Below are 55,316 nucleotides of genomic sequence, written 5' to 3' on the forward strand. Positions count from 1 at the left end.
TGGCCGAGCCGAAGATCAGCACGACGGACACCGGCTTCACCTCCGGCGCCAACGGCGTACACACTGCCCGGCTGTCGTCGAAGGGCGGCGCCGCAGCACCGGGGCCCGGCGTGCGCTTCGACAACGTCTCGATCCGCTCCAACGTGTTCAACTTCGAGGCGGCTGACGCCCCGAACCAGTTCATCCGGCACGCGTGGAGCCGCGGCCGGGTCGACCCCGACGTCACACCGTACGCCGACATGCAGTGGAAGGTCGTTCCCGGCCTGGCGGACCCGTCGGCGGTCTCACTGGAGTCGGTCAACTTCCCCGGCAGCTTCCTGAGGCAGCGGGACGGAGAGGTGTGGATCGGCACGCGCACGGACGACGCCGGCTTCCACGCGGACGCGACATGGCGACGTGTGCCCGGACTCTCCGACCGGTCCCTGACGTCCTTCGAGTCCTACAGCGAGCCCGGCCACTTCCTGCGGCACCGCGACGCGCTGCTGTACGCCGAGCGCGTCGCTCCCGCCGACCGGGCCGAAGCCACCTTCCGGGCCTGGTGACTCGGTGAGGTGAGGGTCCGGCCGGGCGGGAACGCCCGGCCGGACCCTCACCCGCGGGGCCGCGCATCCGTCTGTATCGGCCGGCCCGGGCGCGGCCTTGGCGCCGATGCGACCAGCCGAGTCGGGCAGCCTCTTCGGCGCGGGCACGCTGTGTCTCCCTCCTTGGTCGGCCCGTTCCGGAGGTCAGTCGTTTTCGACGTTGGCTCCGTGTCCGGTGCCGCATCCCTCGAAGACATTGGGGAATCCGTGGGTGATCACCAGGCCGTACGAGGTGGGGAGGTCACAGTCCTGGCTGGTCCACTGGATGGCGCCGAGCGTCCAGATGACGAACGCGATGACTGCGACGTAAGCGGTGAGGTTGTGTCGGGGCCGCCGCCCTCCGGGGTTCTCGTTGTGCGGGGTAGGGGGCTGGCCGCCACCGTTCCTCGGAGGTAACCAGGGTGCTTGCTGTCCGGGGGACGCCATCCGCCTTCGTCGTCTGCCATGCGCTGATTGTTGGGTGCAGCGGTGCGTATGGCCATAGTCAGCTTCAGCCATATCGGGCAGGGCACCGTGCGGACCGAGGCAGGGCTGCGCCGTGGGGTGCGCCTCGCGGCGCCAGATGAGCTCGGCCCTCGAGGTGGGCCGAACCGGACGTCAGCGATCGTCGATGCCCGCGCCGGTGACTCGTCTCCTTTCCTCCCTCGCACCGGATCGACGGAGAAACGCCGTAGCTGTGTCAGACCTCCGTTCTACAGTTCACCCATGGATATGAACGACCCGCAGCAAGTAGGTATCGCGTTCGCCGAGATCGCCCTCGGGGTCACGGTGAGCGATGGCCCGCCGGACCCGTCCTCGCCACTGGGCCGGGTGCGCGCCTTCACGGAGAAGTACGGGGAGGACGCGCTCAGACCTGAGCACTTCACAGCCGCCCGTGAGGGCCGCCCCCTGCTGCCGTAACGAGGTCGTGCAGAGCGGGGAGGGAGGGGGGTGGGATTACGGCAAGATACCTCCAGTCCCGAGCTGGATGCCGGGGCCTGTGCGACCCACCCCCCATGGCCGCGAGTCCCTCACGATCTCCGTCCGGCCCATCGAGGCCGTGATCGTATCTCGCGGTACTGACGACACAGCCGGTCCGAGGATTACGACCTCGGGGGGAAGAATGTGTGGTCGGGTCGTGTTGGTCTGGCGGTACGGCTGGTGGGTGATGCAGCAGGCCGTGGCGCGAGCGGGCACGAGTTCGGTGCTCGTGAGGCGACGGGTCGTGCGTCCGGCCGCGCGGTCCGAGACCAGGCCGGCCACGGCGAGGTGAGTCTGTTCGTAGTCCTCGCGGCGTCCCGTGCATGCGAGGATCGAACGATGAACAATCCCCGCCGTGAGCTACTGCGCTGGCAGTTCGACATGACCTGGTCACTGTTCACGTACCACCTGGAGCGGCTCGCGCCCGAGGACTTCCTGTGGGAGCCCACTGCCCTGACGTGGACAGTGCGCCCGGACAGCGCCGGCAACTGGCTGCCGGACTGGGCCGACACCGAGCCCGACCCCGTTCCCGTGCCCACCATCGGCTGGGTGAGCTGGCACATCGGCTGGTGGTGGAGCACTGCCATCGATCACGCGCAGGGACGTACTCCCCGGGAGCGTACCGACATCACTTGGCCCGGCGACGGACCGGCGACCGTCGCCTGGCTACAGGATCTGCGTACCCAGTGGCTGGCGGTCCTCGACGGACTCACCGACGCCGATCTGGACGCGGCCTCCACACTGCCGTGGCAGACCCCGCCGGACAACACCATCGGGCACATGATCGCGTGGCTGAACGCCGAGCTGATGAAGAACGTCGCTGAGATCGGGCAGCTGCAGCTGATCCGGGCGGCCTCGAAGTCGCCCAGTGGGCCGGTTGCACCCCCTTCTGCTATCGGTGCATCAGGCCGCCCGATCCCACCGGATGCCAAGCGGTAGTCCGTCCTGCGTAGTCACAGAGATGAGCGAAGAGAAGGTGACACGGTGCCGGTTCCGTTGATGGGTCTGCTGCTGCTCCTCTGTGTGGCTACTGCGGGAGCGGGCATCGTGGTCGCCGTGGTGGCGCTGAACAGCCCGTCCCGCACAGTGTCCGGATTCTTTGCGCTTCTCCCTTTGATCTTCGCTCCTGCGGCAGGGGCCGTGTACTGCTACGGCTGGTTCTCCGTTCATCTGGGAGGCCCCTTCCCGGAGTTGTGCGCTGAACGAACCACCGCCGGTGCCGAGTTGCGGAGCCTCGAGCAGGAGGAGTGGCCTCTGCGCAGTGCCTGTGTCTACTCCGACGGCTCAACGGTGGAGCACGTCTCCATGTCGGTGAACGTGCTCGTCTGTGTGCTGGCAGGCCTTGCCGTCGTCATGGTCGCTGCCAGGGCCTTCCGGTACCGGCGGACCCGGCAGCCTGCTCGAGGAGCCGTCGTTCGTCTCCCGTGATCAGCTACTGGGCGCGAGATGGGCCGCGCCGCAGCACGGCCACGCGACAGCTCTGTCGAAGACAAAAGGTGACGTCGGCCGGCCGGCTGTCACGCTCTGCAGGACCTACGGCCGCGTGAACCCGTGACTCCGCTCCACTTTCGCCACATGCAGTGTGTAGCTCTGGTACCACTCCGTTTGCCCACGCTTTTGCGCCGCGCGGTGCTCGGCGTTGGACCGCCACTCCGTGAGGGCGTCGGCGTCGCGGAAGTAGCCGACGGTGATGCCCAGCCCGCCAGGAGTCTGCGCGTGGTCCATCCCCAGGAAACCAGGGACCTCCTTCACCAAGTCTTCCATGCGTGCGTCGGTCTCGCTGTAACCGCTCTGCTCCTGGGTACGCACCGCGGTGAAGACCGCCACGTAGTACGGAGGTTCATGGACTTCGACAGGTGCGACGGACGGTCCCGGGTGATCGCTCATCACGCCACCGTAAGGCGGGACGCGCCGCAGGATCCAGGGCCCGTCACGCACGGGTTGTCGCCACTGCATCGATGCCCTCATGAGCCGCCCAGCCGCTTGATCAGCCGGGTGACCCGACCACGGAAGCGGCTCAGACGACCATGACCCGGCGCCCGCGCGTGTGACCGGCCTGGCTGTCGATGTGCGCCGCCGCGGCCTCGGCGAGCGTGTACGACTTCTCGACCGGAATGTGGAGCTTTCCCCGTGAGATGAGGTCGGCGGCCTCGGCGAGCGCATCCGGCACGCTCCCGGCCACGCCGGAGAAGCGGACACCGAGCTGCGGTGCGGCGAGATCGGCGATGGAGATCACCTTCTGCGGATCCCCGGTCAGCTCGACGAGCTCGCGGATCACGCCCGAGCCGGCCAGATCGAGAGCCGCGTCGACACGGCCGAGCTGTCGCACCCGCTCGGCCCAGCCCTCGCCGTACGTCGCGGGGGCGGCACCCAGGCCACGCAGATAGTCCTGGTTCGCGGCCCCGGCCGTGCCGATCACCGTGATGCCGCGCTCGCGGGCGATCTGCAGCACCGCCGAACCGACTCCCCCGGACGCGCCGCTGACCAGCAGCGTCTGCCCGGGCTGCACACCGACCTCGCGGATGACGCGCAGCGCGGTCTCCACCACGGAGGGGTAGCCGGCCGCCTCTTCGAACGTCAGCCCCTCGGGCATACGGGCCCAGGCCGACAGCACGGCGAACTCGGCATAGGTGCTCGAGCCTTCGCCGAACACGTGGTCGCCGGCCTCGACCCCTTGGACGCCCTCGCCGACCTCGTCCACCACCCCGGAGGCGTCGATCCCGACTCCGGAGGGCAATTCAGTCGGGTGGGCCCCCAGGACCTGGCCTTCTCGGACCCTCCAGTCGACGGGGTTCACACCCGCCGCCCGCACTGCGATGCGTATCCGGCCGGGACCCGCGTGGGGTTCCTCGGCGTCCATGAGGTGCAGAACGTCCGGACCGCCGAACTCGGCGAAGCTCACTTTCTTCATGCGGTCGACGGTAACACTAACCGTTAGCTTTTCGAAGCAGCTCCATTTTTGTGCCTGATAGTGTTATGGCATGACCGTGCCGACTGGACGCCGTGAGCGAAAGAAAGCCGCGACCCGCCAGAAAATCGCTGACACCGCCCTGCGACTCTTCCTGGAACGCGGCTACGACGCGGTGGGTATCCGTGACGTGGCCGCCGAGGCCGACGTGGCCGTCACCACGCTCTTCTCCCACTTCGCTTCCAAAGAGGCCCTGGTCTTCGAGCGGGACGACGATTTCGAGCAACGCCTCACGCTGGCGGTCACCGACCGAGCGCCGCACGAGCCGCTCATCCCCGCACTGCGCCGCGAGGTCCAAGCCCTGGTGCGTCATTGCACGGCGGACAGCGCCGCCCCGATCCGGCACATGATCGACGCGTCACCCGCCCTGCGTGAGTACGCGGACTCGATGCGACTGCGCCACGCAGAGGCGCTGGCCACGGCCATCGCCGCCGCTCCCGACCTGCGGCAGACCACGACGGCCTGCCGGACGATCGCACGGTTCGTGATCGACGCCTATGCGGTGGCCCGTGAGGCGGATGATCCGGAGGCCGCGGTGGACGAGATCTTCAGGATGATCGAGGCCGCCTGGGAGGTCACCTGCCCTGCGTGACGCGGTAGCCGTTTCAGCCGTCCCGAAAGGACCAACTTGCCTCTCGCCTCGTCCACATGGGCGGGGCGCAGGACTTCGAAGGTGTCGCGCTCGCCGTCTGCGCTACGGTGAGTTCGAGACGATACGTATCGGCTTACACGCAGTCCGCCCTTCAGGAGGAGCACCATGGACCACTTCATCGACGTGGCACCCGGCGTGCGCCTGTGGGCGGAGGAGCGGGGCCCCGCCGACGCACCTCCCCTGCTGCTCATCATGGGCGCGCAGGCCTCCGGCCTCGGCTGGCCGGACGGGCTGGTGGACGCGCTCGCCTCGCACCACCGGGTGATCCGCTACGACCACCGCGACACCGGCCGATCCACCTGGGCCTTCGACCAGCATCCGTACGCCGTCACCGACCTCGCCGAGGACGCGGTCACGGTCCTGGACGGCTTGGGCATCGACCGCGCCCACGTCGTGGGCATGTCCCTCGGCGGCATGCTCGCCCAACTGCTCATCGCCGACCATCCGGACCGCCTGCTCAGCGCGACCCTGATCGGGGCGTCCGCGCTGAGCACGGCCCCGTACGTGCAACCGGACGGCACACGCGTCCCGCCCGAGGAACTTCCCGGCATCGCGCCCCATGTCCTGGAGATCTGGGCCCGGCCGGCCGAGGAACGCGGCCCGGAGGGCGAGCTGGACGCCCGCGTCGCCCACTGGCGGGCGCTGGCGGGCGACCAGCTCCCCTTCGACGCGGAGAGCGCCCGCGCGCTGGAGCGGAGGATCATCGAGCACACCGGCCACCACCGCTCCAGTACCGCGCACGGCCGCGCCGACACCTCCGGCATGCTGCGCACCGAGGAACTGGCGAGGACCGACGTACCCACCCTCGTGATCTCGGCTCCGGCCGAACCGGTCTTCCCTCCCCCGCACCCGCAGCATCTCGCCCAGGTGATCCGCGGGGCGCACACCGTCGAGATCCCCGGAATGGGGCACGCGCTCCCCCAGGAAGTCCTCGCCCCGCTCACCGCCGCGGTCCTGGACCACACCGGCGCCGAGGACCACGCCCGCCGATAGGTGCGGGGCATCGGCAAGTCGGCCCGCACGTTAGGTTGTTGGCCACCACTCAGGTTTGCACTGCCAGGAGACGCCCGTGCCCGGTGACACCCTCGACCAGGACCCCTCGGAGCTGAGAAGGAGGATCGACAGCAGCAAGGCGCACCCGGCCCGCGTCTACGACGTCTTCCTCGGCGGCAAGGACCACTACCCTGCGGATCGCAACGCGGCCGCCGCCGGGCTCGCCGCCAACCCGCGCGGCTACCTCGACGTACGGCACAACCGCGACTTCCTGCGGCGCGCCGTCACCACGCTGGTCGAGGAGGACGGCATCCGCCAGTTCCTCGACATCGGCACCGGCCTGCCGACCGCAGAGAACGTGCACCAGATCGCCCAGCGCACCGCCCCCGAGACACGGGTGGTCTACGTCGACAACGACCCGGTCGTCCTCGCCCACGCCCGCGCCCTGCTCACCAGCGGTCCCGAGGGACGCACGGACTACATCGACGCCGATCTGAAGAGCCCGGCGCAGATCATCGAACAGGCCGCGCGGACCCTCGATTTCAGCCGCCCCGTCGCGCTGTGCCTCGTCGCGATCCTGCACTTCGTCGAGGACGAGGAGGCGTACCCGATCGTCCGTGAGCTGATGGGCGCGCTGCCCGCCGGCAGCCGGCTCGTCCTCAGCCACCTCACCGACGACCTCAACCCGGAGAACATCCGCGCGGTCCAGCGCACGTACACGGAGCGGGGTTTCACCTTCGTGCTGCGTAACCACAAGGACGTCGGACGCTTCTTCACGGAGGCCGGGCTGGAGCTCGCCGCCCCCGGGGTCGTTCCGGTGCACCACTGGCGCCCGGACCACGCGGCCCCGGTGCCCGAGCAGCCCGAGGAGTCCTACCTGGCGGGTCTCGAAGACATCGAGAAGGTCCGGTACCACGACATCAACGACGTCACGGACGCCGACATCAACGTGTACGGGGGCCTGGGCGTCAAGGCCTGACGCCCGTCCGGCGTGAAGCGCCGTCGGCACGGCCACCGGGCGAAAGGTGACGGGCCCGCCCTCCCCGCGGGGCCGTGTGCGGGCATCCACCGAGGAATGCGGTGAAGGCACCCTCAGGCCGGAGCACTTCCAGCCGCGGACCTGGTGAGACGGTCCGGCCTTCGCGGGACCGCGCACCGGCGATCAGACCGCGAGGAACGCGCGGGCCGCCGCCGCACCGGCCTCCGCGTCCCAGCCGGCGGAGGGGCCGACGGCCGCCACCAGTCCGGCATCGGCCTCGCCGTCGGCGGCTATCAGCGCGTCGATCGCCTCATAAGCGGGCCTGCCTCCCTCCGAGTCAGGCATGCGCTGGACGGTGGCGAGGATCTTCCCCCTGGTCAAGGCTGTGGCGAGCACGGGCAGCCCCACACTCGTGAATCCGTCGTCCAGGTCGTACTCCGCGCGGCGCCATGCGCCGCCGTCGAAGCCGTACACGAAGCCGAGGAAGAGCTCCGCGTCCCGGACCCTGCGGACGGGCGGCTCCCACCAGTCCGGCGCGCCGGCCAGCAGGTCGGTCTCCTTCTCCTCGAAGAAGTCGGACGCCTCGGCGTAGAAGGTCTCGGAGTCGTTCCGGTCCTGCCCGAGCAGCACCGCGCGCCCCTCGTCGAGGTGGTGCAGATCGGCCCAGCTGCCGTGCCCGTCGTCGTAGTGCCAGAGCGGCCAGAGTGCCCGGCACCGCTCGCCGTGCCCGGAGGCGGCCAGCACGGCGGCGAGGGCCGCCCAACGCCCTCGCAACGCCATCGGGTCGGGAAGGTCGAGCTGCACCAGGGCCACGGCCGGCTCCTCACGGTGGTCGAGTGACGGGTAAGCCCTTCGGGTGCCCGGAAAACAGCGTTCGTCACGCACCATGGCCCTCCCGCCACAGGACGCACGGGCCATCGCTACGGGGTTTGGCCCGCAACGCGGTTGTCCGTCGGATCAACGTCTCAACGCCCTCACACGGGGTACCGAGGAGGCATGGCTTTCGTGAAGCGTGTTGCTCTTGCTCCTCGTGCGGTGCGGCAGCTGCGGCGCGTCCGCTCGGTCTACGTGACGGGGATGCTGCTCTCCGCCCTCGGCCTGCTCTCCTACGGCGATTCAGCGGCGGGAGGCAGACAGACGATGATCGCAGCCGTCTTCCTCGCGGTGTTCGCCGCGCTCCTGACGCTGACCGCGGTGCAGCTGTGGCGGCACGGGCGGACCGAGCACTGCAGTACGGCGAAGAAGCTCACGCCGCTCGCCTGACAACTGGCATTTCAGCCGGACTGCGGTGTATGTCCTGGTCAGCGGCTTGAACGTGGGATTGCAGTGGGGTGCCGGGTGCGGGGCGGGTTCGCCTGGCCTGCTCCGCGACCGAGTGACCGCGCCGTGCGTAGTGCCGGCGGCGGGTCCGGGCCTGGTGTCCGCGACGCCGTCTCGACCAGTTCGTCGCGTGGTCGCCCCGTAGGGCAGGAGAGTCGTTGCCGGGTGGGGTCGTCGCCGCCGAACTCCCGGATGGCCGGCACATGACTCGCCGGACACTGCCTACTCCATGGGTGACCGGACGAGCAATCGCCGGTCCCGCCGGCTGATCCGCCCCGACGCGGAAGGGTGCGACAGCGACCCCCCGAGTGAGGCTGCAAACCCCTACATTGGTCCTGGGATCACTATCTGTGGGGGTGGGGGGATGGACCCGATCGTACTGGCGGCGGGAACCGCCTTGGTGAGCGCCATGGCGACGGATGCCTGGCTGCAGTCGAAGGCCGCGACGGTGGCGATGTGGCGCCGGGTACGTCCGGATCACGCGGACGACGTGGGCGCCGAGCTGGACGCCCTGCGCGGCCAGGTACTCGCCGCACGTGACGAGGACGACGAGGAGACCGAGCAGGCGCTGGCAGGGGTCTGGCGGATGCGCTTCCAGCAGGCCCTCGTCGACACCCCCGGCCTCGCCGCCGAACTCCGGCTGTTGCTGGACGATCACCTTGGCCCCGCTCTGTCCGCGACGGAGCAGACCCGAGGTGCGTCGGTCGTCATGCATGCGGAAGCCCGCGACAACTCGCGCGTCTACCTGTCGGGCAGGGACCAGCACATCAACGGAGCATGAACGTCCCGGCGGGAGAGCCCACCCCCCATCAGGAAGCCCACGCTCATGACAGCTCCCAGATCCACATGGCGGGCAGGGATCAGTACGTCTACCACTCCTCCGACGGGACCCACCATGACCAGGTGCCCGTCCCGGGGGCGGGCCGTGCTCTCGCGCGGATGCTCGCACCGTTCTGCGTGCTCGTCACAGGCGTCGCCCTGGTGGGGGTGGCATACGACGCCGACGGCTGGATCCGGGGACCGTTACTGCTCACGGGCCTCGTGTGTGTCGTACTCACAGCCCCGCGGTTGCGGCCCGCTGTCCGGCGTCGGCGCCTGACACGGAGCGGGCGGAACCCGGAGCTCGCACGCCTCCAGGACCGACAGCTCGAAGGCGCCGCCGAACAACTCGCACGCGAACTGGAGGTGTTGTGGAATCGCGAGATGAAACTCCGCAGGCTCCAGCATCCGGCTCCGCTGCCGGTGCGCTGGGTCAACGCGGAGGAGTTCGGGGATCACTGGACGAACATCCGCACGGACGACGGGCGTGACGCGCCGCTGGATCTCTCGGGCAGCAGCGCTCTCCACGAGGTCTATTCCAGAATCCCTTCCGGTCGGCTCCTCATTCTCGGCCGAGCCGGGGCGGGCAAATCCGTGCTCGCGCTGCGCTTCGCTCTGGACCGCCTCCGTGCGCGGGGGCCGGGCGGTCGTGTTCCCGTACTTTTTCCCATGGCCTCGTGGGACCCTGCGACGCAGGACCTGGAGTCCTGGGCGGCCGGACGCCTGGCGGCCGACCACCCGGCACTCGCCGGGCAGGCGGTGTCAGGCGGGACAGTCGCCGCCGAACTCCTCAGGTCGGACCGGCTCCTACCCGTGCTGGACGGCTTCGACGAGATGAGCACGCAGACCCGGCACCATGCTCTGCGAAGACTTCGCGCCTCGCTCGGCGAGGCGGACCCCTTCCTGCTCACCAGCAGGGCCGACGAGTACGAGGCCGCCGTCAGGCAGGCCGACATCGTGCTGCCGGCAACTGCGGCGGTACGGGTGGAGCCACTGAGCGTGCAGGAGTCGGTGGACTATCTGCACCGTACGGCCCGGAAGCTGGTGGTCGGCGGCGCCGTGGCCACCAAATGGGACCCGGTGCTCACCCGGCTGCGCGAGCACCCGAGTGACCCGCAGGTGCTGAGGCTGCGGGACGTGCTGACGACCCCACTGATGACGGGTCTGGCCCGTATCACCTACAGCGACACTTCCCGCGATCCCGCGGAGCTTCTGGACCACCGCCGCTTCCCCGGCCGAGCCGCGATCGAGGACCATCTGCTGGGCCAACTCGTCCCGGCGGTCACCGGTCAATCGGAGCGGACCGCGAGATGGTTGATGTTCTTGGCGCAGCACCTCACTTCTCTGGGGACCCAGGACCTGGAGTGGTGGCGGCTGAGCCAGGCGGGTCCGAGAGCGGCCCGGGCAGTGGGGGCGCTGTTGGCCATGGGGGCTGCAACTGCTCTGCTCGGGTGGCGGGTCGACAGCCAGACGTCCTGGTTCGGCATCGGCATGCCGGTCTGGGTCCCGTTCGGTGTGCTCTGTCTGATAGCGGTCGCCGACGTGGTGTTCAACGCCCGGGAATCGCTGCCTCAGTACGTCCCGCGTACCGAGCCGGGGCGGATGGTTCGGCCCGCGCTCGTCGTCGTGGCGGTGGTCTGCGGAGGGCTGCTCTATTCGTGGCTCGTGCAGTACACGCTGTTCCAGGTGATCGCCGCGGCTGCCTCCGTGATCTTCTCCGTCGGCCACTGGATTGTGCGCCGGAAGAGACGTCGGCCCAGGGCCCCTGGCCGGCCGACGGTGGAGAAGCCTCTTGAGGATCTCCGCCACGGCCCCAGCGATGCGTCCACTCGCGGCCCGGAGCGGACGCTGAGGGAGGACCGACTGGCGACGCTGGTGACGCTGGGGCTCATCAACGTGCTGAGGGGAGGTTCGGCGGTCTGGCGGGCGGCCGGGCTTCTGATCTTCGCGGCGTTCGCACCGGAGTTGTGTTTCATCGACATCCGACCGGGCACCGGGGCCATCACCGCGGTCGTCACGTTCGTTGCCATCGCCGTGCTCGGGGCATCGTCGTCCGCCTGGTGCGGGTTCGGTGCGTCCGGGGTGTGGCTGTGGGGTGCGGGAAAGCTTCCGTGGAACGTGCTCGGCCTTCTCGGAGAGGCCCACCGCCTGGGCGTGCTGCGCCAGTCCGGTGCCGTCTACCAGTTCCGGCACTCCCGGCTCCAGGAGCGGCTGGCCGCGCAGGCCGGGGAGCCCGCCCCTGCTCGGGTGTCGGCGAGCAGTTCGCGGATCGAGGAACTCCGGCTGGTCAGAAGCATGCTTTCCAGCATCGTTCTCGCTGTCGGGTCAGTCGCGATGGGCGTGGACATGTTCCTGCTGAAAGCTGAGTCCGAGTCCGGACCGTACGAAGCGGTCGCCCCCGTCTGCGAACTGATCGACCGTGAGGCCCTGGGGAAGGTCGTCCCGGATCCCGGGGGAGAGCCATCCCAGGAGCACGACTACGGCCTCGTCAGGAGGTATTGCACCTGGGACACCGGCACGCCGTCTGCCGGAGACCCCGTCGTGGTGATCATTGTGGACCTGCTCGAACCCATATCCACGTTGACTGCCGTCGAAAGCGCGGACGGGTTGTTCGGCCACGGACTCCCCGTCGGGCCGATCGTCTCCCAACACGCCGTTGACCTCGGCGGAGTGGGCGACGAGGCCGTCACCGCCGTAGGGCACAGCGAGGATCGCCCGACGGTCGCGACGAGCGTCCGGTTGGACAACCTGCTGGTGACCGTCACGTACGAGGTGGATCTGAAATGGGGTGATACGCAGGGTTACGCCCGCAGCACAGGAATTACGCAGGACCTGGCCCGCACCGTCGCACGGAATATCTCCGACGCGCACTCGTGACCGAGGGGTGCACCGCACGGGGCTCGACGTCGACCGCCGCCTGCGCGCCCGGCACCCGCTCGTCGAAGTGCCGGGCCAGGATCGGCCGACCCTCCTCGTCGGTGCCGATCTCGGTGCGCCGGCACCAGCCCACGGGACACCCGTCGTCGCCGGGCCTCGACGTGCGCACTGCGGGCGCTCACGCCGGCCCTCCCGGTACGCGCGACGGGAGGTGATGGCGGTTCACCGCGAACCGCCGGTGCACATGGCCCGCTTCGGCCGAATGGTCCCCTCGGTCGAGGTTGAACAACACCTGCCTGTAGAGCGGATGCGGCCCACGGTGTGCTGTGATCAGAGCCGACAGCGGTTGCTCGTCCATCGGCGTCTCACGGTCCACCTCGACCAGGATGGCCACCTTGTCATCCGGCAGAAGCTCCGCCAGCGGAGCTTCGAACCGCTGCCCCAGTTCCATCCACGTAGTGGTGCGCCCCTCCCGTGCGACACGCCGGAGCGCGGGGCGCAGGAGCGCCGCGTACGAGCGAATGGCACGAAGCGTGGGCCTGTCCGCCGACGCATCCAGGTGCTCCCGCCAACGGGCGAGGTGACGGCGCTCCTCCACGGTGAGCTCTTCCCCCGCCTCCTCGGCCAGCGCTTCTGCTTCCCGTACGAGCCGCCGGACCTGGTCTGCGGGCAGGTCGTCACCTTCCTGGTCGAGCTGGTCCAGGAGGGCTGCCAGGTGTTCAGCGGTCGCGTAGAGGTGGTCGGCGCGCCGGTCCACGATCCAGTCGATCAGGTCATCGACCGCCCGGGAATCGGTGGCACCCCTGGTCATGCCACTCAGCTGGAGTGCGAGGACGTCCACGGTGTCCACGTCACCGGCACGCTGAGCCTCCGCCGCGAGATCCATCAGGGCGTCGAAAGCGGCTGCCCGATCCGTTGCCGCAGATCCTCCCTTGCGAGGGGCCGTCCGCGACATCGGAGGCGTCGACGGCTTCGGTGGCGTCGGCTGGGCGCACGACTGCACCGGCGCAAGGGGCCGGTGGGCGTCCCACACCCGTACGCGTTCCTGCTCGCAGTGTCGGGTGAGGTCCAGGCCGGCGGCGCAGCCGATCGCGCCGAGCACGTCGGCGTAGCAGGGCACCGGTCCGCCCCGCGGCCCCTCGATGAGCGAGACGAGAAGCGGCCGGCCTGGTTCGCGTGAGCGCTCGACCTCCGTCAGAAGGCGCCTCCAGCGCACGGTGTCAGAGGCGTCGACCGACACCGAGGGGAGTTCGGCCAGCGCCGCCAGGGCGATGACGCCTCCTGCCCGTGCCGCCTTGGTGAGGGCGTCAGCGATCGCTGCGGCACGGTCACCATCAGTCGTCACGGGATCGCCGGAAGCTACGGGCGTGGACTCCGGTTGCGCCACGGTCCGCACGTACCGCGCAGGTACGACCGGGGTGGGGCGGGAGAGAAGGAGAGGCGACCACGCGTGCGCCGCCCTGTGCTCCAGCTCGCGTACACCGTCCGCCTTGATGAGCCACGTCAGGTCGTCGGTGCGGGGGGAGCGGCTCAGGGACAGTACCGCTCCGGCCAGCAGGTAGACCTGATTCCGCTCTGGCGCCGCCGCTTCCGCCGGGAGGGATATCAGAGCGCTGATCGGCGACGAGCCGTACGGCTGGACGGTTGCGGCGTAGAACTGACGCTGTGATTCCCCTTGCTCATGGGGCACGGCTCCGGTGAACGCGACGGCCTTCGGCGCGAGGGGGAAGTCGGTCGAGGGGCCGGGACGTGTACCTGTGTCCGTGGCAGCCCTCGACCGGGCGAGACCTGGGCTCACGATGCCTTCCGGCGTCAGCGAACACCCGCCCGGGCTCGTCCACTCGACGGGGCGGTCGGCGAACTGTGTGCCAATCTCGACCTCCCTGACCGCTCCGGCGGACCGGCAGCGGATGCGGAGCGCATGACCCTGGCGATCCATCTGCCAGTTCGCGAGCATGCTGTCAGGGCCGAACAGCCAGTCGACGGCCACATGGCTGCTGCGCAGGCGGGTGTCGTCCGCCTCCCACTCCCCCTTGGTCCTGCGGGCGAGCTGCACCCTCACCAGCCGTTGCCCGCGGTCGTACGACACGTCGACCGAATCACGGAGCGGTCGATCCTCGTGCTGGTAGGCGGGCCGCGCGTCCGGGTAGCCGTTCGCCTTCAACCAGTCGGCGAGGGCCCGGCCCATGTAGAGGTGATCGGCACTTGACTCATCGTTGACGGTGCGTCGGCACAGCCCTGAAGCGATGTGGGCGAAGTGGCACTTCTTGTCACGGTACCTGCGCGCGGACAGCTTGCGGCCACAGCCTCCGAGAAGGATTCCGCAGTAGAAGTCCCGGGCGGGATGGAGGTGGATGAATCCGTCGTACTCCTCCACCTCCGTCGGCAGGTAGACCGGTCGGTCCGCCCCCGGCGCGCCGGACACCGCTGTCTGTACCTTGCGGGTGTCCTGGTCTTCGACCAGCTGGGACATCGACGCCTCCCGATCGGCGGTCTGGTTGGATCCGGTCACCCGGCGGCATCGGCGCCCGGGCACCCGGAGAGGTCCGGCTACCGGGTGAATATCACGATATTAAGGCTGGCCGGTCCGGCCTTCGTACGCCGGCGGGGGTGAGCCGCAGGCGGGAGACGCACCCGGCTCCAGCCCTGCCGTGTCTCCGCCGCAGCCATGCCCGCACCGCTCAGCCGACACGCTTCCACTCCTGGCAGCGGGTCGACTTGAAGACCTCGCCCTTGTTGACGGTGACCCGGCCGCTGCCGTCCAGGTTGCCGTTGGCGATGATCGCGGTGAACTCGCCGCTGGCGTTGCTCGCCCGCTCCCGAGGAGACGACCGAGCAGAAGGAGAACGGCGGCATCGCGGAGAGCGCGCTGCCGAAGGCGTTCGCGTACACCCGTGCCCACGACAAGGCGGTCGTCGCGGGCGGCCGGGGCCAGCAGGAGTACAAGATCCTGCGAGTGGAGAAGACGGGCGAGTTCGACGTCTCCCTGTCGCCCGAGGGTTCCGGCTTCGGTGACGGCACGGGCGGCGCGGCGGAGGAGGAGAAGTCGCTGTTGTCGGAGCTGATCGAGGCGTTCAACGCCAAGTTCGGCACGGACTTCACCGAGGAAGACGTCCGGAAGCCGTTCAACAAGACCACGGAGGACCCCAAGGTCCGGGCGGCGGCCGTCGTCAACGACGAGGCCAACTTCGGCAAGGTCTTCGACCGGGCCTTCGCCGACAACATGGCCGACCACATCGAGGCGACCGCCGGCATAGGGCGCCAGTACTTCGGCCCCGACAAGAGCTTCCGGTCCAACCTGGACCGCAGCGCACGCCGGGCAGCGTGGCGGATGATCCGCCGCGAGGAGAACGTGGACGAGTAGTCCCTGTACGCACGGGAGGGCCCCGGGCCCCCCCCGGGGGGGGGGGGGGGGGGGGGCCCCGGCCGGCCGTGGTGGTGCCCCCCCCCGGCCCCCCCAACCCCCCCCCCCCCCCGGGGCCCCCCGCCACCCCGCGCCGCCGGGCGGCCCGGGTGGGGAATGACCCGCCGCTCGGAAACGGTGGCCTCGTTGCCCTGGACCGCCGGGGGGCCCCCCGCCGCAACGCCGGTTCGGCGTTGCGGCGGGGCCCTCTGCGTACGTTGTTCAGCCAGCGACGAGCCCGACGAACCCGGCCCACGCGCCGGGGCCGACCGTCAGCACGGGGCCGCTGGCCTGCTTCGAGTCCCGGATGTGCACGTGTGTGGCTGCGGCGGCGAACTCGACGCATTCGCCGCCTTCAGCTCCGCTGTAGCTGCTCTTACGCCAGGCGACCTCGACACACTCGCCGCCCTCGCCACTGCTGTAGCTGCTCTTGAACCAAGCCGAATCAGGCAGGCTCGGCGCTTTCATCCGGCTCATCATCCCTCTCCCAGAAGCCCCTCGACGACGTCCAGCGATTCGCGCGGTGTCAGAGCCTGCGCTCGGATGATCCCGTACTGCTCCTCGACATCCCGTACCACCGCCCAGTCGGTGTGCAGACGGCTGTCTCGCTGAACCTCAACGTAAGCCATCCTCCGCCCGTCGTGTTTCTCGATCAAGGTAAATGGCCCGGCAAGACCGCAGTGCTCCGCCCGATCAGTCGGCATCAACTGGACCTCAACGTTGCGCCGACGCCCATGAAGCGCGATCTGTTCCAGTTGTCCCCGCAGCACGGACCGTCCTCCAACAGGTCGCTGCAGCACCGACTCCTCGATTACGAAACTCAAAGTTGGCATCGGCTTCCGAGCGAAAATCGCCTGGCGTGCCATACGTGCCGAAACGCGTTGCTCAATCGTCCCATCGTCCAGGAGCGGACGTCGCATCGCGAACACGGACCGTGCGTACTCCTCTGTCTGCAACAGACCTGGCACAGCCAGCGTTGCGTAGACGTGAAGGGTGACTGCCTCCGCCTCCAGCCGCGCCATGTCCCGGAAGAACGCCGGGTACTGCGACCGCGCCAGCTCCTCCTTCAACGCCACGAGCAGGCCCCCGGCGTCCAGCACCCGGTCCGCCTTGTCGACGAACTCCGGCTGCGGGATGCGCCGTCCCTGCTCGAACGAGGCGACCGACTGCGCCGCGTACCCCACCCGCTTGCCGAACTCCACCCGGTCCAGCCCCGCCCGCACCCGCAGTAGCTTCAACTGCCGCCCGAACGCGACCGCAACCCCGTTCTCCGGCTTGCCCTCCGGCCGAGTCCCCGGCGAGGGCTGCGCACCCTCCCCCGTACCCGCGTCCGCACTCATCTCGTCCTGCGTCATCGCCACCGCCTGTCCCACGTACGCGCACGCCTCGCCCTGTCGCGTACAACCAACCAGCGAAAGGCGGCGCTTCGAGGCGCCGCCGCACCGACGAGACCCGTCCGGAAGGCAGCGCCCGCCTCGGCTCGTCCCACTCGGGCACCGTAATCACCTGCTCAGCCGCCTGCACAGCGTTCACAGGTGGATCCCTCCAAAGAGTGGGTACCAGCGAGTCGACGCCCAGCCACCCCCGCCGCTGCGAACCGCATGGTCTCTGCAGTGGCGCACCGAGTCGACCCGCGAGAGGACACCCCTCATGGCCAAGACCACCCAGCTCCGCACCTGCACCGTTCGCGACGGTCTGTTGGACGAATGGATGCAACGGTGGAAGGCCGAGATCCTGCCGCTACGGCTTGAGACGGGGTTCACCATCGGCGGTGCCTGGGTCGACCGGGAGCGCAATCAGTTCGTCTGGCTGATCTCCTACGAGGGCCCGGAGACGTTCGCGGAGCGCAACGCGATGTACTGGGACTCACCCGCCCGCAAGTCGATGGATCTCGATCCGGACGACTACCTCGTCAGCACCGACGAGCGGACGGTGGAGGAGTGGTACTGAGCCGACGCGCCAACCGGGCGACGCGGCCGGAGGCACTGACCTTTCCCGCTCACAGCCAGTTGGCGGGGGTCCGGCAATGAACTGGGGCATCGCTGCTCCAGGGGGTGGCCGCCGGGACAGCGGAAAGGTCGAGGGTGAACGCCACCCGGTCAAGTCCGGGGCCGTCGTAGTCCGGCCTCACAGCTGAGGCCGTGAAGCCGAGCCGGGTGTGAAATGTCCGCGACGCGGTGTTCTCCGGGCTGATGATGCAGTGCGCGTAACGGCGCCCGTGCGACCGGGCGAGCGCGAAGAAGGCCCGGTAGAGGGCACGCCCGACACCCTGCCCGTGCAGCGCCGGGTCGACGCCGACGAAGTGCACATAGGCGGTTTCGGGCTCTGTCTGCGACAGGAGGCCGACCAGGAAGGCGGCAGCCGACGGGGAGATCATCGATCCTCCGTGCAGTCCGCCATCCCGTGTGAGGCGCATCGCGAGCACGGGAAGACTCGGCGCTCAAGACTCAGGCGCCGAGCTTCGAGCGTCGGGGTGGGGTCGTTCACTCGTTGGGAGGACGCGATCACGGGTGCGGGCCCGACGCTTGAGCTTCGGGATACGGGGTTCGGGATGCGAGCTCCGGGATTCGAGCGATGTCGTTCACCCGGTAGGTAAAAGAAGGGGTTGGGGAAGACCTCCCCACCCTCCCTACCCCGTCACGGCCAGCTGATATGACTAAATGTGATCAGCTTGCGGCGCATCGTCACGCCTGCTTACGGTGCCCCCAACGAATCGACCCCGACTCGGTGCGCAAACACCAGGCCGGGGTCTCACCCCAAGATCGAATCGAGCGATCTCGTGGCTACCGAGCACCTTAGCCCCGCCCTCCGCGCACCCGCATCCTCGCGCCCGTACGCGAAAGCCCGCCCCGGCTACGGCAAACGAACCGCATCAGGCCAACGCACGCCCCGGGCGGACGACTTCGCCCTGATGCCGGAGCGCGAGCGGTACATCGCCGGATACGTCGACCGGCTCCCCGACGGCGCGGCGATGGACATCAAGTCGCTCGCCAAACACCTGCCGCTGTACGGCCAGATGGCCGTCTCCAGCGCCCTCAAGGCCCTGGGAGTGGCCGGGCATCTGCGGCGCGTACGCTGCCTGGTCGGCGAGGGCGGCCAGGTGCGCTGGGTCTCCCGCACCTACTGGTCCCGCACCGCCCGCGACAACGAGTGGTGGGACGCGTTCCTGGCCACCGAGGACAGCCGCTCCGCCCCGGAAGCGACACCCGCTCCCCCGTCCGCCGAACCCGGCCCACAGGCGCTGGCCACCGCCCCGCCCCTGGCGGAGGCCACCCCGCTGCCGACTGCGACCGCCCCCGCGGCTGCCGCCGCGAGTGAGGCTCACCCGGCGCACACAGCGCCCCCCGCGCCCGAGCAGCGCACCCAGGTGGCAGCCCCGACCGCGCCCTCCCCCGCGTACCTCGCCCTGGCCCAAGTCGGCCGCAAGGACACGCGCCTGGCGCTCTCCGCAGCCGACTGCCGCGCCCTGGAACCCCTGGCCGCCGCCTGGTTCACCCGTGGCGTGGATGCCGACTACCTCATCCAGGCCGTGGCGTCGGGCCTCCCCCCGCAGGTCGGCTCCCCCGTAGGCTTCGTACGCCGCCGTCTCACCGACAAACTCCCGCCGCACGTGCCCGCCGCCCCGGCTCTACCGGTACCGGGCGCCCCCCGACGTCGCGTCATGCTGGAGTGCACCAAGTGCGGCACCCCGGGCCGCCCGGAAGCCCTCCCCGACGGCCTCTGCCGGCCGTGCCGCCTGCCGGGAGACGATGCCGCTCCTGAGGAACTGCCGGCCCGGCCCAGCGAGCAGGACGTCCGTACGTTCGCCGCCGGACTCAGGGACCTGCTCAGGTCGCCCTGACCACGCGGCAGCCCCTCCCGTCGGGGCCGCCGCTGGAAAGTGCGCCGGTCAGGCGTACGAGTTCACACTGACCGGGCGGGTCCCCGTGGACGGCGTCCAGCCCTGGAGGGTGGCGGGCAGGCCCACACGGCTGTTGCAGTCGATCACCTGGAAGTGCAGGTGTGGCCCGGTGGAGGCGCCTGTGCTGCCCGACCAGCCGACGACCCGCCCTTGCGGGACCCAGTCGCCGGTGTTGTAGATCGCCTTGTTCAGGTGCGCGTAATGGGTGCACTGCCCGTTCGAGTGCCTGATGATGACCTCGATGCCGTTCTCCCAGTACGGTGACCAGTTCGAGATGACGATGGTGCCCGCCTGCGCGGCGGACACCTCGTAGTTGACGGGGAGCCCGAAGTCCCAGGCGTACTCGTTGTAGGGGCCGGTGTGCGAGTACGTCCCCTCCGGCCCCTGGGTGACCGTGTACGCCTCCCCCGCCGGATACGGAAGCTCGTAGTAGTAGTCCACGGCTGCGGCCGGGGACGCCCCCGTCATCGTGATGCCCACCGCTGTCAGCAGCGCACTCGCCCCCACCGCCGCGCGACGCAGAACCCTCTTCTTCCCGCCCATGCGTGTCTCCGTTCGTGTGTCACCAGCACCGGACCCCACGTCCCGTCAGGGGTGGAGGAGTGCAAGGATCAGACGCCAACGGAGGCCAGCACAAGGGGTGTTGGGGTGCAGACTCGTTTCATGAGACGTGGGGACCTGACGAATGGCGCCCGCCACTCCGCCTGCCGAACGCGACGTACGCGCACTGGTCAGCCGGCTCCGCGACCTGACACGGCTGCCCTGACCACGGGACACCGCGCACCGCAGGTGGCAGGCCGGGGCCTCAGAGGCCGCCCAGCTCGGCCGTGAGGTCCGGATCGCGCATGCCGGGGAAGGCGTAGCCCTCGCTCTCGTCCCACGGCACGTCGAGGTCGTCCATGTGCACGTGCCACTCCGCTCCCGGCAGCGCACGGCGCAACTCGGTGACCGAGCCGAGCACATGGTCGAGCACCGACAGCACCTTGCCCGGGTCGAACGGCATCTTGGTGGACCCGGCAACGACCTCGTCCGGCCGACTGTCGTCACTGTCGTACAGGTACAGGCTTTCCTGGTCCTCGTACGGGAAGGACGCCATGTGGGCGGCGACGATGCGCTCGACAGCGGCCGTCTCGGCATCCGTCAACGGCCTGGCCCGGCTCGCACAGTAGTAGAGGGAGACGCTCATGGCCCGAGCGTAGCGAGGGGGTACGACAGAGCTGTCCGGCACCGAACTGCCTTGTGGTGGGATGGTGCCGTGAGCCGCACCGTGGAAGAGACCAACCGCCGCATGCTCCGGGCGCGGGACGCGATGGACCGTGCGTACGCGCAGCCGTTGGACGTGCCGGCCCTGGCGCGGATCGCCCACGTCTCCCCGGCGCACTTCGCCCGTACCTTCCGGGCCACCTTCGGCGAGACGCCGCACCGCTATCTGCAACGCCGCCGCGTCGAGCGGGCGATGTTCCTGCTGCGGGAGAGCGACCGCAGTGTCACGGACATCTGTTACGAGGTCGGCTTCGGCAGCGCCGGAACCTTCAGCCGCACGTTCGGCGAGATCGTCGGCCGGTCACCGCGGGCGTACCGCAAGGAAGCGGTGTCCACGGGCGTGCCCACCTGCTTCACGAAGGCGTGGACGCGGCCGAGTGCCTGAGTGCTTCGATGCAGCCGGCCCTCTCGGCACGGGACGTCGGTTGAGCAGTTTTGGATAAGTTTTCGGCGGGCCTGCCGATTAGCGTGGTGCACATGTTCAACGCGATCACGCACTCACAGATCTACGTCCTCGGCCAGGACGAGGCCCTCGACTTCTACGTCGGCAAGCTCGGCATGGAGGTCAACGCCGACGTCGACATGGGCTTCATGCGCTGGCTCACCGTCAACGTCCCCGGGCAGCCCGACCGCCAGGTCCTGCTGGAGAAGCCGGGCCCTCCGGCCATGTCCGAGGAGACAGCCGAGCAGGTCCGCGAACTGCTGACGAAGGGCGCACTGGGCAGCGCACTCATCCTCACCACGGACGACTGCCGCAAGACCTACGAGACGCTGCTGGCACAGGGCGTGGAGTTCACGGACGAGCCGACGGAGCGCCCGTACGGGATCGACTGCGGCCTGCGCGACCCCTTCGGCAACCACCTCCGCTTCACCCAGCCGAAGGGCTGAGCACCAGAACCGGGGACAGGGGCGGGGCGGAGGCGCCCGAACAGGTCGCCGCCGACCTGCCCCTCCCGCGTACAGACCCTGCGCCTACCACGTACACCCTCCTCACGACAGCGTGTCACCCCTGGTCACGTTCAGCGACAATGCTTCAGCGTGGGGGCATGACCAGCACGCAGCCACCCCTCCCGGTGCGTTCCGCACGCACCGCTCGCGCCCGTTTCCCCTGGCGCGACTTCACGATGCGCTTCAGCTCCACCCCGCGCGGTGCACGCCTCGCCCGGCGTCTGGCCGGTGAGCGCCTCGACGCCTGGGGCATCCCGTACGGGAGCGACGCTCACGACGCGGTGACGCTGACCGTCGCCGAACTCAGCAGTAACGCGGTGCGCCACGGCCACGTCTCCGGCCGGGACTTCCGCCTGCGCCTCTGCGCCGAAGGCACAGCCGTCCGCGTCGAGGTCACCGACACCCGGGGCGAACGCCTCCCCAGCCCTGCCGAAACGGTGCCCACCGACCAGGACGGCGGCCGCGGCCTGCTCCTGGTGACCGCCCTCGCCGACCGCTGGGGCTGGTACCCCTGCGCGGACGGGCCGGGCAAGACGGTATGGGCGGTCCTGGACGTCTTCCCGTGCCCGACGCAGCAGATTTCCGGCCAGTAGACGATGTCAGTTGCACTCGAAAATTCGTGCGTGTGATGATCCTCCGCATGACCACGGGTGGAGATGGGATACCGGAGCAGCAGCAGAGGCGGTCACGGCTGGCGGACCTGGTGGACCTGCCGGGCTCGCCGCCGGAGTCCATGCCCGCTGCGGCGTCTTCAGTTGATATTGAGCAGGAACGACTGCGGCTGGCCCGGCGTGAGTTCGCCGTGTTGCTGGGTGAGTTCCGGCGTACGGCGGTGCTGGTGCCGCTGGATGAGGCCGGCGATCTGTGGTCGGCGGAGCAGAACGGTGTGCGCTGGATCTGCGCCTTCTCGGACGAGGAGGCGTTGGTCCGGTTCGCGCTGGCCCGTGGGGAAGCCGGGCGGGAGTGGACGTATCAGACCGTTCTGGGTGCCAGGTTGCTCGATGTGATGGTGCCGATGCTGCCGGGTCCGGCGGGGGTGGCTCTGGATGCGGGCAGTGTGGACGGCGGGATGTTGTTCCCGCCGGTGGCGGGCATCGTGCCGGATTCGGTCGCGGTGGATCTCGGGGGGACGCAGTGAGCGGGGAGAACGCGGATCTTCAGGTGCCGCCGGAGGCGCTGGCGGAGATCGCGAAGGGGATCGATCTGGCGCACGCGGAGCTGAAGGAGCTCGGGTTCATCGGTGAGGCGTCGGTGGGCCGGGGCTTCTCGGATCTTGCACTGTCAGGGCTGGAGTTGGGGCACGGCGGGCTGACGTCGGAGTTCGAGACGTTCTGCAACCGCTGGGAGTGGGGTGTGCGGGCCCTGACGCAGAAGGGCAACGGCTTCGCCCTGGGTGTCGGATTGTCGGCCGGTTCGTACGCGGAGCAGGAGCAGTACGTCAAGGACTCGATCAAGATCGGTGTGAACTCCCTGAACGGGAACCCGCACCTGTCCGAGGACGAGGTCAAGACGAAGAGCTGGGACGAGATCAGCACGCAGTCCGCGTACGACAACCCGGACTACAGCTGGGAGTCGATGAGCCAGGCCCAGGACGAGGTGAACCAGACCTGGAAGAACACCGCCTACGACGTGGAGGACGCCGCGCTCGACTCGATGGAGCGCAACGGCCTGCTCGACCCCGAGGTGCGGGATGCGGCGGATGAGCGGCTGCGGGATCAACTGGATCCGTCGCAGGAGACGATCGATCAGGCCGAGCAGCCGCGGTGGGGGGAGAGTCGCTGATGGTGGACTGGGGGGAAGTGGGGCGACGCCGTCTACGACGGTGCGGGCGATCTGGTCGACAAGGGCAAGGAGGTCGTCGGCACCGGCATCGACAAGGGCACCGATGTGCTCGGCTCGGGCCTGGAGAAGGTCGGCGCGGATCAGTGGGCGGACGCGGTCGAGGACTGGGGCGATGAGACAGCGTCCTCGCTGGGTGCGGAGGTCGGGGAGCAGCAGCTCGGACAGACCGAGGAAGCGAACGAGCTGATCCACGGGCGTCCGGAGAAGATCAGTGCGGCGGTGAAGAACCTCCGGGACTTCCAGAAGGCGTTCGATCTCGTCGGCGGCGGGATGAAGAAGCTCGATTCCGGTCACTGGAAGGGTGAGGCGGCCGACGCCTTCCGGGCCAAGTTCCAGACGTTGCCCACCGACTGGCTGCGCGCGGCGGACGCGTTCGAGGACGCGGCCAAGGCGCTGGAGACGTTCGCCGGGGTGGTCACCAGCGCCCAGGCCAAGGCGGGTGAGGCGATCGCCCTTCACAAGGAGGGCAAGCAGGACTACGAGACAGCGGCGGCCGCCTTCAAGAAGAAGGCGGAGGCGTACAACGCGGTCCGTAACACCGACCATCCGCTCCCCCACCCCGGGACTTTCTCCGACCCGGGTGCGGCCAAGCGCCGGCACGCGCAGGAGATCCTCCAGCGCGCCCGGCAGGCGCGTAACGAAGCGGGCGAAGCCGCCAAGGGTGCGATCACGGCCGCGATGGCGCACGCCCCGAAGGAGCCCACCGGCCTGGACCGAGCCAAGCAGGAGTTGTTCGACTACGGCGTCGGCCAGGGCATGGAGCTGGCCCACTTCGGTGGCGGTGTCATCAAGGGGACCGCGGGCCTGCTGAACTTCGTCCGCTCGGTCAACCCGATCGACCCGTACAACCTGACACACCCGGCCGAGTACTACAAGGGCGTCAACATGACGCTCGCCGGCCTCGCCTCCACCGCCGCCAACCCCGACCGCGCGCTGAAGAACGCCTGGGACGCGGCCAAGGGGGACCCGTCGGAGTTCCTCGGCCGGCTCCTCCCCGAACTCATCGGCACCAAGGGGGCCGGAGGCCTGGTCAAGGGCGGCCTCCGAGCCGGAATGAAGGACCTCCCCGAACGCCCCAAAGGCCCGAACCGACAAGGCCACGAGCACAATCCCGACTCCAATGGGCAGCAATGCAGCAAAGTCAAATGCGCCAACGACCCCATCGACGTCGCCACCGGGCGCATGCTGCTCCCGCAGACCGACATCGTCCTGCCGGGCTCGCTGCCCCTGGTCTTCGAGCGGGTCTTCGACTCCTCGCACCGTGCCGGCCGCTGGTTCGGCAGCGGCTGGTCGAGCACGGTCGACCAACGCCTGGAGATCGACGCGGAAGGCGTGGTGTTCAGCTGCAACGAGGGCAGCCTCCTCGCCTACCCGCACCCGGCACCGGGCGCCCCCGTCATGCCTACGCACGGCCGACGCTGGCCCTTGGACCGGGTGGCCGACGGCTACACCGTCACCGATCCGGAAACCGGCCAGGTCCGGCACTTCGTCGACCAGCCCACCGGAGATTTCGCGCTCCTGGCCCAGATCGACGACCGCAACGGCCGCTGGATCGCCTTCGAGTACGACGAGGCGGGCGCCCCGACCTCGATCGTGCACCACGGCGGCTACCACCTGAAACTCACCACACGCGAAGGCAGAGTCACCGCCCTGCACCTGGCAGGCGCCGCCCCCGACGGCACCGACCAGGAGATACTCCGCTACGGCTACACCGACGGCCACCTCACCGCGGTCACCAACTCATCGGGCAAGCCCCTGCGCTTCGACTGCGACGAGTTGGGCCGCATCACCGCGTGGACGGACACCAACGGCAGCCGGTACGAGTACGTCTACGACGAGCACGACCGCTGCGTGTACCAGAGCGGCACCAACGGTCACCTCGAAGCCCACTTCACCTGGGACGACACCGACCCCGACACCGGTCTGCGCATGACGTCCATGACGGACAGCCTGGGCCACACCACCAGGTACGTGATCAACGATCGCTCCCAGGTCGTCGCCGAGATCAATCCTCTGGGCGCGGTCACCCGCTACGAGCACGACCGCTACCACCAACTGCTCTCCACCACCGACCCTCTAGGACACGTCAGCCGCTTCACATACGACGAGAACGGTAGGCCGACAACGGTAGAGCGACCGGACGGACGCCGGTCGAGTGCGCGGTATAACGCGATCGGCCTTCCGCTACAGATCACCGATGCGGCTGGATTGATAACGCGCCAGACGTTTGATGAGCAAGGCAACCGCACGTCTATAACCGATCCATCGGGGGTTACCACACTCTTTTCATACGACGATAAGGGTCACCTGACGTCGGTGACTGACGCCATGGGTCACGCCTCATCCCTGGTCTGCGACCAAGCAGGGCTCCCCATAGAAATTACAGACTCACTGGGTGCCGTCAACCGAGTCGCACGAGATGCTTTTGGCCGCAAGACTAAAACTACTGACACCACCGGGGCGATCACCAGTTTTGAATGGACAGTAGAGGGCCAGCTGGCGCGCCAGGTAATGCCGGACGGTAGTGAGCAGACCTGGACGTTCGACGGAGAAGGCAATTGCATCGCACACTCGGATGCCATGGGGCGCATCACTACCTCTGAGTACAGTGACTTCGATCTCCTCGTAGCGCGGACAGGGCCTGATGGGTCTCGCTTCGAGTTCAGTCACGATGCCGAATTGCGCATGACGGGTGTCACCAATCCTCAGGGCCTTAAATGGCGCTACGAATACGATTCGGCCGGTCGCCTCACCTCCGAGTCCGACTTCGATTGCCGCACTGTCACGTATACCTACGATGCAGCCAACCAGATGACGTCAAGGACGAACACCCTCGGCCAGACCATCCGGTTCGAGCACAACAGTCTAGGCAAGGTAGTCCTCAAAGACGTCGACGGCGAAATAACTACGCTGGAATACGATGTCTTTGACGAACTCGCCTCAGCAACGAGTTCGGTCGCACAGCTGTCCCGGATGCGCGATCGCCATGGACGCCTGCGCTCCGAATCGGTGAATGGACGAACTACTACTTACCGGTACGACGGACTTGGTCGGCGTGTCGGGAGGACGACTGCCGGCGGCGCTGTGAGTGAGTGGACTTTCGATGCTGCAGGGCGCCGGAGCCATCTCACGACATCCGGACGGGGGGTGTCATTCGAACGTGACCCTGCCGGACGGGAACTGGCTCGCCATATCAATGAGACGATCACCCTGACACACCTTCTGGATTCGACCGGCCGTCTGGCCGTCCAGGACATCACAGTTCGGGGTCGGCGTATCCAACGCCGCGACTACACGTATCGACCAGATGGCAGCGTTGAGAGTGCCGGTGATCAACTCGTCGGCACAAGTACATACAACCTCGACGTCGTCGGCCGCGTTACGGAAGTACATGCCGCCAACTGGACGGAACGGTACACATACGATGCGGCTGGGAACCAAGCGTCGGCAACTTGGCCGTCGGGCTTTCCGGGCCAAGAGTCGACTGGGGCACGCTCGTACCACGGAACCACCATCCAGCACGCCGGCCGAACCCGATACGTGCATGACAAGCAGGGTCGAATAGTCCTGCGCCAAAAATCACGCCTATCAAGAAAGGCCGATGTCTGGCGCTACGAGTGGGACGCCGAGGATCGACTGAGAAAAGTTACCACCCCTGATGGCCAAAATTGGCAATATACCTACGATGTGCTCGGGCGTCGTATCGCGAAGCTCCGCGTCACGGACGACGGGCTAGCCATCGCGGAACAAATTTCGTTCACCTGGGACGGTGCAGTTCTCTGCGAACAAGTCCACGATAGTGAAGAATTTCCGCACCCAGTGAGCCTCACATGGGATTATGACGGCCTACGCCCGATAGCCCAGACGGAACGCATTATCACTGCGGGCACCGCGCAAGAAGTAATTAATGATCGCTTCTTTGCCATAATCACCGATCTCGTCGGAACCCCTAGCGAGCTCGTAGACGAGTCAGGCGCACTTGCATGGCAAACTCGCCGCACACTTTGGGGAGCGACGTCGTGGACGGCGAAGAGCACGACGTACACCCCGCTTAGATTTCCGGGGCAGTACTTCGACCCCGAAACAGGGCATCACTATAATGTCCATCGCTACTATGATCCGGAAACTGCCCGATATCTATCGCCAGATCCCCTCGGCCTCCTTCCGGCATCCAATCCCGTTGCATACGTTCGAAACCCCCATGTGTGGATTGACCCGCTCGGACTCAAAGCGTGCATCGGGCAGGCCGACCCGGCGAGTCAGGCAGGCAACCTCAGCATGCTCGCCGACAAAATAGCGGCTCACGGCGACATCAACAGGCGAGGCATTCCGGGAGTCCAAGACATAGATGTCCCCGAGTACCTCGAAGACATGATGACTGCGAAACCTGGCATTAAAATGAGAGATACCCCGTCGGGGACCCCTCGCTGGGCATGGTGGGATGATCCGACTGGCACGATGCTAATTCGCGAGGGATCCAACGGCACCTTCATGCAACCAAGTGATGGCTACAGTTATTACATGCGACAACTCCAGGAGTAACACCGTGAACCAATTCTCGGAATCTCAGCACGAGGCATCGGATACCCCCTGTACGGACGAGGCATGGTCTCTACTCTCCACATCGGCGATCGATAGCATCGCCAAGTATGACGCCTACCGACTGGCAATCGAACTAGAAGGGCTCGCCCCCAAAATTCGTGCGAACATTTCAGAACCGTTGTATTCCATGAGAAATCTGTTTACATCCTGGGAGCATCTTGTGCGCAGGATGGAATCCGACTGGAAACTACCGGGGCAGTATCCGATCAGCGCCTACATCAATGATCTGGATTCGCGTAGCCGGTTGGAGATTGATATGGGCAAATTGAACGATGAGGCTCAAGCAGTTTTGTCCCCTCTGTTGGCGGAGCTGGATATTCGCTTCACACGCGAGTCGGTGCCGGACGAATCGGGCGAACTCCGACCGTGGTTGAATCCGTCCTCGGGTGCAGAGCCGCACGGGTTCTGGCTGCGCAAGCCTCGCAATCACCCCTGGTAGGCCCCCGGACCACCATCTGGCCCGGGGGTACAACAAGGGCCCCGGCAAAGTTGTGGTGACGCCCGTTCCGGTGTCGCCGCACCTCCGGCACCCGTGGCCGTCCCGGAGCAGCATGACGCTCGCCGGCCTCACCTCCACCGCCGCCAACCCCGACCGCGCGCTGAAGAACGCCTGGGACGCGGCCAAGGGGGACCCGTCGGAGTTCCTCGGCCGGCTCCTCCCCGAACTACCGGGGCGTCCCGTGGTCAGGTGACAGGACGATCAGTCCTGCGGGGAAGGGGCCGGTATGGGGCCGGAGAACTGCTGTGAACGACGCGGGTGTTAGCTTCACTCCCGTGTTAAAACACCAGGACGAGACCAGGGCGGCCTACGACGGGGTCGTCGAACTGTATGCGTCGATGTTCGCTAATCGGTTGGAGACGCAGCCGTTCGCGCGGAACATGATCGGCACCTTCACCGAGCTCGTGCGTGGCACGGGGAACCTGCGGGCAGCCGACGTCGGGTGCGGGCCGGGCCATTTGACCGCCATGCTGCACGACTTGGGGTTGGACGCCTTCGGACTCGACCTCTCCCCGGCTATGGTCGCCCACGCCCGGCGGGCCCATCCGGCGCTGCGGTTCGACGAAGCACGAATGGAGGCCCTGCCGGTCGAGGACGGCGCGCTCGGCGGAGTGCTGGCCCACTACTCGATGATCCATACCCCACCTGAAGAATTGCCCGCGCTTCTCGCTGAGCAGGTGCGTGTCTTGGCACCAGGGGGCCTGCTCCTGGCGTCCTTCTTCGGAACCGAGGGGCCGGAGCCTGTCCGCTTCGACCACAAGGTGGCGCCTGCCTATAGCTGGCCGGCGGAGCAGTTTGCCGAGTTGCTGGCCGGGGCCGGACTCGTCACGGTGGCTCGGTTGCTCCACGACCCAGCGTCCGAGCGGGGCTTCCTCGACACCCACCTGCTGGCCCGCCGCCCGTAGAACGTGGCCCGTGGCCCGGGCCGGGGTGGTGTAGATCATCCGCGTGGACGAAGCTCGTCCAAGCGCCGCGTTCTGTGGCGGTGTCCGCTGAGCACGCCGGATTGACAGCCGTTCAGTCACGCAGGCCCCGGCGGGGTGGCCGCCGCAGTGGTGCGAGCAACGATCTCCCGAAAGGTAGGGATTCCCAGGTCGACAGACTCCTGCTTCCGGGAGATCTGGGCGTCGAGTTGGGCTAGCTTCTCCTCGGCGTGGGTCAGGCTGCTCTGCAGCCCTTCGATCTCGCCGAGCCAGCCTTCCCTTTCGGCTTCCAAGATGCGCGTGAGGAGGTTGTCGCGGATTTCGACAAGCCGGGGACGTTCTGTCGCGTGGACGATCAGGGCGGGGCATCGGACGCAAGCGTGTTCGTGAGCACAGTCAGTTCCGTATGCGCGGCCGCAGTCGCCCAGGGCGAGCTTGCGGCGCTCAAAGTGTCCGAGGAACTCTCCCCATTCCTTAGGGGTGACGGTGCGGTATTCGTCGGCAGGTCGCAGAGCCCGGCGCCGGGCGATGAACGCTCGGTGTGCCTCGACGGCATCAGTGGGGTAGATCGCGGCGTATCCCATCGTCGTTCCGATGTGGTCGTGACCAGCGATGACCTGGGCGATGTGAGGGGGCAGGCCCTTGAGGATGGAGTCCGTGATGAAGATCCGGCGGAAGTCGTGGGGCTGGAAGATGAGGGGGTCACCCGCGCTGTCCGTCAGACCTGAGGCCAACAAGGTGACGTCGAGTCCCCGACGGATCGTCGCTCGTGACAGCGGACGCAGGTAGCCGCCAGAGCGATCCTGGAACAGGAGAGGCATCGGCGGGTTCCAGACCCGTTCGTAGTGGTCGTAGCTACGAAGAACGGGAACTCTCCCGTCCGAGCCTCGGACTCGAGAGACGACCGTGCTCAACACGTCCGCCAGCTCCGGCGTGACCAAGACAAGTCGCTCTTGGTCCGTCTTCGACGGGGCGATCTGCAAGAGCGGAACGGTCTGCCCGGTGCTCCCGCCGCTTCGACCTCGACGCTGCCGGTCGGGTGACGGCAGTTCAGGCGGTCAATTGGACCGAGACCTACGCCTACGACGAGGCGGACAACCAGACCCAGGCGGCCTGGCCATCGGACCACCCTGGACAGGAAGCGGTAGGCTCTCGCGCTTACGCCGGAACCCGCATCACCCGTGCAGGCGATGTCCGCTACGAATACGACGCCCTTGGCCGCATCATCTTCCGGCAGAGGACCCGGCTGTCCCGCAAACCAGACACCTGGCGCTACGAGTGGGACGCCGAGGACCGCCTCACCTCGGTTGTCACCCCAGACCGCACCCACTGGCGCTACACGTACGACCCTCTGGGGCGCCGCACCGCGAAACTCCGCCTGGCGGAGGACGGAGAAACCATCGTCGAACGGGTGGTGTTCACCTGGGACGACACGACCTTGTGCGAGCAGACCACCACGTCCACCGAGCTGCCCCACCCCGTCACTCTCACCTGGGACCACCAGGGCCTGCAGCCCTTGTCTCAGAGAGAACGCATCGTTGCCGCCGATGCCCCGCAGGAAGAGATCGACTCGCGCTTCTTCGCCATTGTCACGGATCTAACGGGCACACCCAGCGAACTCGTCGACGCCGCGGGTCGGATCGCATGGCGTACGCGGGCCACGCTCTGGGGTGTCACCACCTGGGCCGCGAACAGCACCACCTACACGCCGCTACGCTTCCCGGGGCAATACTACGACCCTGAAACGGGCTTGCATTACAACTACTTCCGTCACTACGACCCGGCGACAGCCCGGTACCTGACCTCGGATCCGCTCGGCCTGGAGCCCTCGCCCAATCCGGTCGCGTACGTGCTCAACCCGCATGCATGGGTCGATCCACTCGGTCTGGCTCCCTGCCCGCCTCGCATCAAGAACGGCGGCTGGGACCTGAGGAATCATAACCCGCTCGATATCGTTCCGGGTGACGCCGAAATGCGAGTACCCACACCGGACGCTAACGGTGGCGCACAAAAGGGAGTCGAATACAAGTGGAAAGATCCCGAGACGGAAACCACCGCCCGACTCCGGGTACATGACAAGGACGGGACCGCACCGGCGGGCTCGAATGCGGCGAATGGGGACGTCTATCGAATATCAATCGGTGGCAAATATCAGGACGAGGCAGGGAACTTGTATCATCGGCAGGTCCACAACCCGAACAGTCCGAATCACAATGCTGACGCGGCTAACAGCACACATATTCCCTGGCCGACTCAGTATCCACTACCATATTGATCAAATAGGCTGAGCACATGAAAATCCGTAATTTCATCGACATGGCGCGCAAAATCCTGGACAGGGAATCGGCGGTGCGTGAACGCGCGGCCGACGAAGTCACCGATCACTTGAGCACCTATTCGCCTGCTCAGGCGTCCTCGTTGGCTACTTTGCTGGCGGCGGCGGCGGTCTTGGAGAAGGAGAACTCAGCCTTGGAGGCCGAGCTCCACGCCATCCTCGAGTTGATGTCCACCGGTCATGTCGGTGTTAATCATGTAGCCGAGCTGCGAGAGATCCAACTCGAGGAGATCCCAGCTGACCTCCGCGAATACGTCAACGACTTGCTCGAAAACTGAGCAGGGTCCCGGAGCAGCCACCCAGCAGGGCTAAGCGGTGTGGTCAAGCTCCGGCTGTGTCGGAGGCGAGGGAATGTGGGATTATGACCCGGTGCCGAAGGGGCGCTTGAGTGCCTCCTGACGGACTGCCGAAAAAAGCGTAAAGGTGATTTTGCTCTAGCTTGCAAAGTAGCCACTGTTGTACCGCGAGGATCGGTTACAGGCCGAAATTTGGTATCTGGTTGATTTATCGACTTATCGTCGACGCATGAAAGCAGGGCCCCTGTACAGCTCGTGGGTGTTGAAGTCCATTCGAGCGTCAGGAGGCCCTGTGTCTCAGCCGTCCGTGACGATTGTTTTCGTTTCCGCACATGAGACCGAACACAGCCCCGGTTCCACTGCCGAGCACAAGGCCCAAGCTGCACACGCCCCCGTACACCGAGCCGATGACCGGGAAGTGACGCTTCTTCACTCACTCTCCCAGCTCCGCTGGACTGGAGATCGCCGCCCGGCGAGACTTGGCCCCACCACGTCGGGTCCGCGCGCCAGCACGCGTCGGCCCTCAGCGCACGCACACACGGGGGCAAGGTGCCACAGCAGCCGATCGCCGGGCGGTACGAGCTGGTCGAGGAGCTCAACAGCGGTGGCATGGGCGACGTCTGGCGTGGTTACGACGCCGTGCTGGACCGGCCCGTCGCCGTGAAGGTGGTCCGGCGGCAGGCCGTCGCCGGCTCGCCGCAGCTGGCGGAGGAGTTCGCCAAGCGCTTCAAGCGCGAGGCCCGCATCACCGCGCGCATCCAGCACCCTGGCGTGCCGCAGGTGTTCGACGCGGTGCTGGACGAGGCCTTTGAGCGGTTGTTCCTCGTCATGGAGCTGGTCGACGGCGTCCCGCTCTCCGCGTACATCCACCCCGATCGCCCGCTGCCCGTCAGCTGGGCCGTGGCCGTCGCGGCGCAGGTCGCCACCGTCCTGTCGTACGCCCACGACGTGCCCGTGATCCACCGCGACCTCAAGCCGGGGAACATCCTGGTGGCGCGGGACGGGACGGTGAAGGTCCTCGACTTCGGGATCGCGGCGATCCTGCGCACGGACGTCACCAAGCTCACCGCGACCGGCAGCCCCATCGGCACCTACCAGTACATGGCACCGGAGCAGGTGCGCGGCGGGCGGACCAGCCCGCAGACCGATCTGTACGCGCTCGGCTGCGTGGTGCACGAACTGCTCAGCGGGCGGAGCCTGTTCACCGCCGACAGCGAGTACCTGGTGATGTACCAGCACGTGAACGCCGCGCCGACCCCGCTGCGCCTGCTGCGCCCGGACGTGCCGGCGGCCCTGGAGGAGCTCGTCCTGCACCTGCTGCTCAAGTCGCCCGAGGCGCGGCCCGTCGACGTACAGGAGGTGTACGAGCGGCTGCGGCCCTTCCTGCCGTCACCCGGCGAGGGGCCCGTACCCGGTGAGGCGGGGCCGCGGGGAGCGCCGGATCCGACCGGGATCTTCCGTCAACCGTACGCACCGCGCGCCCGCGCCGGTGCGGGACGGCCCGTGGCCACGGCGGTGGACACGGACGCCGCGCCTCCGGCTCCCGTGGCCGTACCGGAACAGCTGCGGGAGGAGATCGCGGAGGCGTACGCCCACTCCGACGCGCTGCTCGACGAGGAGCGGTTCGCCCAGGCCGCCGAGGTGCTGAGCGAGATCATCGAGCCGGCCGCGCGTGCCCTCGGCGCCGAGAACAGGAAGGTCCTGGAGCTCCGGACGCAGCGCGCCGCGATCCGGCTGCTCGGCGGGGACTACCGGGCGGCGCTGCCGGAGTTCGACGCCCTGGCCGACGCGTACGCGCGCACCGGCGGTCCGAGCAGTACGCAGGCCCGTGCATGCCGCGCCCAGGCCGCCCGCTGCCGAGGCGAGCTCGGCCAGGTCACCGATGCGCTGGCCGCGCTGCGGGACGTGCTGGACGTCGTCCGGGCGGTGGACGGCGACGTGAGCGACGAGGCGGTCGAGCTGCGCCGGGACATCGGCATGCTGCTGCTGGCCCAGGGACACGCGCCGGAGGCGCAGCTGGTCCTCGCGCCGCTGCACGAGGATCTGTGCCTGGTCTACGGACCCACGGACGACCTGTCCGAAGAGGTCGCCGAGGCACTCGGTCTGATCGAGCTCGATCTCGACGGCCCGGCCGCCTGACCCGTCACCACCCCCTTCGCCCCGCCGCTCCCCCGGAGAGTCCGCCCATGCCCCACCTCGCGTTCGACATCGATTTCTGCGCACAGCTCAGCAAGCTCCAGGGGAGCGTCAAGCAGGGGGTGTTCGACGCCTGGGAGAAGTTCGAACGTCTCACCCTGGACCAGCTGTTCAAGGACCAGGGGCTGAAGCTGGAGACCCTCAAGCGGGCCCGTGATCCGCACATCAGGACCATCCGCATCGACCAGGGAACGCGGGGTGTGGTCCTCGCACCGGACAGCGGTGACACGTACGTGCTGTTGCGCGTCATGCCGCACGACAAGGCGATCGCGTGGGCCGTCAAGCAGAAGGCGAGCATCAACACGGTCACCCGGGCCGTCGAGATCCGGGACATCGCCATGCTCGACGAGCTCACCCCGGCGTACGAGCGGATCGCCCCGGCGCCTGATCAGCGGCTGTTCGCGAAGGTGTCCGACGGTGACATGGCCGCGCTCGGCATCGACGAGACCACGCTCCGGCAGGCTCGCGCGCTCACCGATGCCGAACAGCTGGAGGTGTTCGCTCCGTACTTCCCCCAGGACCAGCGTGAGGTCCTGGAGTACCTGGCAGCCGGTTTCAGCGTCGAGGACGTGTGGCGGGACGTGGTGTCCGTGGCCATGTCCACCGTGTCCGCCGGTGACCCCCCTGTGGACACGCAGGACTTCGCGACCGCGATCCAGCGCACCCGGGCTCGTATCGCGCTCGTCACCGCGTCGGAGGAGCTGCGCGACATCCTCGACAAGCCGTTCGCCGCCTGGCGGGTCTTCCTCCACCCTTCGCAGCACAAGGTCGCCTACCGGCCCTCGTACTCCGGCCCCGCCCAGGTCACCGGCGGCCCCGGGACGGGGAAGACCGTCGTCGCCCTGCACCGCGTACGCCATCTCCTGGGGCACCTGCGCGACGGTGACCGCGTGTTGCTGACGACGTACACCAACGCACTCGTCGCGGCACTGCGCGCGGGCCTCGCGGCCCTGGTCGAGGACGAGGTGCTGCGCGACCGGGTGGACATCATGACCGTCGATGCGTTCGCCGGCCGTGTCGTGTCGACGTCGCGACGGCCGCTGCGGGGCGGTGAGGAGGAGACCCGGTGGGAACAGGCGGCCCGCGCGACCGGCTTCACCGGCACCGCGCGGTTCCTCGCCCAGGAGTACAAGCACGTGATCCTCGCCCAGGACCTACGGTCCCTGGAGCAGTACGAGGCCTGCGAGCGCCGGGGACGCGGCAGCGCTCTGCCCACGTCCGCACGCGGTCCCGTGTGGCGCACGGTCGAGGAGTTCACCGACCGCCTCACCGCCGACGGGCTGCGCACCTACCTCGGCACCTGTTCGGAGGCCGCCGACCTGCTCTCGGCCTCCGGACCGCGCTACCGGCACGTGGTCGTCGACGAGGCCCAGGACCTGCACCCGGCCCAGTGGCGGCTGCTGCGGGCCGCGGCCCCGGCACGGCCGGACGACCTGTTCATCGCCGGCGACCCTCACCAGCGCATCTACGACACGAAGGTCTCCCTGAAGGCGGTCGGCGTCAGGGTCACCGGCCGGTCGACGAAGATGCGTAAGAACTACCGCTCCACCCACGAGATCCTCAGCTGGTCCACCGCGCTGCTCGTCGGCCGGCCCTTCGAGCAGCTGGCGGACGACGCCCGCAACGAGACCCTGCTCGGTTATCGTTCGGCCCTGCACGGCGACGGGCCCGAGACGTTCAGCGGGGACTCGGAGGACGCCGAACTCGACGCGCTGGTCGAGCGGGTGCGCGGGTGGGTGGACAGCGGCATCGCGCCGGGCGAGATCGGGGTCAGCGCCCGGTTCAACAAGGTCTGCGACAAGGCCGTGGAGCGGCTCAGGGCGGCGGGCATCCCTGCGGCGCGGCTCAAGGGCGACGCTCCGGCCGACCCGGACCGTGTGCAGATCGGCACCATGCACGCGTTCAAGGGCCTGGAGTTCCGGTGCGTCGCGGTCATCGGCGTGAGCGACGGGACGCTCCCGTTTCCGAGGGCGGTCACCGCGGCCGAGGTCGACCGGCTCCAGCACGACGCGGACCTCCTGGCGGAACGCTGCCTGCTGTTCGTCGCGTGCACCCGCGCCCGGGACGGGCTGTACGTGTCCTGGTGGGGCGCTCCGAGCGAGTTCCTGGTCGAGGCCGGGGTGTGAGACGCACGGTCCCCAGCCGTTCCCCCTCTCCCCGCCAGGAATGCCCCCAGCATGACGGCAACTGGCGTGTCGGCCGATCCACTGCACCGTTGTCTTCCGTGGATACGTGATCCCGCGCTGCTCACACGGAAGTCAGCGGCGTCCGACTCGGCCCACGGCAGCAGTGTCAACCGCCGGCGTTCTGCTGAGCGTCGGCGACCCACTGGGCGATGCGTTCCAGCAGCCGCCTGCCGGTCGGGCTCTGCTCGGACAGGATCGTGATCTGGAAGACGTGCGGCATCGCCTCGTACACCTCGACGGACACCTGGGTTCCGGCATCGGAGGCTGCCCGCGCGAAACGCAGCGTGTCATCCAGGAGCGCCTCCGCGGCGCCGACCGTGAACAGCAGCGGCGGGAGGCCGTCGAGGTTGCCGTGGATCGGTGACTGCGGGGCCTGGTCGGGCTGGGCGCCGCCCAGGTACTGGCCGATGAGGCGGGTGAGCATCGTGCGGTCGACGCCCGAGTCGTGGGCCGTGTTGGTGTCGATGGACGGGCTGGACAGAGTGAGGTCGGTGATCGCGGAGTTGGCGATGACGGCTGCCGGGAGTGCGGTGCCGGACTCCTTGAGGGCGAGCAGGGCGGACAACGCCAGCGTGGCACCGGAGGACTCGGAGAAGACGACGATCTTCGCAGCGGGCACCCCCTGGTCGAGCAGGCTCCGGTAGACGGCGACGACGTCGTCCAGCGGAGCCGGGTAGGGGTGGGCCGGGGACAGGCGGTAGTGCACGACGAGCACAGGGCGGGCGGTCGCCCGGGAGATCCGGTGGGCTGTCAGGTTCATCAGCTCCGGCATGCGGTGCTCGAACCCGCCCCCATGGACGTAGAGCACCACGCCTTCCTCGACGGACGCCCCGCCCGCCGTCACCCAGACCGCGTCCACACCCCCGCTCTCGGGCAGCACCGGGCTCAGTGCGGCGTCGGCCGGCAGCGCGAAGGACCGGCTCCCGAGGCCGGCCAGCTCCGCCATGACCGCGGCGGCGGCTGTGGTGGCGTCCGGCTCGGCGGGGATGCGTGTGATGTCCATGATCAGAGAGCTATCAGGTGTCCACGGGGCCCGGCAACACGTTTTGGTGTCACCTCGATCCGGTGCGGCGGTGCGGGGCCCCCGGCCGCGGAGGCCCGTCCGCGGATGTCACGTGTCGAGCGACGCGCGCAGCCAGGCGACGTTGGCCTGCACGTCCCCGCCCCGGTAGAGGTCGCTGCCGACACTGGCCGTGAAGGCGCCGGCTGCCGCGCTGACCGCCCTGACGGCGAAGACGGTCACGAGCCGGCGGGCACTGGAGAAGAAACTGGCGGTGGCACGCGCCGACGGTTACGCGACCGACTACGAGGAGCACGAGCAGGCGATCTGCTCACTGGCCGTGCCGGTACTCGACAGCGACGGATACCCCGTGGGCGCCGTCTCGGTCTCCGCGCTCACGTTCCTCGTCTCTCCCGAGGAACTGCGGACCTTCGCGGCCGACGTACGTCGGGCGTTCACCGTGTGAAGGTTCACTCCGGGATGGTCGGGTTTGTTGATCAAGGCTTGCGAGCCCGCCGTACGCGCGGATAACAACATGCTCATGAACCTCTTCAGCCGCAGCTCCCTGCTCCGCCGTCCGGAGCCCCGTACGGAGGAGCCGACTGCCGACCCGGCGGCCACGGGTGCGGCAGGGCAGCTCGATCCCCGTCTGGCGGCTCTCACCGGAGAGTGGATGATCGACCCCGCGCACAGCAGGATCGGCTTCTCCGTCCGCCACGCCATGGTGACGACGGTGCGCGGCGCTTTCCTGGAGTACGAGAGCCGCCTCTACTTCGACGGGCGTGACCCGTCCCGCTCCCGGGCCGAGATCTCGCTGGTCACCGCGAGTGTCGACACGGGTGTGGAGCAGCGCGACGCGCACCTGATCGGCCGTGACTTCCTGGACGCCAGGTCGCACCCTCGCCTGAGTTTCACCAGCACCGCCGTGCAGCTCGTCGGCAAGGACGTCTACCGCATGACCGGCGACCTCACCATCCGGGGCGTCACCGGGCCCGTGGTCCTGGACCTCACGTACATCGGGTACGTCACCGACCCGTTCGGTTACGAGCGCGTCGGGTTCGACGGGACGACGACCATCAACCGTTCCGACTGGGGCCTGACCTACAACGCCCGGCTGGCCGAGGGCGGCGCCATGGTCAGCGAGAGGCTCCGCCTGCAGTTCGACATCGCCGCCATCCGTACGCCCACCGCCGGCTGATCGCACCTTCAGCCCGGCTCCGGCGCACCGGAGTGCTGCCCTACCGGGGACTCAGCCCGTCCTTCTGCCTCATCGCCGCTTCCACATGCGCACGGAAGCTGAGGGCCGGCCGGCCCGTCACGCGCTCGACGGTGTCGGTGACGCGGTCCTCCGCCCCCTTCGCGATGGCGACGTCCATACCGGCGAGCACGGCCGCGAATTCGGCGGGTACGCCGTCGGCGGCCAGCCGGTCACGCATCTGCTCGTACGTGAGTTTCCGGTGGGAGGCGGGCCGGCCCGTGGCCTCGGCCACGAGGGCTGCGACCTCGGCGTAACTCAGCGCCTCGGGGCCGGTGAGCACCAGGTCCGTGCCGGGTGCCACCGCGTCGGTCAGCGCCCGCACGGCGACGGCCGCGATGTCCTCGGCGTCGACGAAGGCGACGCGCCCGTCACCCGTCGCGCTGGCCACCACGCCGTCCACCCGCAGGCTCTCGGCGTGCAGGTGCCGGCCGGTGAAGTTCTGCATGAACCAGGAAGGACGCAGGACGGCCCACTCCTCGAACAGCCCTTCGGCCAGCAGCGCGTGGACCCGCCCCACTCCCGGCCCTCCGGCCGGAACGGCCGACGAGCTGAGCAGTACCGCGCGCCGCACCCCGGCTGCGCGCGCCCGCTCGAGGAAGGGCCGCATGACGGCCTCCGGCTCGGCATCGCCGACGGGCGGTACGAGGGAGACACGGTCGACGCCGCGCAGCGCGGGGGCGTGGGTGCCGGGGTCGTACCAGTCGAAGCGCACGGCCCGCGCACCGGCCGGAGGACCGGGCGTGCGCGAGGCCAGTACAACGGGGTGGCCCTGCTCGGCAAGCTGCCGGGCAACTCGGCTTCCTGTGGTGCCGGTTGCTCCGATGACCAGTGTGCGGTCGGACATGTCGCTCCTCATGCGTTTTCTGGAACCGCGTCGAAGAACGCGGCGTCGGCGGGGGATCCGGGGATCGCGAGAGGGTTCCAGTAGTCGCGGTACGCGGTGATCTGTCCGTCCTCGACGGTGACCACGGCGACATAGGGCATCTCGTACGCAGCGCCGGTGGCGACGATGCGGCCCGTTCCGCGCCATTCGGCGACGACGGTGTCCCCGTCCCGCAGTTCGTGGATCTCCAGGCCCACGACCTCACGCAGGTCGATGGAGCCGGGGTAACCCCGCATGTACGCGGCGACGGCCTCCTTGCCCTCCAGCTTCGAGGGGAAGCCGTCCGGCGCGTAGGGGAACTCGAACAGCGCGTCGTCGGCGACCAGGGCGACCCAGCCGTCGATGTCCTTGTCCAGCAGTAGCCGCAGACTGCGGCGGTACAGGTCCGCCGGGCTCATGGAGTCGCTCACCGGATCATCACCCCTAGAATGTGAGATGTGGACTGCAAGTCCGCTTACCCGCAGAACGATACGGACCGTCAGTCCGTTTAGCAAACCGGAGGGGCCATGTCCGACCGCAAGGAGCGTGCCGACGCCGCCCGCAACCGCGAGGCCGTACTGGTCGCGGCTGACGCGCTCTTCGCTCGCAGCCACAGCCCGCGCAGCGTGTCCATGGACGACGTCGCGGCAGCGGCCGGAGTAGGCAAGGGCACCCTCTTCCGCCGCTTCGGCGACCGGAACGGCCTGATCCAGGCCCTGTACGAGTCCCGCATCCAGCCGGTGCGCGAGGCGGTGGAGTCGGGCCCTGCCCCGCTCGGCCCCTCGACCCCGCCCCACGAACGCGTACCAGCCCTGCTGGACGCGGTGCTCGGCTTCAAACTGGAGAACCGGCACCTCGCCCTGGCCCTGGAGGAAGGGGGGAGCGGCAGCCCTTACGGGGCGGGGCACTACGCGTGGTGGCACGGCCGACTCAAGGAGACCCTGGAACGGATTCCGTCCGGTCCCGCCCCCGACTTCACGGCACACGCCCTCCTGGCCGCGACGCGTGCCGACCTGATCGAGCACCTGGCGGGCGAGCTGCACACGGCACCGGACCGGATGCGGCAGGACCTGACCGACTACGCCACGAGGGTCCTGGGCGGCCACGAGAAGGGCTGATCCCCGGAGGACCTTGGACGCGGGACGAGGGGACCCCGCGCCGGTCGCCGCACAGGGGGGAACTGGTGTGCTCCTCAGGTCTGTTGGGGCGTAGGTTGTCCGACAGACCATGCACGCCTCGGTGGAAAGACGGAACGGTACCCATGAGCGACCACGCGACAGTGCCCGCCTCCGCACAGCAGCAGATCGACACATCGGTGCCGCACTCGGCCCGCATCTGGAACTACTGGCTGGGCGGCAAGGACCACTACCCCGTCGACGAACAGGCCGGGGACGCCTACAGCGCCGTGTTCCCGGGCATCGTCACCGTGGCCCGCAGCAGCCGCGCCTTCCTGGGCCGCACGATCTCCTACCTGGTCGGCGAGGCCGGCATCCGCCAGTTCCTCGACGTCGGAACCGGCCTGCCGACCGAGGACAACACCCACGAGGTCGCCCAACGGCTCGCCCCGGAGGCGAGGATCGTCTACGTCGACCACGATCCCCTGGTCCTCGCACACGCTCGCGCCCTGCTCACCTCGACCCCTGAGGGCGCGACCGCCTACATCGACGCCGACCTGGCCGACCCCGACCGCATCCTGTCGACCGCCGCGCAGACGCTGGACCTCAGTCGCCCCACCGCTCTCATCCTGAGCAACATCCTGGGACACATCACCGACCACGACCAGGCGCGCACGGTCGTCACCCGTCTCATGGACGGTCTGCCGTCCGGCAGTCACCTCGTGGTCAACGACGGCTCACGGGGTGTCGACGCCGACTACGAACAGGCCCAGGACAGCTACAACGACAGCGGGGCCATCCCGTACCTCCTGCGCACCGTCGACCAGATCACGGCGTTCTTCGACGGCCTCGAACTCCTGGATCCCGGCGTCGTGTCGGTACCCCTCTGGCGCCCGGACACCACCGCGCCCACCCCTCGGCCCATCGGTGAGCACGGCGGTCTCGCGCGTAAGCCGTGACGGCGACCAGGCGTCGACACCCTTCTGACCGCCCGTCAGCAAAGCGCTGCCCAGCAGGTTTTGCGGCACGGCACCTCGGGAGCGAGCGGTGGATCAAGGAGTAGTACCGTGACCGGACACGAGTCCGGCCCGGCCTCTCGCCCGCACGAGGTGACGAACGTTGAACGAGTACCCGCTGCCCACGCCGCACCCCAGTAGCGCGCATCCCGCCCGTGTCTACAACGTCTGGCTGGGCGGCAAGGACCACTATCCGGTGGACCAGGAGGCAGCCGAGCTCGCCGCGGGCGCCAACCCGACGATCGTGCCGTCGGTCCGGGCCAACCGGGCCTTCCTCGGCCGCGCCGTGCGGCACCTCGCGGCGGCCGGGATCCGCCAGTTCCTGGACATCGGCACGGGCATTCCCGCCGCGGAGAACACCCACGAAGTGGCGCAACGGGTCGCGCCCGAATCCCGGGTCGTGTACGTCGACAACGACCCGATCGTCCTCACTCACGCCCGGGCGCTGCTGGTCAGCGGCCCAGAGGGGCAGACCGACTACGTACAGGCCGATGCGCGGGACGTGGACACGATCCTCGATGCGGCTTCCCGCACCCTGGATCTGAGCCGGCCGGTCGGCCTGATGCTGGTGGCGATCCTGCAGTACATCAAGGACGCCGAGGACCCGTGGGACATCACCCGCCGCCTCCTGGCCCGCCTCGCCCCGGGCAGCCACCTCGTCCTGTCCCACCCGGCCGCCGACGTCACCGCCACCGAGGTCGCCGAGTCCATGCGGATATACAACGAGCGCGCCGCCGGCAACGCCTCCGCCACCCCGCGCACCCAGAAGGAGGTGGAGCGCTTCTTCGAGGGCCTGGAGATCCTGGAACCCGGCGTGGTCACCCTGACCCGCTGGCGCCCCGGGCCCTCGGACACCCCCGACGACACCCTGCCCATGTGGTGCGGCGTCGCCCGCACGGTGTGACGGCGGCCTTCGAGACTTCGGGACGGGATTCCTGCCCGGCCGCGCCGCTGTCGGAAGCGGAGGTCCGCGAGGCGGAGACGGAGCGCCCTCGGTCCCGGTCAGCCGGACTGCCCGGCGTCCGCCGCTCGAGCCGTGGCGGGGCCCGGCAGCAGGTACGTCCGGTAGGGCGCGGGCCCACGGCCGGGTGGTGGGGGAACCTTTCGCGCGCCGACGGCGGCCGGTGGCCTTTCGTCGTCCTCTGCCGTCAGGACGGCTGTCGGTGTGCGGCGCGCCAGGGCGCGGAGGGCTTCGGGAGTGATGCCGGCGTCGTGCCCTGCGGTCTGGCGTGAGGCGCAGCCGGCGTAGTAGGCGATCGGTACGGCGTCCTCCCCGCTGACCACACAGGGCGGACGCACTCCGAGCCGGTTCAGCTCGCCTGCGGCCGCGGCGAAGCGCGCACTCGTGGCGTGACTGGTGCGCACCACATGACTGACCACGGAGAGCTGCACGGTGAGATGGGTCGCCAGGGCCAGGGACAGTGCGGCAACACCGGCCGGACGGCGGGCACGTCGTGCGCGGGCGAAGAGATACGCCATGCATTCGGCGACGGGCACGGCCAGCAACGCGTAGGCGGGGAGCAGGAAGCGGGGCGCGGCGTATTCGACGAGGAACAGGTACGGAACCGCCGTCGAAACCCCGGTCGTCGTCACCAGCAGTGCCGTGGCGAACCGGCCCGCACGCCGGGCCGCCACGACCCCGCCGGCCGTGAGGAGGGGCAGTGCCGCCCACCACACCGCCGTGCCCGGGTTCTCCCAGCCGATGTCGCAGGGGCGGCACAGGGTCCGGCCGGCGAGCGCGCGCAGGTGGTCGTCGACGGCGACGTTCCATCCGAGCCCGCCCTGGATCTCACCGGCCCGATGCAGCCGGGCGCCGAGGCCCCCGTGGTGCGCGTACGCCTCGGCGATCCAGGGCGCGCAGCCCACCACGAGTCCGCCGACGAGCGCGGCGCACAGGCGCGGCAGGCGTCGGCCGGGTGCCAGGACGACGGCGACGGTCAGGGGCAGCGCGAGCCAGAATCCATCGGCGGGCCGCATCAGCGCGACCAGTGCCACGGCGGCCCCCGCGCCGGCCGTCTCCGCACGGCCGGGGGCGCCGTGCACGGCCCGCACGACCCAGCCGGTCGCGGCCAGGGCGCCGAGGGCGCACCACAGGTTGGGCATCGCCGTGGGCCCGTAGAACAGCGTCGGCCACAGGCCGGCGAACAGTGCGCCCGCGCCTACGACGACGGGCGTGGGCAGCACCTTCCGCCAGATCCACAGGACGGCGAACAGGCCGGTGGCGGACAGCACGGCGAGGTAGATCCGCAGCGCGGTGGTGGATGCGGTGAGGGCTGCGGCGGGAGCGACCAGGTAGGAGATCCCGCGGGCACGGGGGGCACTGAAGAAGGCGGGAGGGGCGTGGCCGCCGACCTGGCTGACGTAGACCGTCTCGTCCCATCCCAGCCCTGAGCCCGGTACGACGAACGCCAGTTGGACGGTGGCGAAGGCCACGGCGACCGCCGCCAGCCACGATGCCGGGCCGGAGGCCCGGCGGCCCGGCAGGGCGATCGGGAGCTCGGGCGCCGGACGCAGTGGCGGGCACTCGTACATGACCGCTCCTCTCCTCGCGGGGCCGCGGGGGGCACGGCCTTGGTCAACGAGAGGAAGGCGCCAGGAGTCACGTGCGGGTCGCGCCGTGGAGGTGGAGCGCCCAGAGCAGTGCGCCCAGGGACGCGGTGTGCAGGACGGCGCGGACGGTGTTCCATCTGACCCAGCGGCCCTCGAACGCGGCCCGTGCGTCCCGGAGTCGCTCGGGGGCCGCGTCCGGCGGCAGCTTGTCGAGGGTGTCGTTGAGCGGGACGTTCTGTGTTCCGGTGACGAGGAACGCCGCCGCGTGGAGCACGAGCGCCGCGATGATCCAGGGCAGGGCCCCCGGGCTGTGTCCCTTCGCCGCGAGGACCGTCGCCAGCACGAGCAGCGGCAAGGGCAGCAGGAAGGGGAGGAGGAACCAACCGTTGATGATGGCCCGGTTGATGTGCTGCATGCTCTGGACGAACGCCCGGTCCTCGGTACGCGAGAGGCCGGGCATGACGGCGTACGCGAAGGCGGTGAACAGCCCGGCCATCAAGGCGGCTCCCACAGTCGAGGCGATGAGCGCCGCGGTCTGCAGGGTGGTCATGCGTGCTCCGCGTCAGGGACCGAGACCCATTCGACGAACTGGATGACGACCCCGTTGGGGTCGGTGACCTGGAACAGACGCTCGCCCCATGGCTCTTCGCGCAGCGGCATCGTGATCTCGACGCCCTCGGCGCGCAGCCGCTTCTCCTCGTCCTCGAGCCCGGTGAGGGTGAAGGCGAGGATCAGCCCGGAGGCCCGCTGATCGCGCTGCGTGGCCGGCAGTACGTCGATGCCGCGGCGCAGGAGAACGATGTCGACCGCCGCGTCCTCGCGGGCGAGGGAGACGAAGTCCTCGGTGGCGGCGGTCTCTTCGTAGCCGAGGTGGGTGGTGAGGAAGGCCTTGGACGCGGCGACGTCCTCGACGGTGAGCGAGACGGTGGATGCGGTGATGTGCATGGAGCTCCTCGTGCTCAAGCTGACGTCAGTCAAGGGTATTTTTACAACGGACGTAATGTTAGGGCAGGCGCATCGCACCCGTCAAGCAAAAATTACTACGGATGCAAAAAGCGCCGACTCCCGTACGCCGCGCACCACTTGACCTGCGCGAAGCGTCCGACGCCACGGACGCCCCGATGGACGGCCCGCTCGACATCGATACCCCCGGAGGGTGGTGACGGCCATGCACAGCCTGGTCACATTTATGCCATACGATGCGCACACCTGTTCCCAGTTCTTCCGTTTGAGGATGCTCACGTCATGTTTCTCGGTGTCACGTCCCGTTCAGCACGCGGCATGTCCGTCGCCGTCGCCCTTCTCGCGATAGGCGCGGTGGGCTGCGCCGACGCCATCGACAGCGCCAAGGCCGGCGCCAAGAAGGTAGTGCGCCAGCGGTCGGTCTTCTCGCTCACCACGGGCGACTGCTACAACCCGAACAGCGAGGCGACGGCGAGCGAGGAGTTCAGCGTCGAGATCGTGCCCTGCGAGGAAGCGCACGAGGGCCAGGTCGTCGGCGAGTTCTCCATCGAGGGGGAGTCCGCGTACCCGGGTGACGACGGGGCCTCGAAGATCGCCGACGAGCGGTGCCCCGCGGAGTCGCAGAAGTTCATCTCCGACACCTGGGCGATCCCGAAGGGCGTCGACCTCTTCTACTACTACCCCACCAGCGAGAGCTGGAAGACCGGCGACCGGTCCGTGAGCTGCACGTACGCCATGAAGACGGGCACGTACTCCGGATCACTCCAGAACAAGTCCCTGAACGCCGATCAGCTCGCGTACCTGAAGGGCGCGAACGCCGTCTACGAAGCGCTGTGGAGCAACCAGCCCGAGGCGGAGGACGTCGAGAAGGACCTGGCCGGCTACAAGAAGCAGGCCAAGGCCGTCTCGACCGCGCTCAACTCCCACGTGACGAACCTGAAGGGCGTGGACCAGCCGGAGACCGTCAAGCTCCGTACGCAGCTGACGGAGACCGCGGAGGCCTGGGAGGACGCCGCCACGGCCGGCACCACGGACGACTTCTACATCGCCTACGACCTGGCCTTCACCGGCATCGACCCGAACAAGACGGTCCCCGCCCGCAAGGAGTTGAAGCTGGCCACGACCGTGCCGGCCGACGACGCCGAGGTCTGGGCCGGCTGACACGCCGACGCGCGGACACCGCGTGAGGCGGCCCCCGGTCCTCCAGCTCACGCCGGAAGGACCGGGGGCCGCGCGGCGAGCCCCCTCGCCGGGCGGCCGGACGTTTCTACGCCGACGGCAATCCTACTCACGGCACATGACGCGGTCCGACATAAAAGTACGACGAATGTAAACTCCTTGCATGGACAAGCAGACGGACACCGAGCCGACCGGCCTCCGCGAGACGAAGAAGCGCGAGACACGGCAGTTGATCTCCGACCACGCGACCAGACTCTTCGTCGAGCAGGGCTTCGAGCGGACGACGATCGCCGAGATCGCCACCGCCGCCCGGGTCGCGAAGAAGACGGTGACCAACTACTTCGCGCGCAAGGAGGACCTGGCGCTGGATCACCAGGACGAGTTCGCCGCGAGTCTGGCGCGTACGGTCGTCGACCGCGCCGCCGGTGAGTCGGCTCTCACCGCGCTCCGCCGTGCTTTCCTGGAATCCGTCGCGGCACAGGACCCGGTGGCGGGATTCGCCGGTGCCGAGTTCTCCCGGATGATCGCCGACAGCCCCACCCTCTCGGCCTGCCTGCGGGGGCTGCACGACCGGCGTGAGGACGCACTGGCCGAGGCGCTCGCCGAAGCGTCGGGCACCCCGGCCGACGACATCACCGCATGTACGGCCGCAGCCCTGCTGGGCGGGGTGCACCGCGTACTGTTCCGACGCATCCAGGAGCTGACGCTCGCGGGCCTCGGCAACCCCGAGATCGCCGTCATTCTCGAGCAGGAGGCCACCGTGGCGTTCGATCTGCTGGAACCGTCCCTCGCCGACTACGCGGCGGCCTGACAACCACGACAGGGTCGGACGCCAGGACGCCGGCCGCGCCACGCACCCCTGACGGCCCACCACACGAACGAGGAACGACCGTTGAGCCCTGACCCGCACCCCTTCGCACTCGTACCGGGCGCCCCCGGATCGCCGGTGCTGCTGCACGTCCCCCACTCCTCACGGGCCATCCCGGAGCAGGTACGCGACGGCATCGTGCTCGGCGACGAGGCGCTGGAAGCCGAACTCGACCACATCACGGACTCCCACACGGCCGGCCTGGCCGCCCGGGCCTCCGAGTCCGCCGCGGTGTCCCCCTGGCGCTTCGTCAACGGCCTGTCCAGGCTGGTCGTCGACCCCGAGCGCTTCCCCGACGACCGCGAGGAGATGCTGGCCGTCGGCATGGGCGCGGTCTACACCCGCACCACGCACCGAGAGCCGCTCCGCCCGCCCGGTGCGGATCCCGCGCCGCTGCTCGACCGGTACTTCCACCCGTACGCCCGGGCGATGACCGCGGCCGTGGACGAACGGCTCGCCGCCACAGGACGCGCCGTGGTCATCGACGTCCACTCCTACCCGGCCACCGCGCTCCCGTACGAACTGCACGGCACCGGTCCGCGCCCTCCGATCTGCCTGGGCACCGACGGTTTCCACACCTCGCCCGAACTTCTCGCCCTGGCGGAGGCCGCGTTCTCCGGATTCGGCGGCACGGGGCTGAACAGCCCCTTCCCCGGTACGTACGTGCCGTTGAAGCACTACGGGACGGACCGGCGGGTCGGCGCGCTGATGATCGAGATCCGGCGCGACCTGTACATGACCGAGCCGGGCGGCCCGGCCGGCCCCGGTCTCGATGTCCTGGCCTCGGCCCTGGCCGGGCTGGTGGACGCGCTCACGGACGCGTGAGGGCCCGGCCCGCACCGGAGCGCGGGCCGGGCCGGGTTGCTCCGTCAGAAGAAGACGCCGCACCTCAGCAGCACGTTCGCGTACGGACGGGCCTCCCCCGTCCGTACCACCAGACGGGCGGACGCGGTGAGCGCCTTCAGCTCCTCGTGCGACACGTGCGTCAACTCCGGGAGGCGGGCGGTCAGGAGGTGCGCGGCCTCCGGGTTGGCCTCCCGTATCTCCTCGGCCGCCGTCGCGCCCTCCACGACGAGTTCCTCCAGCAGGCCGTCCAGGACCTCAGCGAACGACGGGACGCCCGCCCGGAAGGCCAGGTCGACCACGCGGGGTCCCGACGGAACGGGCATGCCCACGTCGCAGATCAGGACGCCGTCGCCATGGCCGAGTTCGGCCACGGCCCCCGCGAGATGACGGTTCAGGATGCCGGACTTCTTCATGGTGCGGAGACCTCTTCCCCGGTCGGGAAGGACGCCTGCGCGCCCTCCTTGGTGACGGCTGCCGCGCCGACCCGTACGGCGAACGCGGCGGCGACGGTGAGTTCCTCGCCCAGGCCGAGCCGCCAGGCGAGCGCGGCGGTGAACGCGTCGCCCGCACCGGTGGTGTCGACGGCGTCGACCCGGGGGCTCGGCACGTGTACGGGGTCGCCACCACGGGTGTCGGAGACCAGCGCGCCGTCCGCGCCCAGGGTGATCACCACCGAGCGCGGGCCGAGGGCGATGAGCCCACGGGCCCAGGACTCCGGGGTGCGGCCCGCACCGTCCCCGAGGATGTAACGCGCCTCGTGCTCGTTGACCACCAGAGGGTCGCAGGCGGCCAGCACCTCGTCCGGGAGCGGCGCGGGCGGGGAGGGGTTGAGGACCAGACGCGCGCCCGGGGCCAGGGCGCGGGCCGTCTCCGCGACGGTGGCCAGGGGGATCTCCAGCTGTACGGAGACGACGCGGGCCGCTGCGAACAGGGGGCCCGCCGCCCTGATGTCCTCGGGGGTCAGCCGGGCGTTGGCGCCCGGGGAGACGACGATGCTGTTGTCCCCCGACGGGTCGACGGTGATGAGGGCGACGCCGGTGGGCGCCCCGCCGACGAGGACTCCGCCGGTGTCGACACCCGCCTCCTGCTGCGAGGCGCGCAGCAGGAGTCCGTGGGCGTCGTCGCCGACCCTGGCCAGCAGTGCCGTGCGGGCACCGAGGCGGGCGGCGGCGACCGCCTGGTTGGCTCCCTTGCCGCCCGGGTGGACGACGAGGTCGGAACCGAGCACCGTCTCCCCCGGTCCCGGGCGGCGGTCGACCCCGACGACCAGGTCGGCGTTGGCCGAGCCGACGACCAGCAGGTCGTACCGGGAGGAGTCCTCACGTTCGTACATCTGGCAGTACCTTCCGTGCTCAGGCGAAACGATCAGGAGAAGTCGGCGACGTTCTCCCGGGTGACGACCTTGACCGGCACCTTCACCAGGCTGTCGACCTTCTTGCCGTCGGCCGCCCGGACCGCGTTCCGTACGGCGATCTTCCCCAGTTCTCCGGGCTGCTGGGCCACGGAGGCGTACAGGGTGCCCGCCTCGACCGCCGTCAGACCGTCGGGGGTTCCGTCGAAGCCGACGACCGACACGGACTTCCCGGCCTTGCTGCCCAGTGCCTTGACGGCGCCGAGCGCCATCTCGTCGTTCTCGGCGAAGACACCGGTGACGCCCGGGTGGGACTGGAGCAGGTTGGTCATGACGTCCAGGCCCTTGGTGCGGTCGAAGTCGGCCGGCTGGGTCGCCACGACCTTGATGTCCGGGTACGCCTTGATGCCCGCGGCGAAGCCCGCACCGCGCTCGCGGCTGGCGGAGGTCCCCGCGGTGCCCTGCAGCACGATGATGCTGCCCTTGCCGCCGAGCCGGTCGGCGAGCGTCTTCGCGGCGAGCTTGCCGCCGGCGACGTTGTCGGAGGCGACGAGCGTCGCGGTCTCGGCCTTGTTGACGCCGCGGTCGGCGGCGACCACCGGGATGTCGGCCTTGTTGGCGCCCCTGACACCGGGGCCGACCGCGTCGGAGTCCACCGGGTTGACGATGACGGAGTCCACCCCGGAACTGGTGAAGTTCTCCAGCTGGTTGGCCTGTTGCGAGGCGTCGTTCTGGGCGTCGGTGACGGTGAGGTCGACACCGGCCTTCTCGGCCTCCTGCTGCGCGCCTTCCTTCATCTGGACGAAGAACGGGTTGTTCAGGGTGGAGAGCGACATGCCCACCTTGGTGGTGGTGCCTGAGGAGCCGGACTTGAAGAAGGTCACGGCGGCGATGACGGCGGCCAGGCAGACCACCGCGACACCGACCTGCATCGCTCCCTTCCGGCCCTTTCCGGGTCCTCCGGACGCGGCCGACGCGCCACCGGCGGATGCTGCGCCGGCTCCGGCCCTGCGGCGGAGTGTGTCCAGCAGCACCGCGAGGGCGATGACGACGCCGATGACGACCTGCTGCCAGAAGGCGGACACGGACAGGAGGTTGAGACCGTTGCGCAGCACCGCGAGGATGAGTGCGCCGATCAGTGTGCCCGACGCCTTGCCGACACCGCCCGCGAGGCTGGCGCCGCCGATGACGACCGCGGCGATCGCGTCGAGTTCGTACCCCTGTGCGGCCTGCGGCTGCGCGGAGACCAGACGGGAGGCGAGGACGATACCGGCGACGGCGGCGAAGAGACCGGACAGCGCGTAGATGGCCAGCTTCTGCTTCTTGACCCGCAGCCCGGAGAGCCGGGCCGCTTCCTCGTTGCCGCCGATGGCGTACATCGAGCGGCCGATGTAGGTGCGACCCAGGACGAGTGCCGCTATCAGGCCCATCGCGATCATCACGAGCACCGGGACGGGCAGCCAGCCGCCGAGCGTGTCACCGAGCACGGAGACGGACTCGGGGAACGGGATCGGCCGGCCCTGGGAGATCACCAGGGACAGACCGCGGGCCACCGAGAGCATGGCCAGCGTCGCGATGAAGGAGGGCAGCTTGCCGTAGGCGACGAGGGCGCCGCTGACGAAGCCGCAGGCGATGCCGGTGGCGACGGCGAGGATGACCGCGAGCCAGACCGGGACGCCTTCGGAGGTCGCCGTCCAGGCCAGGACGGTCGCGGAGAGCGCGGCGACGGAGCCGACCGAGAGGTCGATGCCCGCCGAGACGATGACGAAGGTGACGCCGAACGCGAGGATCGCGGTGACCGCCGCCTGGACGCCGACGTTGAGCAGGTTCTGGGTGGTGAGGAAGTCGCCGGAGAGCAGCGACATCGCCACCAGGAGGACGACCAGCGCGCTGAGTGCGCCGTTGTCGAGCAGCAGGCGGCGGAGGCTGTGACCGGCGCCGCTCGCGCCCGCCTTGCTCGGATGCGTGTCAGTGGCCACGGGGGCTCTCCTCTGCGTTCTCCGCGTGCTCTGCGTTCGCGGCGGGTGCTGTTACGGGGGCGGCGCTGACGGCGAGTGCCATCACCGCGTCCTGGGTGGCTTCGTGGGCGGGGAGTTCTCCAGCGATGCGGCCCTGGGCCATGACCAGGACCCGGTCACTCATGCCGAGGACCTCTGGCAGGTCGCTGGAGATCATCAGGACGGCGTGCCCGGAGGCCGTCAGCTCGTTGATGAGCTGGTAGATCTCGACCTTGGCTCCGACGTCGATGCCACGCGTCGGTTCGTCGAGGATCAGCACCCGGGTGTCCGCCAGGAGCCACTTGCCGATGACGACCTTCTGCTGGTTGCCGCCGGACAGGGTGCGGACGTGCTGGCCGAGGCCCGCCATCCGCACACCGAGCTGCTCGGCGATGCGCGCGGCGGCGGTGCGCTGTCCCTGGACGTCGACGATTCCGGCGCGGGTCGCCGAGCGGAGGGTGACCAGACCGAGGTTCTCCTGCACCGAGGCGTCGAGCAGGAGGCCCTGGCCCTTGCGGTCCTCCGGGACGAGCCCGATGCCGGCGCCCATCGCGGCGGTCACGTCGTGCTTGCCCAGGCGCTGACCGCGTACGTCGACGGCGCCGGCGTCGTAGGGGTCGGCACCGAACACGGCGCGGGCGACCTCGGTGCGGCCCGCTCCGACGAGCCCGGCGAGGCCGACGACCTCACCGGCCTTCACGTCGAAGCTGATGTCGTGGAACACCCCGTCGCGGGTGAGCCCCCGGACGGAGAGCAACGGCTCCCCCGTTTCCGGGCGTTCGCGTGGGTACTGCTGGTCGATGCTGCGTCCCACCATCAGCTGGACGAGCTCCGCCTCGGGTGTCGAGGCGGGAACCTGGTCGATGCTGCGGCCGTCGCGCAGGACGGTGACGCGGTCACCGAGGGCCGCGATCTCGTCGAGGTGGTGGGTGATGAAGACGATGCCGACGCCGTCGGCGCGCAGCTGCCGCACGATCGCGAACAGCTTGTCGACCTCCTCGGAGGTGAGGACGGCGGTCGGCTCGTCCATGATCAGGACGCGCGCGTCGAGGCTGAGCGCCTTCGCGATCTCGACCATCTGCAGGCGGGCGATGCCCAGTTCACGCACCTTGACCCGGGGCGAGATGTGCAGGCCGACACGGCGCAGGAGCACTTCGGCGTCGGCCTCCATGCGCCTGCGGTCGATCATGCCGAAGCGTCGCGGCTGACGGCCGAGGAAGATGTTCTCGGCGACCGTCAGATCGGGCACCAGGTTGAACTCCTGGTAGATCGTGGCGATTCCGAGCTTCTCGGCGTCCTGCGCGCCGTGGATGCGTACCTCCTGGCCACCGGCGAAGATCCGGCCGCCGTCCGGACGGTAGGCGCCGGAGAGCATTTTGATGAGGGTGCTCTTGCCGGCCCCGTTCTCACCGAGCAGGACGTGCACCTCACCGCTGCGCAGGTCGAAGTCGACGCTGTCCAGGGCGACGACACCGGGGAAGGTCTTGCGTACGCCTTCGATGCGTAGCAACTCCACTGATTCGCTCACTGGTTGCTCCCGGGGGCGGAGGTGCGCTCGCCGCAGGAACCGCGTACGACGAGGGTGGCGGGCAGGGTGACGGACTGCGGAGGGCGGCCCTCGACGATGTCGACCAGCGCGCGTACGGCGGCGCGGCCGAGTTCGCCGGTCGGCTGGGCGATCGCGGTGATCGGCGGACCGGTGTGGAGGAACCACGGGATGTCGTCGAACGCCGCGATCCCGATGTCCTCCGGAACGCGCAGGCCGCGGGCGCGGATGGCGTCCAGGGCGCCGAGCGCCATGAGGTTGTCGGCGGCGAACACGATCTCGGGCGGGTCGGGGAGCGACAGGAAGTGCTCGGTGGCGCGCCGCCCGCTGTCGGCCTGGAAGTCCCCCTGCCCGATGTAGGCGTCGGGCAGGGCGAGTCCGTGGGCCCGCATCGCTTCCCGGAACGCCTCGACACGCTCGTTACCCGTGGTGGTGGCCGCGGGGCCGGCGATGATGGCGAGCCGGCGGTGGCCGAGCGCGTACAGATGGGCGACCAGGTCCTGGATGGCCCGGTGGCCGTCCGCCCGCACGACGGGAATGTCCACCCCGGGAATCCAGCGGTCGACGAAGACCATCGGCGTTCCGGTGCGCGCGACGTCCAGCAGCAGCGGGGAACCGCCGTCGGCGGGCGAGACCAGCAGCCCGTCGATCCTGCGGTCCAGGAGCGTACGGACGTGGTGGTCCTGCTGTTCGGGCCGCTCGTCGGCGTTGCCGATGATCACGCTGTAGCCGAGCGCACGGGCCTCCTCCTCGACGGAGCGGGCCAGCGCGGTGAAGTACGGGTTGAGTACGTCGCTGATGACGAGGCCGAGGGTGCTCGTCTGATCGGTGCGCAGCGATCGGGCCACGGCGTTGGGCCGGTAGCCGAGGGCGTCGACGGCGGCGAGGACGCGCCCGCGTGCGTCCGGGCTGACGGAGGGATGGCTGTTCAGGACGCGGGAGACCGTGGCGACAGAGACTCCTGCCTGGGCCGCGACATCCTTGATGCTCGCCATTTCCGGACCACCTCCTTGTGGTTTCCGTGCGCCTCGAAACCAGCGGAACGAGCCGTGGAATCGATTACACGAGAGATTGGAATCGATTCCACGGCTGAAAACAACCCCCCACCCCTGGTCCGAGACGTGATCGTGACCAGGCACTCCGCTGGTCGCGGACGTGAAGACGCCCGGCGCCGTGGCGCCGGGCGTCTTCACAGAGGGTGGAGGTCAGGCGTCGCCGTTGAGCACGGCAGCGGTCAGGACGTCGCCGCCGACGCCCCAGCCGCCGTCGGTGACCTCGTCGACCAGCACGACGGTGGTGGGGCGGGCCCGCTCACCGTAGATCTCCGCGTACAGATCGGTGGTGCGCTCGACGATCTTCTTCTTGTCCTCGGCGGTGACGGTGCCTGCGGGGACCTTGAAGTGGGCGAAAGGCATGGGTGTTCCTCCTCGAGTGGGTACCTCAGTGATGCGGAAGCGTGTGGCCGGGGGTATCTGACCCCGGGGTCGTTTCCCGGCCGGTGCCATGCGTGGTCAGAGGCCGGTATGGGTGACCTGGGGCGCGACCACCTGGACGTCGGGCCGCGTCGTCACACCATGCCCCCGTTGGCTCGCAGGACCTGGCCGTTCACCCAGCGCCCTGCCGGGCCGGTGAGGAAGGCGACCACCTGGGCGATGTCCTGCGGGGTGCCCAGTCGCTCCAGAGGGGGAGTCCTGGCGAGCTGGTCGATCTGCTCAGCGGTCTTGCCTTCGAGGAACAGGTCCGTGGCCGTGGGGCCGGGGGCGACGGTGTTGACGGTGATGTCCCGCCCGCGCAGCTCGCGGGCGAGGATCAGCGTGAGCGACTCGACGGCTGCCTTGCTCGCCGCGTACGCACCGTAAGCGGGGAAGCTGGTGCCGACCACGGACGTCGAGAACCCCACGAACGAGCCACCCGCGCGCAGGCGCCGGGCGGCCTGCTGGGCGACGACGAAGGTGCCGCGGATGTTGGTGCGGTGCACGGCGTCGAGCACCGCCAGGTCGAGGTCGGCGATGGGCGACAGCGCGAGTCGGCCGGCGCAGTTCACCACTACGTCCACGCCGCCGAACTCCCGCTCCGCCCGGTCGAACAGTGCGCCGACCGCCTGTTCGTCCGCGACGTCCGCCCGCACGGGGACGGCCCGCCCGCCGGTGGCGGTGATCGCCGTCACCGTTTCCTCGGCGGCGGCCGCGCCATGGGCGTAGTTCACCACGACGGCCAGGCCG

57 protein-coding genes and 2 pseudogenes (2 of these 59 cut by a window edge) are annotated in these 55,316 nt (G+C 69.1%); 34 read left to right on the plus strand and 25 right to left on the minus strand.

Features of this window, described 5'->3' with window-relative positions; all coding sequences use genetic code 11:
• Positions 1-542, plus strand: partial view of a family 43 glycosylhydrolase gene (locus tag ACFYSH_RS25565; RefSeq protein ID WP_388755537.1) — the final stretch only. 1,411 nt of this gene lie to the left of the window's left edge; 542 of the gene's 1,953 nt are visible here — the last part of the coding sequence; its start codon lies off the left edge, out of view; the stop codon is at positions 540-542.
• A gap of 183 nt (positions 543-725) precedes the next feature.
• On the opposite strand, the gene ACFYSH_RS25570 is transcribed toward ACFYSH_RS25565, so the two are convergent.
• The gene (locus ACFYSH_RS25570; protein WP_388755539.1) at positions 726-1,007 is read right to left on the minus strand and encodes a hypothetical protein; all 282 of its coding nucleotides are present in this window, start codon (positions 1,005-1,007) and stop codon (positions 726-728) included.
• Between the two features lie 279 nt (positions 1,008-1,286).
• Here ACFYSH_RS25570 and ACFYSH_RS25575 point away from each other — a divergent pair, with 279 nt between their 5' ends.
• The 3 genes from ACFYSH_RS25575 to ACFYSH_RS25585 all read left to right on the plus strand — a co-directional run bounded on the left by ACFYSH_RS25575 (position 1,287) and on the right by ACFYSH_RS25585 (position 2,969).
• A complete protein-coding gene (locus tag ACFYSH_RS25575; RefSeq protein WP_359465690.1) occupies positions 1,287-1,481 on the plus strand; it encodes a hypothetical protein in 195 nt (64 codons plus the stop codon).
• A gap of 399 nt (positions 1,482-1,880) precedes the next feature.
• Complete coding sequence (locus tag ACFYSH_RS25580; RefSeq protein WP_359465691.1) at positions 1,881-2,480, plus strand: DinB family protein; 600 nt, start codon at positions 1,881-1,883, stop codon at positions 2,478-2,480.
• A 45-nt stretch (positions 2,481-2,525) separates the two neighbouring features.
• Entirely contained in the window at positions 2,526-2,969 is a 444-nt protein-coding gene (locus ACFYSH_RS25585; protein ID WP_388755542.1) for a hypothetical protein, read from the plus strand.
• A gap of 105 nt (positions 2,970-3,074) precedes the next feature.
• Here the strand turns inward: ACFYSH_RS25585 and ACFYSH_RS25590 are convergent, their stop codons facing one another.
• Together ACFYSH_RS25590 and ACFYSH_RS25595 are read right to left on the minus strand one after the other, a co-directional pair.
• Positions 3,075-3,428: an antibiotic biosynthesis monooxygenase family protein gene (locus ACFYSH_RS25590; protein ID WP_388755545.1), complete on the minus strand. Its 354-nt coding sequence runs from the start codon at positions 3,426-3,428 to the stop codon at positions 3,075-3,077.
• 130 nt (positions 3,429-3,558) lie between these two features.
• Positions 3,559-4,452, minus strand: coding sequence for an NADP-dependent oxidoreductase (locus tag ACFYSH_RS25595; protein ID WP_388755548.1), 894 nt, complete (start codon positions 4,450-4,452; stop codon positions 3,559-3,561).
• A 70-nt stretch (positions 4,453-4,522) separates the two neighbouring features.
• Between ACFYSH_RS25595 and ACFYSH_RS25600 the strand changes: the two genes are divergently transcribed.
• The 3 genes from ACFYSH_RS25600 (at position 4,523) to ACFYSH_RS25610 (ending at position 7,133) form a co-directional block, all read left to right on the plus strand.
• Positions 4,523-5,101 carry a TetR/AcrR family transcriptional regulator gene (locus ACFYSH_RS25600; RefSeq protein WP_388755551.1) on the plus strand — a complete coding sequence of 193 codons (579 nt, stop codon included), beginning with the start codon at positions 4,523-4,525 and terminating at the stop codon, positions 5,099-5,101.
• A 165-nt stretch (positions 5,102-5,266) separates the two neighbouring features.
• Positions 5,267-6,154, plus strand: coding sequence for an alpha/beta fold hydrolase (locus ACFYSH_RS25605; protein ID WP_388755554.1), 888 nt, complete (start codon positions 5,267-5,269; stop codon positions 6,152-6,154).
• 76 nt (positions 6,155-6,230) lie between these two features.
• Positions 6,231-7,133, plus strand: a complete 903-nt coding sequence (locus ACFYSH_RS25610; protein WP_359465701.1) for an SAM-dependent methyltransferase — start codon at positions 6,231-6,233, stop codon at positions 7,131-7,133.
• Between the two features lie 183 nt (positions 7,134-7,316).
• Here the strand turns inward: ACFYSH_RS25610 and ACFYSH_RS25615 are convergent, their stop codons facing one another.
• Positions 7,317-7,946, minus strand: a complete 630-nt coding sequence (locus ACFYSH_RS25615; RefSeq protein WP_359465702.1) for a proteophosphoglycan 5 — start codon at positions 7,944-7,946, stop codon at positions 7,317-7,319.
• Between the two features lie 183 nt (positions 7,947-8,129).
• Between ACFYSH_RS25615 and ACFYSH_RS25620 the strand changes: the two genes are divergently transcribed.
• The 3 genes from ACFYSH_RS25620 to ACFYSH_RS25630 all read left to right on the plus strand — a co-directional run bounded on the left by ACFYSH_RS25620 (position 8,130) and on the right by ACFYSH_RS25630 (position 12,149).
• On the plus strand, positions 8,130-8,396 hold the full coding sequence (locus ACFYSH_RS25620; RefSeq protein WP_388755562.1) for a hypothetical protein: 267 nt from the start codon (positions 8,130-8,132) through the stop codon (positions 8,394-8,396).
• Positions 8,397-8,817: 421 nt separating this feature from the next.
• Positions 8,818-9,234, plus strand: a complete 417-nt coding sequence (locus ACFYSH_RS25625; RefSeq protein ID WP_388755565.1) for a hypothetical protein — start codon at positions 8,818-8,820, stop codon at positions 9,232-9,234.
• Entirely contained in the window at positions 9,231-12,149 is a 2,919-nt protein-coding gene (locus ACFYSH_RS25630) for an NACHT domain-containing protein (RefSeq protein ID WP_388755568.1), read from the plus strand. The genes ACFYSH_RS25625 and ACFYSH_RS25630 overlap by 4 nt, the downstream gene beginning before the upstream one ends.
• 178 nt (positions 12,150-12,327) lie before the next feature.
• Here the strand turns inward: ACFYSH_RS25630 and ACFYSH_RS25635 are convergent, their stop codons facing one another.
• The gene (locus ACFYSH_RS25635; protein WP_388755570.1) at positions 12,328-14,622 is read right to left on the minus strand and encodes a hypothetical protein; all 2,295 of its coding nucleotides are present in this window, start codon (positions 14,620-14,622) and stop codon (positions 12,328-12,330) included.
• Positions 14,623-15,096: 474 nt separating this feature from the next.
• On the opposite strand from ACFYSH_RS25635, the pseudogene ACFYSH_RS25640 reads away from it, so the two are divergent.
• A pseudogene (locus ACFYSH_RS25640) lies at positions 15,097-15,513 on the plus strand (type I restriction endonuclease subunit R); the annotation flags it as partial.
• A gap of 261 nt (positions 15,514-15,774) precedes the next feature.
• On the opposite strand, the gene ACFYSH_RS25645 reads toward ACFYSH_RS25640, so the two are convergent.
• Positions 15,775-16,020: a DUF397 domain-containing protein gene (locus ACFYSH_RS25645; RefSeq protein WP_388755573.1), complete on the minus strand. Its 246-nt coding sequence runs from the start codon at positions 16,018-16,020 to the stop codon at positions 15,775-15,777.
• An 8-nt stretch (positions 16,021-16,028) separates the two neighbouring features.
• Positions 16,029-16,907 (minus strand): helix-turn-helix domain-containing protein, encoded by an 879-nt coding sequence (locus tag ACFYSH_RS25650; RefSeq protein WP_388755576.1) that lies wholly within the window; start codon positions 16,905-16,907, stop codon positions 16,029-16,031.
• A 295-nt stretch (positions 16,908-17,202) separates the two neighbouring features.
• On the opposite strand from ACFYSH_RS25650, the gene ACFYSH_RS25655 reads away from it, so the two are divergent.
• Positions 17,203-17,502, plus strand: a complete 300-nt coding sequence (locus ACFYSH_RS25655) for an NIPSNAP family containing protein (protein WP_388755579.1) — start codon at positions 17,203-17,205, stop codon at positions 17,500-17,502.
• 49 nt (positions 17,503-17,551) lie between these two features.
• On the opposite strand, the gene ACFYSH_RS25660 is transcribed toward ACFYSH_RS25655, so the two are convergent.
• Positions 17,552-17,929, minus strand: coding sequence for a GNAT family N-acetyltransferase (locus ACFYSH_RS25660; protein WP_388755582.1), 378 nt, complete (start codon positions 17,927-17,929; stop codon positions 17,552-17,554).
• A 402-nt stretch (positions 17,930-18,331) separates the two neighbouring features.
• Here ACFYSH_RS25660 and ACFYSH_RS25665 point away from each other — a divergent pair, with 402 nt between their 5' ends.
• Positions 18,332-19,393 carry a MarR family transcriptional regulator gene (locus ACFYSH_RS25665; RefSeq protein WP_388755585.1) on the plus strand — a complete coding sequence of 354 codons (1,062 nt, stop codon included), beginning with the start codon at positions 18,332-18,334 and terminating at the stop codon, positions 19,391-19,393.
• Between the two features lie 48 nt (positions 19,394-19,441).
• On the opposite strand, the gene ACFYSH_RS25670 is transcribed toward ACFYSH_RS25665, so the two are convergent.
• The gene (locus ACFYSH_RS25670; protein ID WP_388755588.1) at positions 19,442-19,996 is read right to left on the minus strand and encodes a peptidoglycan DD-metalloendopeptidase family protein; all 555 of its coding nucleotides are present in this window, start codon (positions 19,994-19,996) and stop codon (positions 19,442-19,444) included.
• Positions 19,997-20,258: 262 nt separating this feature from the next.
• Positions 20,259-20,639 carry a hypothetical protein gene (locus ACFYSH_RS25675; RefSeq protein WP_388755591.1) on the minus strand — a complete coding sequence of 127 codons (381 nt, stop codon included), beginning with the start codon at positions 20,637-20,639 and terminating at the stop codon, positions 20,259-20,261.
• A gap of 102 nt (positions 20,640-20,741) precedes the next feature.
• On the opposite strand from ACFYSH_RS25675, the gene ACFYSH_RS25680 reads away from it, so the two are divergent.
• The 9 genes from ACFYSH_RS25680 (at position 20,742) to ACFYSH_RS25720 (ending at position 29,512) form a co-directional block, all read left to right on the plus strand.
• Positions 20,742-21,101, plus strand: coding sequence for a helix-turn-helix domain-containing protein (locus ACFYSH_RS25680; RefSeq protein WP_388755804.1), 360 nt, complete (start codon positions 20,742-20,744; stop codon positions 21,099-21,101).
• 92 nt (positions 21,102-21,193) lie between these two features.
• Positions 21,194-21,604: a VOC family protein gene (locus ACFYSH_RS25685; protein ID WP_388755594.1), complete on the plus strand. Its 411-nt coding sequence runs from the start codon at positions 21,194-21,196 to the stop codon at positions 21,602-21,604.
• A 158-nt stretch (positions 21,605-21,762) separates the two neighbouring features.
• On the plus strand, positions 21,763-22,257 hold the full coding sequence (locus ACFYSH_RS25690; protein WP_388755596.1) for an ATP-binding protein: 495 nt from the start codon (positions 21,763-21,765) through the stop codon (positions 22,255-22,257).
• Between the two features lie 47 nt (positions 22,258-22,304).
• The gene (locus ACFYSH_RS25695; RefSeq protein WP_359465931.1) at positions 22,305-22,802 is read left to right on the plus strand and encodes an SseB family protein; all 498 of its coding nucleotides are present in this window, start codon (positions 22,305-22,307) and stop codon (positions 22,800-22,802) included.
• Entirely contained in the window at positions 22,799-23,446 is a 648-nt protein-coding gene (locus ACFYSH_RS25700; protein ID WP_359465735.1) for a hypothetical protein, read from the plus strand. The genes ACFYSH_RS25695 and ACFYSH_RS25700 overlap by 4 nt, the downstream gene beginning before the upstream one ends.
• A 105-nt stretch (positions 23,447-23,551) precedes the next feature.
• On the plus strand, positions 23,552-28,048 hold the full coding sequence (locus tag ACFYSH_RS25705; protein ID WP_388755599.1) for a putative T7SS-secreted protein: 4,497 nt from the start codon (positions 23,552-23,554) through the stop codon (positions 28,046-28,048).
• Positions 28,049-28,052: 4 nt separating this feature from the next.
• On the plus strand, positions 28,053-28,547 hold the full coding sequence (locus ACFYSH_RS25710) for a hypothetical protein (protein WP_388755602.1): 495 nt from the start codon (positions 28,053-28,055) through the stop codon (positions 28,545-28,547).
• 112 nt (positions 28,548-28,659) lie between these two features.
• Entirely contained in the window at positions 28,660-28,800 is a 141-nt protein-coding gene (locus ACFYSH_RS25715) for a hypothetical protein (RefSeq protein WP_359465740.1), read from the plus strand.
• 82 nt (positions 28,801-28,882) lie between these two features.
• Positions 28,883-29,512: a class I SAM-dependent methyltransferase gene (locus ACFYSH_RS25720; protein ID WP_388755806.1), complete on the plus strand. Its 630-nt coding sequence runs from the start codon at positions 28,883-28,885 to the stop codon at positions 29,510-29,512.
• A 116-nt stretch (positions 29,513-29,628) separates the two neighbouring features.
• Here ACFYSH_RS25720 and ACFYSH_RS25725 read toward each other — a convergent pair whose 3' ends face one another.
• Positions 29,629-30,447 (minus strand): tyrosine-type recombinase/integrase, encoded by an 819-nt coding sequence (locus tag ACFYSH_RS25725; protein WP_388755809.1) that lies wholly within the window; start codon positions 30,445-30,447, stop codon positions 29,629-29,631.
• Positions 30,448-30,539: 92 nt separating this feature from the next.
• Between ACFYSH_RS25725 and ACFYSH_RS25730 the strand changes: the two are divergent.
• The 4 genes and pseudogenes from ACFYSH_RS25730 to ACFYSH_RS25745 form a co-directional block, all read left to right on the plus strand.
• Positions 30,540-31,805, plus strand: a pseudogene (locus tag ACFYSH_RS25730) (polymorphic toxin type 30 domain-containing protein); the annotation flags it as partial.
• Between the two features lie 17 nt (positions 31,806-31,822).
• Positions 31,823-32,143 carry a hypothetical protein gene (locus ACFYSH_RS25735; protein WP_388755606.1) on the plus strand — a complete coding sequence of 107 codons (321 nt, stop codon included), beginning with the start codon at positions 31,823-31,825 and terminating at the stop codon, positions 32,141-32,143.
• A gap of 567 nt (positions 32,144-32,710) precedes the next feature.
• Positions 32,711-34,300: a serine/threonine-protein kinase gene (locus tag ACFYSH_RS25740; RefSeq protein WP_388755608.1), complete on the plus strand. Its 1,590-nt coding sequence runs from the start codon at positions 32,711-32,713 to the stop codon at positions 34,298-34,300.
• Positions 34,301-34,347: 47 nt separating this feature from the next.
• Positions 34,348-36,483, plus strand: a complete 2,136-nt coding sequence (locus tag ACFYSH_RS25745; RefSeq protein ID WP_388755611.1) for a UvrD-helicase domain-containing protein — start codon at positions 34,348-34,350, stop codon at positions 36,481-36,483.
• A gap of 166 nt (positions 36,484-36,649) precedes the next feature.
• Here the strand turns inward: ACFYSH_RS25745 and ACFYSH_RS25750 are convergent, their stop codons facing one another.
• Both ACFYSH_RS25750 and ACFYSH_RS25755 read right to left on the minus strand, forming a co-directional pair.
• The gene (locus ACFYSH_RS25750) at positions 36,650-37,546 is read right to left on the minus strand and encodes an alpha/beta hydrolase (protein WP_359465746.1); all 897 of its coding nucleotides are present in this window, start codon (positions 37,544-37,546) and stop codon (positions 36,650-36,652) included.
• 108 nt (positions 37,547-37,654) lie between these two features.
• Positions 37,655-37,786, minus strand: coding sequence for a hypothetical protein (locus tag ACFYSH_RS25755; protein WP_388755816.1), 132 nt, complete (start codon positions 37,784-37,786; stop codon positions 37,655-37,657).
• Between ACFYSH_RS25755 and ACFYSH_RS25760 the strand changes: the two genes are divergently transcribed.
• Positions 37,737-38,009 carry an IclR family transcriptional regulator C-terminal domain-containing protein gene (locus tag ACFYSH_RS25760; RefSeq protein WP_359465747.1) on the plus strand — a complete coding sequence of 91 codons (273 nt, stop codon included), beginning with the start codon at positions 37,737-37,739 and terminating at the stop codon, positions 38,007-38,009. The two genes, ACFYSH_RS25755 and ACFYSH_RS25760, sit on opposite strands and share 50 nt — an antisense overlap.
• A 75-nt stretch (positions 38,010-38,084) precedes the next feature.
• The gene (locus tag ACFYSH_RS25765; RefSeq protein WP_359465748.1) at positions 38,085-38,741 is read left to right on the plus strand and encodes a YceI family protein; all 657 of its coding nucleotides are present in this window, start codon (positions 38,085-38,087) and stop codon (positions 38,739-38,741) included.
• A gap of 40 nt (positions 38,742-38,781) precedes the next feature.
• Here the strand turns inward: ACFYSH_RS25765 and ACFYSH_RS25770 are convergent, their stop codons facing one another.
• The gene (locus ACFYSH_RS25770) at positions 38,782-39,645 is read right to left on the minus strand and encodes an NAD(P)H-binding protein (protein ID WP_388755616.1); all 864 of its coding nucleotides are present in this window, start codon (positions 39,643-39,645) and stop codon (positions 38,782-38,784) included.
• A gap of 8 nt (positions 39,646-39,653) precedes the next feature.
• The gene (locus ACFYSH_RS25775) at positions 39,654-40,094 is read right to left on the minus strand and encodes a nuclear transport factor 2 family protein (RefSeq protein WP_359465750.1); all 441 of its coding nucleotides are present in this window, start codon (positions 40,092-40,094) and stop codon (positions 39,654-39,656) included.
• Positions 40,095-40,190: 96 nt separating this feature from the next.
• Here ACFYSH_RS25775 and ACFYSH_RS25780 point away from each other — a divergent pair, with 96 nt between their 5' ends.
• The 3 genes from ACFYSH_RS25780 to ACFYSH_RS25790 all read left to right on the plus strand — a co-directional run bounded on the left by ACFYSH_RS25780 (position 40,191) and on the right by ACFYSH_RS25790 (position 42,698).
• Positions 40,191-40,781, plus strand: coding sequence for a TetR/AcrR family transcriptional regulator (locus tag ACFYSH_RS25780; protein ID WP_388755619.1), 591 nt, complete (start codon positions 40,191-40,193; stop codon positions 40,779-40,781).
• Between the two features lie 143 nt (positions 40,782-40,924).
• Complete coding sequence (locus ACFYSH_RS25785; RefSeq protein ID WP_388755621.1) at positions 40,925-41,737, plus strand: SAM-dependent methyltransferase; 813 nt, start codon at positions 40,925-40,927, stop codon at positions 41,735-41,737.
• A gap of 160 nt (positions 41,738-41,897) precedes the next feature.
• A complete protein-coding gene (locus ACFYSH_RS25790; RefSeq protein ID WP_388755624.1) occupies positions 41,898-42,698 on the plus strand; it encodes an SAM-dependent methyltransferase in 801 nt (266 codons plus the stop codon).
• A gap of 98 nt (positions 42,699-42,796) precedes the next feature.
• Here ACFYSH_RS25790 and ACFYSH_RS25795 read toward each other — a convergent pair whose 3' ends face one another.
• The 3 genes from ACFYSH_RS25795 to ACFYSH_RS25805 form a co-directional block, all read right to left on the minus strand.
• Complete coding sequence (locus ACFYSH_RS25795; protein WP_359465757.1) at positions 42,797-44,326, minus strand: hypothetical protein; 1,530 nt, start codon at positions 44,324-44,326, stop codon at positions 42,797-42,799.
• Between the two features lie 67 nt (positions 44,327-44,393).
• On the minus strand, positions 44,394-44,894 hold the full coding sequence (locus ACFYSH_RS25800; protein ID WP_359465759.1) for an anthrone oxygenase family protein: 501 nt from the start codon (positions 44,892-44,894) through the stop codon (positions 44,394-44,396).
• Positions 44,891-45,289 (minus strand): VOC family protein, encoded by a 399-nt coding sequence (locus ACFYSH_RS25805; protein ID WP_388755628.1) that lies wholly within the window; start codon positions 45,287-45,289, stop codon positions 44,891-44,893. Before ACFYSH_RS25805 ends, ACFYSH_RS25800 begins: the two co-directional genes overlap by 4 nt.
• Positions 45,290-45,589: 300 nt before the next feature.
• Between ACFYSH_RS25805 and ACFYSH_RS25810 the strand changes: the two genes are divergently transcribed.
• From ACFYSH_RS25810 to ACFYSH_RS25820, 3 genes are all read left to right on the plus strand, one after another.
• Complete coding sequence (locus tag ACFYSH_RS25810; RefSeq protein ID WP_388755630.1) at positions 45,590-46,468, plus strand: septum formation family protein; 879 nt, start codon at positions 45,590-45,592, stop codon at positions 46,466-46,468.
• Positions 46,469-46,649: 181 nt separating this feature from the next.
• Complete coding sequence (locus tag ACFYSH_RS25815) at positions 46,650-47,297, plus strand: TetR family transcriptional regulator (RefSeq protein ID WP_359465764.1); 648 nt, start codon at positions 46,650-46,652, stop codon at positions 47,295-47,297.
• Positions 47,298-47,378: 81 nt separating this feature from the next.
• Positions 47,379-48,179 (plus strand): N-formylglutamate amidohydrolase, encoded by an 801-nt coding sequence (locus ACFYSH_RS25820; RefSeq protein WP_388755633.1) that lies wholly within the window; start codon positions 47,379-47,381, stop codon positions 48,177-48,179.
• 44 nt (positions 48,180-48,223) lie between these two features.
• Here the strand turns inward: ACFYSH_RS25820 and rbsD are convergent, their stop codons facing one another.
• The 7 genes from rbsD to ACFYSH_RS25855 all read right to left on the minus strand — a co-directional run.
• Entirely contained in the window at positions 48,224-48,613 is a 390-nt protein-coding gene (rbsD, locus tag ACFYSH_RS25825; protein ID WP_359465766.1) for a D-ribose pyranase, read from the minus strand.
• Positions 48,610-49,533, minus strand: coding sequence for a ribokinase (locus ACFYSH_RS25830; RefSeq protein ID WP_359465767.1), 924 nt, complete (start codon positions 49,531-49,533; stop codon positions 48,610-48,612). Before ACFYSH_RS25830 ends, rbsD begins: the two co-directional genes overlap by 4 nt.
• A gap of 32 nt (positions 49,534-49,565) precedes the next feature.
• Positions 49,566-51,530 (minus strand): substrate-binding domain-containing protein, encoded by a 1,965-nt coding sequence (locus tag ACFYSH_RS25835; protein ID WP_359465769.1) that lies wholly within the window; start codon positions 51,528-51,530, stop codon positions 49,566-49,568.
• Entirely contained in the window at positions 51,520-53,076 is a 1,557-nt protein-coding gene (locus ACFYSH_RS25840) for a sugar ABC transporter ATP-binding protein (protein WP_388755637.1), read from the minus strand. The genes ACFYSH_RS25835 and ACFYSH_RS25840 overlap by 11 nt, the downstream gene beginning before the upstream one ends.
• A complete protein-coding gene (locus tag ACFYSH_RS25845) occupies positions 53,073-54,089 on the minus strand; it encodes a LacI family DNA-binding transcriptional regulator (protein WP_359465773.1) in 1,017 nt (338 codons plus the stop codon). Before ACFYSH_RS25845 ends, ACFYSH_RS25840 begins: the two co-directional genes overlap by 4 nt.
• Positions 54,090-54,299: 210 nt before the next feature.
• Positions 54,300-54,509 (minus strand): tautomerase family protein, encoded by a 210-nt coding sequence (locus ACFYSH_RS25850; protein WP_359465775.1) that lies wholly within the window; start codon positions 54,507-54,509, stop codon positions 54,300-54,302.
• Between the two features lie 152 nt (positions 54,510-54,661).
• Positions 54,662-55,316, minus strand: the 3' portion of a protein-coding gene (locus ACFYSH_RS25855; protein WP_359465777.1) for an SDR family oxidoreductase. It continues 113 nt past the right edge of the window; 655 of the gene's 768 nt are visible here — the last part of the coding sequence; its start codon lies beyond the right edge, outside the window; it ends in the stop codon at positions 54,662-54,664.

The organism is Streptomyces sp. NPDC005791, from assembly GCF_042871485.1.
Classification (GTDB): Bacteria; Actinomycetota; Actinomycetes; order Streptomycetales; family Streptomycetaceae; genus Streptomyces.

What these genes read in the sequence shown, in the direction of transcription:
- ACFYSH_RS25845 (WP_359465773.1), bottom strand. Translation starts at nt 54,089, where the DNA reads ATGGCGAGCATCAAGGATGTCGCGGCCCAGGCAGGAGTCTCTGTCGCC.
- rbsD (WP_359465766.1), bottom strand. Translation starts at nt 48,613, where the DNA reads ATGAAGAAGTCCGGCATCCTGAACCGTCATCTCGCGGGGGCCGTGGCC.
- ACFYSH_RS25785 (WP_388755621.1), top strand. Translation starts at nt 40,925, where the DNA reads ATGAGCGACCACGCGACAGTGCCCGCCTCCGCACAGCAGCAGATCGAC.
- ACFYSH_RS25770 (WP_388755616.1), bottom strand. Translation starts at nt 39,645, where the DNA reads ATGTCCGACCGCACACTGGTCATCGGAGCAACCGGCACCACAGGAAGC.
- ACFYSH_RS25635 (WP_388755570.1), bottom strand. Translation starts at nt 14,622, where the DNA reads ATGTCCCAGCTGGTCGAAGACCAGGACACCCGCAAGGTACAGACAGCG.
- ACFYSH_RS25630 (WP_388755568.1), top strand. Translation starts at nt 9,231, where the DNA reads ATGAACGTCCCGGCGGGAGAGCCCACCCCCCATCAGGAAGCCCACGCT.
- ACFYSH_RS25675 (WP_388755591.1), bottom strand. Translation starts at nt 20,639, where the DNA reads ATGAGCGTCTCCCTCTACTACTGTGCGAGCCGGGCCAGGCCGTTGACG.
- ACFYSH_RS25620 (WP_388755562.1), top strand. Translation starts at nt 8,130, where the DNA reads ATGGCTTTCGTGAAGCGTGTTGCTCTTGCTCCTCGTGCGGTGCGGCAG.
- ACFYSH_RS25715 (WP_359465740.1), top strand. Translation starts at nt 28,660, where the DNA reads ATGACGCTCGCCGGCCTCACCTCCACCGCCGCCAACCCCGACCGCGCG.
- ACFYSH_RS25655 (WP_388755579.1), top strand. Translation starts at nt 17,203, where the DNA reads ATGGCCAAGACCACCCAGCTCCGCACCTGCACCGTTCGCGACGGTCTG.
- ACFYSH_RS25660 (WP_388755582.1), bottom strand. Translation starts at nt 17,929, where the DNA reads ATGATCTCCCCGTCGGCTGCCGCCTTCCTGGTCGGCCTCCTGTCGCAG.
- ACFYSH_RS25780 (WP_388755619.1), top strand. Translation starts at nt 40,191, where the DNA reads ATGTCCGACCGCAAGGAGCGTGCCGACGCCGCCCGCAACCGCGAGGCC.
- ACFYSH_RS25695 (WP_359465931.1), top strand. Translation starts at nt 22,305, where the DNA reads ATGACCACGGGTGGAGATGGGATACCGGAGCAGCAGCAGAGGCGGTCA.
- ACFYSH_RS25800 (WP_359465759.1), bottom strand. Translation starts at nt 44,894, where the DNA reads ATGACCACCCTGCAGACCGCGGCGCTCATCGCCTCGACTGTGGGAGCC.
- ACFYSH_RS25590 (WP_388755545.1), bottom strand. Translation starts at nt 3,428, where the DNA reads ATGAGCGATCACCCGGGACCGTCCGTCGCACCTGTCGAAGTCCATGAA.
- ACFYSH_RS25735 (WP_388755606.1), top strand. Translation starts at nt 31,823, where the DNA reads ATGAAAATCCGTAATTTCATCGACATGGCGCGCAAAATCCTGGACAGG.
- ACFYSH_RS25850 (WP_359465775.1), bottom strand. Translation starts at nt 54,509, where the DNA reads ATGCCTTTCGCCCACTTCAAGGTCCCCGCAGGCACCGTCACCGCCGAG.
- ACFYSH_RS25750 (WP_359465746.1), bottom strand. Translation starts at nt 37,546, where the DNA reads ATGGACATCACACGCATCCCCGCCGAGCCGGACGCCACCACAGCCGCC.
- ACFYSH_RS25815 (WP_359465764.1), top strand. Translation starts at nt 46,650, where the DNA reads ATGGACAAGCAGACGGACACCGAGCCGACCGGCCTCCGCGAGACGAAG.
- ACFYSH_RS25680 (WP_388755804.1), top strand. Translation starts at nt 20,742, where the DNA reads ATGCTCCGGGCGCGGGACGCGATGGACCGTGCGTACGCGCAGCCGTTG.
- ACFYSH_RS25645 (WP_388755573.1), bottom strand. Translation starts at nt 16,020, where the DNA reads ATGAAAGCGCCGAGCCTGCCTGATTCGGCTTGGTTCAAGAGCAGCTAC.
- ACFYSH_RS25625 (WP_388755565.1), top strand. Translation starts at nt 8,818, where the DNA reads ATGGACCCGATCGTACTGGCGGCGGGAACCGCCTTGGTGAGCGCCATG.
- ACFYSH_RS25805 (WP_388755628.1), bottom strand. Translation starts at nt 45,289, where the DNA reads ATGCACATCACCGCATCCACCGTCTCGCTCACCGTCGAGGACGTCGCC.
- ACFYSH_RS25795 (WP_359465757.1), bottom strand. Translation starts at nt 44,326, where the DNA reads ATGTACGAGTGCCCGCCACTGCGTCCGGCGCCCGAGCTCCCGATCGCC.
- ACFYSH_RS25580 (WP_359465691.1), top strand. Translation starts at nt 1,881, where the DNA reads ATGAACAATCCCCGCCGTGAGCTACTGCGCTGGCAGTTCGACATGACC.
- ACFYSH_RS25810 (WP_388755630.1), top strand. Translation starts at nt 45,590, where the DNA reads ATGTTTCTCGGTGTCACGTCCCGTTCAGCACGCGGCATGTCCGTCGCC.
- ACFYSH_RS25605 (WP_388755554.1), top strand. Translation starts at nt 5,267, where the DNA reads ATGGACCACTTCATCGACGTGGCACCCGGCGTGCGCCTGTGGGCGGAG.
- ACFYSH_RS25765 (WP_359465748.1), top strand. Translation starts at nt 38,085, where the DNA reads ATGAACCTCTTCAGCCGCAGCTCCCTGCTCCGCCGTCCGGAGCCCCGT.
- ACFYSH_RS25670 (WP_388755588.1), bottom strand. Translation starts at nt 19,996, where the DNA reads ATGGGCGGGAAGAAGAGGGTTCTGCGTCGCGCGGCGGTGGGGGCGAGT.
- ACFYSH_RS25830 (WP_359465767.1), bottom strand. Translation starts at nt 49,533, where the DNA reads ATGTACGAACGTGAGGACTCCTCCCGGTACGACCTGCTGGTCGTCGGC.
- ACFYSH_RS25685 (WP_388755594.1), top strand. Translation starts at nt 21,194, where the DNA reads ATGTTCAACGCGATCACGCACTCACAGATCTACGTCCTCGGCCAGGAC.
- ACFYSH_RS25570 (WP_388755539.1), bottom strand. Translation starts at nt 1,007, where the DNA reads ATGGCGTCCCCCGGACAGCAAGCACCCTGGTTACCTCCGAGGAACGGT.
- ACFYSH_RS25595 (WP_388755548.1), bottom strand. Translation starts at nt 4,452, where the DNA reads ATGAAGAAAGTGAGCTTCGCCGAGTTCGGCGGTCCGGACGTTCTGCAC.
- ACFYSH_RS25745 (WP_388755611.1), top strand. Translation starts at nt 34,348, where the DNA reads ATGCCCCACCTCGCGTTCGACATCGATTTCTGCGCACAGCTCAGCAAG.
- ACFYSH_RS25690 (WP_388755596.1), top strand. Translation starts at nt 21,763, where the DNA reads ATGACCAGCACGCAGCCACCCCTCCCGGTGCGTTCCGCACGCACCGCT.
- ACFYSH_RS25650 (WP_388755576.1), bottom strand. Translation starts at nt 16,907, where the DNA reads ATGACGCAGGACGAGATGAGTGCGGACGCGGGTACGGGGGAGGGTGCG.
- ACFYSH_RS25600 (WP_388755551.1), top strand. Translation starts at nt 4,523, where the DNA reads ATGACCGTGCCGACTGGACGCCGTGAGCGAAAGAAAGCCGCGACCCGC.
- ACFYSH_RS25575 (WP_359465690.1), top strand. Translation starts at nt 1,287, where the DNA reads ATGGATATGAACGACCCGCAGCAAGTAGGTATCGCGTTCGCCGAGATC.